The 55,073-nt window shown below is 60.0% G+C and carries 60 protein-coding genes (1 of these 60 running past the window's edge); 26 read left to right on the forward strand and 34 right to left on the reverse strand.

The genetic code is table 11. The annotated features are described in order from the left end of the window. Nucleotides 1-224: 224 nt before the first annotated feature. Together J2T09_RS21105 and J2T09_RS21110 are read left to right on the forward strand one after the other, a co-directional pair. On the forward strand, nt 225-929 hold the full coding sequence (locus tag J2T09_RS21105; protein WP_306838163.1) for a L,D-transpeptidase: 705 nt from the start codon (nt 225-227) through the stop codon (nt 927-929). 110 nt (nt 930-1,039) lie between these two features. Continuing rightward, complete coding sequence (locus J2T09_RS21110) at nt 1,040-1,321, forward strand: hypothetical protein (RefSeq protein WP_306838165.1); 282 nt, start codon at nt 1,040-1,042, stop codon at nt 1,319-1,321. Nucleotides 1,322-1,395: 74 nt separating this feature from the next. On the opposite strand, the gene J2T09_RS21115 is transcribed toward J2T09_RS21110, so the two are convergent. The 5 genes from J2T09_RS21115 to puuD all read right to left on the reverse strand — a co-directional run bounded on the left by J2T09_RS21115 (nt 1,396) and on the right by puuD (nt 5,952). After that, nucleotides 1,396-2,541 (reverse strand): alpha-hydroxy acid oxidase, encoded by a 1,146-nt coding sequence (locus J2T09_RS21115; protein ID WP_306838167.1) that lies wholly within the window; start codon nt 2,539-2,541, stop codon nt 1,396-1,398. Nucleotides 2,542-2,679: 138 nt separating this feature from the next. After that, nucleotides 2,680-3,060, reverse strand: coding sequence for a helix-turn-helix domain-containing protein (locus tag J2T09_RS21120; RefSeq protein ID WP_306838169.1), 381 nt, complete (start codon nt 3,058-3,060; stop codon nt 2,680-2,682). Then, the gene (locus tag J2T09_RS21125) at nt 3,053-3,373 is read right to left on the reverse strand and encodes a type II toxin-antitoxin system HigB family toxin (RefSeq protein WP_306838171.1); all 321 of its coding nucleotides are present in this window, start codon (nt 3,371-3,373) and stop codon (nt 3,053-3,055) included. The genes J2T09_RS21120 and J2T09_RS21125 overlap by 8 nt, the downstream gene beginning before the upstream one ends. A gap of 9 nt (nt 3,374-3,382) precedes the next feature. Next, a complete protein-coding gene (gene guaD, locus J2T09_RS21130; RefSeq protein WP_306838173.1) occupies nt 3,383-4,714 on the reverse strand; it encodes a guanine deaminase in 1,332 nt (443 codons plus the stop codon). A gap of 8 nt (nt 4,715-4,722) precedes the next feature. Further along, nucleotides 4,723-5,952: a urate hydroxylase PuuD gene (puuD, locus tag J2T09_RS21135; protein ID WP_306838175.1), complete on the reverse strand. Its 1,230-nt coding sequence runs from the start codon at nt 5,950-5,952 to the stop codon at nt 4,723-4,725. Nucleotides 5,953-6,235: 283 nt separating this feature from the next. On the opposite strand from puuD, the gene J2T09_RS21140 reads away from it, so the two are divergent. Then, a complete protein-coding gene (locus J2T09_RS21140) occupies nt 6,236-6,568 on the forward strand; it encodes a hypothetical protein (RefSeq protein ID WP_306838177.1) in 333 nt (110 codons plus the stop codon). A gap of 9 nt (nt 6,569-6,577) precedes the next feature. On the opposite strand, the gene J2T09_RS21145 is transcribed toward J2T09_RS21140, so the two are convergent. Beyond that, on the reverse strand, nt 6,578-7,474 hold the full coding sequence (locus J2T09_RS21145; protein WP_306838179.1) for a LysR substrate-binding domain-containing protein: 897 nt from the start codon (nt 7,472-7,474) through the stop codon (nt 6,578-6,580). A 172-nt stretch (nt 7,475-7,646) separates the two neighbouring features. Between J2T09_RS21145 and J2T09_RS21150 the strand changes: the two genes are divergently transcribed. Next, nucleotides 7,647-7,880 (forward strand): hypothetical protein, encoded by a 234-nt coding sequence (locus tag J2T09_RS21150; protein ID WP_306838181.1) that lies wholly within the window; start codon nt 7,647-7,649, stop codon nt 7,878-7,880. Between the two features lie 13 nt (nt 7,881-7,893). Here the strand turns inward: J2T09_RS21150 and xdhC are convergent, their stop codons facing one another. Then, entirely contained in the window at nt 7,894-8,727 is an 834-nt protein-coding gene (xdhC, locus tag J2T09_RS21155) for a xanthine dehydrogenase accessory protein XdhC (RefSeq protein ID WP_306838376.1), read from the reverse strand. Between the two features lie 206 nt (nt 8,728-8,933). Here xdhC and J2T09_RS21160 point away from each other — a divergent pair, with 206 nt between their 5' ends. The 3 genes from J2T09_RS21160 (at nt 8,934) to J2T09_RS21170 (ending at nt 11,224) form a co-directional block, all read left to right on the forward strand. Next, nucleotides 8,934-9,875 carry a sensor domain-containing diguanylate cyclase gene (locus J2T09_RS21160; RefSeq protein ID WP_306838183.1) on the forward strand — a complete coding sequence of 314 codons (942 nt, stop codon included), beginning with the start codon at nt 8,934-8,936 and terminating at the stop codon, nt 9,873-9,875. A 98-nt stretch (nt 9,876-9,973) separates the two neighbouring features. Next, on the forward strand, nt 9,974-10,888 hold the full coding sequence (locus tag J2T09_RS21165; protein ID WP_306838185.1) for a DMT family transporter: 915 nt from the start codon (nt 9,974-9,976) through the stop codon (nt 10,886-10,888). Nucleotides 10,889-11,008: 120 nt separating this feature from the next. Further along, complete coding sequence (locus J2T09_RS21170) at nt 11,009-11,224, forward strand: sunset domain-containing protein (RefSeq protein ID WP_306838378.1); 216 nt, start codon at nt 11,009-11,011, stop codon at nt 11,222-11,224. A gap of 3 nt (nt 11,225-11,227) precedes the next feature. On the opposite strand, the gene xdhB is transcribed toward J2T09_RS21170, so the two are convergent. From xdhB to J2T09_RS21195, 5 genes are all read right to left on the reverse strand, one after another. Then, on the reverse strand, nt 11,228-13,564 hold the full coding sequence (gene xdhB / locus J2T09_RS21175; protein ID WP_306838187.1) for a xanthine dehydrogenase molybdopterin binding subunit: 2,337 nt from the start codon (nt 13,562-13,564) through the stop codon (nt 11,228-11,230). A gap of 2 nt (nt 13,565-13,566) precedes the next feature. Continuing rightward, on the reverse strand, nt 13,567-15,039 hold the full coding sequence (gene xdhA / locus J2T09_RS21180) for a xanthine dehydrogenase small subunit (protein ID WP_306838190.1): 1,473 nt from the start codon (nt 15,037-15,039) through the stop codon (nt 13,567-13,569). Between the two features lie 60 nt (nt 15,040-15,099). Continuing rightward, nucleotides 15,100-15,876: a 3-hydroxybutyrate dehydrogenase gene (locus J2T09_RS21185; RefSeq protein ID WP_306838192.1), complete on the reverse strand. Its 777-nt coding sequence runs from the start codon at nt 15,874-15,876 to the stop codon at nt 15,100-15,102. Nucleotides 15,877-15,950: 74 nt separating this feature from the next. Beyond that, nucleotides 15,951-16,799 (reverse strand): glycosyl transferase, encoded by an 849-nt coding sequence (locus J2T09_RS21190; RefSeq protein ID WP_306838194.1) that lies wholly within the window; start codon nt 16,797-16,799, stop codon nt 15,951-15,953. 216 nt (nt 16,800-17,015) lie between these two features. Beyond that, entirely contained in the window at nt 17,016-18,125 is a 1,110-nt protein-coding gene (locus J2T09_RS21195) for a methyl-accepting chemotaxis protein (RefSeq protein WP_306838196.1), read from the reverse strand. A 301-nt stretch (nt 18,126-18,426) separates the two neighbouring features. Between J2T09_RS21195 and J2T09_RS21200 the strand changes: the two genes are divergently transcribed. After that, nucleotides 18,427-18,654, forward strand: coding sequence for a hypothetical protein (locus J2T09_RS21200; RefSeq protein ID WP_306838198.1), 228 nt, complete (start codon nt 18,427-18,429; stop codon nt 18,652-18,654). 104 nt (nt 18,655-18,758) lie between these two features. Further along, nucleotides 18,759-20,264 carry a glycerol kinase GlpK gene (gene glpK / locus J2T09_RS21205; protein ID WP_306838201.1) on the forward strand — a complete coding sequence of 502 codons (1,506 nt, stop codon included), beginning with the start codon at nt 18,759-18,761 and terminating at the stop codon, nt 20,262-20,264. Between the two features lie 28 nt (nt 20,265-20,292). On the opposite strand, the gene J2T09_RS21210 is transcribed toward glpK, so the two are convergent. After that, on the reverse strand, nt 20,293-20,880 hold the full coding sequence (locus J2T09_RS21210; protein ID WP_306838203.1) for an SH3 domain-containing protein: 588 nt from the start codon (nt 20,878-20,880) through the stop codon (nt 20,293-20,295). A 37-nt stretch (nt 20,881-20,917) separates the two neighbouring features. Then, nucleotides 20,918-21,412 (reverse strand): invasion associated locus B family protein, encoded by a 495-nt coding sequence (locus tag J2T09_RS21215; protein ID WP_306838205.1) that lies wholly within the window; start codon nt 21,410-21,412, stop codon nt 20,918-20,920. A gap of 334 nt (nt 21,413-21,746) precedes the next feature. Here J2T09_RS21215 and J2T09_RS21220 point away from each other — a divergent pair, with 334 nt between their 5' ends. Then, nucleotides 21,747-23,102, forward strand: a complete 1,356-nt coding sequence (locus J2T09_RS21220) for a D-alanyl-D-alanine carboxypeptidase family protein (RefSeq protein ID WP_306838207.1) — start codon at nt 21,747-21,749, stop codon at nt 23,100-23,102. A 43-nt stretch (nt 23,103-23,145) separates the two neighbouring features. Here J2T09_RS21220 and J2T09_RS21225 read toward each other — a convergent pair whose 3' ends face one another. The 6 genes from J2T09_RS21225 to J2T09_RS21250 all read right to left on the reverse strand — a co-directional run bounded on the left by J2T09_RS21225 (nt 23,146) and on the right by J2T09_RS21250 (nt 26,253). Then, the gene (locus tag J2T09_RS21225; protein ID WP_306838209.1) at nt 23,146-23,571 is read right to left on the reverse strand and encodes a VOC family protein; all 426 of its coding nucleotides are present in this window, start codon (nt 23,569-23,571) and stop codon (nt 23,146-23,148) included. A gap of 126 nt (nt 23,572-23,697) precedes the next feature. Then, on the reverse strand, nt 23,698-24,000 hold the full coding sequence (locus J2T09_RS21230; protein ID WP_306838211.1) for a type II toxin-antitoxin system RelE/ParE family toxin: 303 nt from the start codon (nt 23,998-24,000) through the stop codon (nt 23,698-23,700). A gap of 20 nt (nt 24,001-24,020) precedes the next feature. Further along, the gene (locus J2T09_RS21235) at nt 24,021-24,290 is read right to left on the reverse strand and encodes a type II toxin-antitoxin system ParD family antitoxin (protein ID WP_306838212.1); all 270 of its coding nucleotides are present in this window, start codon (nt 24,288-24,290) and stop codon (nt 24,021-24,023) included. 29 nt (nt 24,291-24,319) lie between these two features. Beyond that, the gene (locus tag J2T09_RS21240) at nt 24,320-24,808 is read right to left on the reverse strand and encodes a GFA family protein (RefSeq protein WP_306838214.1); all 489 of its coding nucleotides are present in this window, start codon (nt 24,806-24,808) and stop codon (nt 24,320-24,322) included. 50 nt (nt 24,809-24,858) lie between these two features. Then, nucleotides 24,859-25,566, reverse strand: coding sequence for a glutathione S-transferase N-terminal domain-containing protein (locus J2T09_RS21245; RefSeq protein WP_306838217.1), 708 nt, complete (start codon nt 25,564-25,566; stop codon nt 24,859-24,861). A gap of 240 nt (nt 25,567-25,806) precedes the next feature. Beyond that, on the reverse strand, nt 25,807-26,253 hold the full coding sequence (locus J2T09_RS21250) for a DUF5330 domain-containing protein (RefSeq protein WP_306838219.1): 447 nt from the start codon (nt 26,251-26,253) through the stop codon (nt 25,807-25,809). A gap of 465 nt (nt 26,254-26,718) precedes the next feature. On the opposite strand from J2T09_RS21250, the gene J2T09_RS21255 reads away from it, so the two are divergent. Both J2T09_RS21255 and J2T09_RS21260 read left to right on the forward strand, forming a co-directional pair. Beyond that, complete coding sequence (locus J2T09_RS21255) at nt 26,719-28,308, forward strand: sensor histidine kinase (RefSeq protein WP_306838221.1); 1,590 nt, start codon at nt 26,719-26,721, stop codon at nt 28,306-28,308. Continuing rightward, nucleotides 28,280-29,284: a peptidoglycan-binding domain-containing protein gene (locus J2T09_RS21260; RefSeq protein ID WP_306838222.1), complete on the forward strand. Its 1,005-nt coding sequence runs from the start codon at nt 28,280-28,282 to the stop codon at nt 29,282-29,284. The genes J2T09_RS21255 and J2T09_RS21260 overlap by 29 nt, the downstream gene beginning before the upstream one ends. A 29-nt stretch (nt 29,285-29,313) precedes the next feature. On the opposite strand, the gene J2T09_RS21265 is transcribed toward J2T09_RS21260, so the two are convergent. Further along, entirely contained in the window at nt 29,314-29,544 is a 231-nt protein-coding gene (locus J2T09_RS21265) for a hypothetical protein (RefSeq protein WP_306838224.1), read from the reverse strand. Nucleotides 29,545-29,724: 180 nt separating this feature from the next. On the opposite strand from J2T09_RS21265, the gene J2T09_RS21270 reads away from it, so the two are divergent. Further along, complete coding sequence (locus J2T09_RS21270) at nt 29,725-30,072, forward strand: DUF1491 family protein (RefSeq protein WP_306838227.1); 348 nt, start codon at nt 29,725-29,727, stop codon at nt 30,070-30,072. Between the two features lie 3 nt (nt 30,073-30,075). Here the strand turns inward: J2T09_RS21270 and J2T09_RS21275 are convergent, their stop codons facing one another. Next, a complete protein-coding gene (locus tag J2T09_RS21275; protein ID WP_373458555.1) occupies nt 30,076-31,023 on the reverse strand; it encodes a DUF2336 domain-containing protein in 948 nt (315 codons plus the stop codon). A 690-nt stretch (nt 31,024-31,713) separates the two neighbouring features. Here J2T09_RS21275 and J2T09_RS21280 point away from each other — a divergent pair. Continuing rightward, nucleotides 31,714-31,890 carry a hypothetical protein gene (locus J2T09_RS21280; protein ID WP_306838231.1) on the forward strand — a complete coding sequence of 59 codons (177 nt, stop codon included), beginning with the start codon at nt 31,714-31,716 and terminating at the stop codon, nt 31,888-31,890. A 52-nt stretch (nt 31,891-31,942) separates the two neighbouring features. Here J2T09_RS21280 and J2T09_RS21285 read toward each other — a convergent pair whose 3' ends face one another. The 3 genes from J2T09_RS21285 to J2T09_RS21295 form a co-directional block, all read right to left on the reverse strand. Continuing rightward, a complete protein-coding gene (locus J2T09_RS21285; protein ID WP_306838233.1) occupies nt 31,943-32,485 on the reverse strand; it encodes a DUF1254 domain-containing protein in 543 nt (180 codons plus the stop codon). Then, the gene (locus tag J2T09_RS21290) at nt 32,478-33,065 is read right to left on the reverse strand and encodes a DUF1214 domain-containing protein (protein ID WP_306838235.1); all 588 of its coding nucleotides are present in this window, start codon (nt 33,063-33,065) and stop codon (nt 32,478-32,480) included. The genes J2T09_RS21285 and J2T09_RS21290 overlap by 8 nt, the downstream gene beginning before the upstream one ends. 131 nt (nt 33,066-33,196) lie before the next feature. Continuing rightward, the gene (locus J2T09_RS21295) at nt 33,197-33,904 is read right to left on the reverse strand and encodes an alpha/beta fold hydrolase (RefSeq protein WP_306838237.1); all 708 of its coding nucleotides are present in this window, start codon (nt 33,902-33,904) and stop codon (nt 33,197-33,199) included. A gap of 122 nt (nt 33,905-34,026) precedes the next feature. Between J2T09_RS21295 and J2T09_RS21300 the strand changes: the two genes are divergently transcribed. Further along, a complete protein-coding gene (locus J2T09_RS21300; RefSeq protein WP_306838239.1) occupies nt 34,027-34,464 on the forward strand; it encodes a hypothetical protein in 438 nt (145 codons plus the stop codon). A gap of 62 nt (nt 34,465-34,526) precedes the next feature. On the opposite strand, the gene J2T09_RS21305 is transcribed toward J2T09_RS21300, so the two are convergent. Continuing rightward, nucleotides 34,527-36,827: a transglycosylase domain-containing protein gene (locus J2T09_RS21305; protein WP_306838241.1), complete on the reverse strand. Its 2,301-nt coding sequence runs from the start codon at nt 36,825-36,827 to the stop codon at nt 34,527-34,529. A gap of 165 nt (nt 36,828-36,992) precedes the next feature. On the opposite strand from J2T09_RS21305, the gene J2T09_RS21310 reads away from it, so the two are divergent. Both J2T09_RS21310 and J2T09_RS21315 read left to right on the forward strand, forming a co-directional pair. After that, entirely contained in the window at nt 36,993-37,451 is a 459-nt protein-coding gene (locus J2T09_RS21310) for a YcgN family cysteine cluster protein (RefSeq protein WP_306838243.1), read from the forward strand. 151 nt (nt 37,452-37,602) lie between these two features. Next, nucleotides 37,603-38,691, forward strand: a complete 1,089-nt coding sequence (locus tag J2T09_RS21315; protein WP_306838245.1) for a helix-turn-helix transcriptional regulator — start codon at nt 37,603-37,605, stop codon at nt 38,689-38,691. Nucleotides 38,692-38,694: 3 nt separating this feature from the next. Here the strand turns inward: J2T09_RS21315 and J2T09_RS21320 are convergent, their stop codons facing one another. Continuing rightward, nucleotides 38,695-39,357, reverse strand: a complete 663-nt coding sequence (locus J2T09_RS21320) for a hypothetical protein (RefSeq protein ID WP_306838247.1) — start codon at nt 39,355-39,357, stop codon at nt 38,695-38,697. A gap of 160 nt (nt 39,358-39,517) precedes the next feature. Then, entirely contained in the window at nt 39,518-39,853 is a 336-nt protein-coding gene (locus tag J2T09_RS21325) for a hypothetical protein (RefSeq protein WP_306838249.1), read from the reverse strand. Between the two features lie 142 nt (nt 39,854-39,995). Between J2T09_RS21325 and J2T09_RS21330 the strand changes: the two genes are divergently transcribed. From J2T09_RS21330 to J2T09_RS21350, 5 genes are all read left to right on the forward strand, one after another. Next, nucleotides 39,996-42,410 (forward strand): heavy metal translocating P-type ATPase, encoded by a 2,415-nt coding sequence (locus J2T09_RS21330; protein WP_373458557.1) that lies wholly within the window; start codon nt 39,996-39,998, stop codon nt 42,408-42,410. After that, the gene (gene cueR / locus J2T09_RS21335; protein ID WP_306838251.1) at nt 42,407-42,838 is read left to right on the forward strand and encodes a Cu(I)-responsive transcriptional regulator; all 432 of its coding nucleotides are present in this window, start codon (nt 42,407-42,409) and stop codon (nt 42,836-42,838) included. Before J2T09_RS21330 ends, cueR begins: the two co-directional genes overlap by 4 nt. Nucleotides 42,839-42,849: 11 nt before the next feature. Then, entirely contained in the window at nt 42,850-43,044 is a 195-nt protein-coding gene (locus J2T09_RS21340; protein WP_306838253.1) for a heavy-metal-associated domain-containing protein, read from the forward strand. A gap of 179 nt (nt 43,045-43,223) precedes the next feature. Then, entirely contained in the window at nt 43,224-43,856 is a 633-nt protein-coding gene (locus J2T09_RS21345) for a hypothetical protein (RefSeq protein WP_306838254.1), read from the forward strand. Next, on the forward strand, nt 43,843-44,328 hold the full coding sequence (locus tag J2T09_RS21350; protein ID WP_306838256.1) for a hypothetical protein: 486 nt from the start codon (nt 43,843-43,845) through the stop codon (nt 44,326-44,328). The genes J2T09_RS21345 and J2T09_RS21350 overlap by 14 nt, the downstream gene beginning before the upstream one ends. 14 nt (nt 44,329-44,342) lie before the next feature. On the opposite strand, the gene J2T09_RS21355 is transcribed toward J2T09_RS21350, so the two are convergent. Together J2T09_RS21355 and J2T09_RS21360 are read right to left on the reverse strand one after the other, a co-directional pair. After that, nucleotides 44,343-44,564, reverse strand: coding sequence for a DUF982 domain-containing protein (locus tag J2T09_RS21355; RefSeq protein WP_306838258.1), 222 nt, complete (start codon nt 44,562-44,564; stop codon nt 44,343-44,345). Between the two features lie 169 nt (nt 44,565-44,733). After that, on the reverse strand, nt 44,734-45,831 hold the full coding sequence (locus J2T09_RS21360) for an AbrB family transcriptional regulator (RefSeq protein WP_306838260.1): 1,098 nt from the start codon (nt 45,829-45,831) through the stop codon (nt 44,734-44,736). 317 nt (nt 45,832-46,148) lie between these two features. On the opposite strand from J2T09_RS21360, the gene J2T09_RS21365 reads away from it, so the two are divergent. Next, entirely contained in the window at nt 46,149-46,757 is a 609-nt protein-coding gene (locus J2T09_RS21365) for a DUF2026 family protein (protein ID WP_306838262.1), read from the forward strand. A gap of 39 nt (nt 46,758-46,796) precedes the next feature. On the opposite strand, the gene soxR is transcribed toward J2T09_RS21365, so the two are convergent. Beyond that, entirely contained in the window at nt 46,797-47,294 is a 498-nt protein-coding gene (gene soxR / locus J2T09_RS21370) for a redox-sensitive transcriptional activator SoxR (RefSeq protein WP_306838264.1), read from the reverse strand. 263 nt (nt 47,295-47,557) lie between these two features. Between soxR and J2T09_RS21375 the strand changes: the two genes are divergently transcribed. After that, nucleotides 47,558-49,030, forward strand: a complete 1,473-nt coding sequence (locus J2T09_RS21375) for an MFS transporter (RefSeq protein ID WP_306838266.1) — start codon at nt 47,558-47,560, stop codon at nt 49,028-49,030. Between the two features lie 67 nt (nt 49,031-49,097). On the opposite strand, the gene J2T09_RS21380 is transcribed toward J2T09_RS21375, so the two are convergent. Further along, a complete protein-coding gene (locus J2T09_RS21380) occupies nt 49,098-49,751 on the reverse strand; it encodes an outer membrane protein (protein WP_373458558.1) in 654 nt (217 codons plus the stop codon). A 327-nt stretch (nt 49,752-50,078) separates the two neighbouring features. Here J2T09_RS21380 and J2T09_RS21385 point away from each other — a divergent pair, with 327 nt between their 5' ends. Further along, the gene (locus J2T09_RS21385) at nt 50,079-50,966 is read left to right on the forward strand and encodes a DMT family transporter (RefSeq protein ID WP_306838268.1); all 888 of its coding nucleotides are present in this window, start codon (nt 50,079-50,081) and stop codon (nt 50,964-50,966) included. 269 nt (nt 50,967-51,235) lie between these two features. Here J2T09_RS21385 and J2T09_RS21390 read toward each other — a convergent pair whose 3' ends face one another. Both J2T09_RS21390 and J2T09_RS21395 read right to left on the reverse strand, forming a co-directional pair. Beyond that, entirely contained in the window at nt 51,236-51,826 is a 591-nt protein-coding gene (locus J2T09_RS21390; protein WP_306838270.1) for a sugar O-acetyltransferase, read from the reverse strand. A 160-nt stretch (nt 51,827-51,986) separates the two neighbouring features. Further along, a complete protein-coding gene (locus J2T09_RS21395; protein WP_306838272.1) occupies nt 51,987-53,933 on the reverse strand; it encodes a methyl-accepting chemotaxis protein in 1,947 nt (648 codons plus the stop codon). A gap of 393 nt (nt 53,934-54,326) precedes the next feature. Between J2T09_RS21395 and J2T09_RS21400 the strand changes: the two genes are divergently transcribed. Continuing rightward, nucleotides 54,327-55,073 carry the 5' portion of an SMP-30/gluconolactonase/LRE family protein gene (locus J2T09_RS21400; RefSeq protein ID WP_306838386.1) on the forward strand. It continues 297 nt past the right edge of the window, so the window shows 747 of its 1,044 coding nt (coding positions 1-747); the start codon lies at nt 54,327-54,329; its stop codon lies beyond the right edge, outside the window.

Raw genomic sequence — 55,073 nt, forward strand, 5'->3', positions numbered from 1 at the left:
TCATTGCCTCATTCGAACGCGGCCGGCAAACCCGGTGGTTCGCATAAAACAAAACCCCGCCAAAAAATGACGGGGTTTGTCAGCAGTCTGAGGGCGGCGTTAGTCGCCCTTTTTCGTGCGTATAGTCCCGCCAGCCAGAAGTGATCGGAATTCACGATCTTTTGCGATCTGTTGAAGGTGAGACATGGGTATAGCCAAGCCCTGTTTGCAAAAGAGGATCACCGTTGAACACTATCATCCTAACGAGGCGCGCTCTTGTGCTCGGTGGCGTGAGCGCAGCCACGGCGGCACTGGCGGGCTGCACCACCACGAGTGTCGAACCGGAAACGACTGCCGTTGCTCCAGCCTTCGACAACTCGATCTTTGCCACCATGTATGCGGCCGTGCCGGACGAACAGTTCCCGCTGCCCGCCATTCCCTACAAGCGGATCAACAGGCGTTTCTACCGTCAGATGGTCGCCAATCCGACCGGCGAACGCCCCGGCACGATCGTGGTCGATACCGCCAATTTCTTTCTCTACCTGACCTATGAAAACGGCCAGGCGATGCGTTATGGCGTCGGTCTCGGCCGTCAAGGCTTTGAATGGTCGGGACGCGGAGTCATCCAGTACAAGCGTGCATGGCCGCGCTGGACACCACCGGATGAAATGGTCGCGCGCCAACCCGAGCTCGAGCCCTACAGCATCGCCAATGGCGGCATGGATCCGGGCCTCAACAATCCGTTGGGCGCCCGCGCGCTCTATATTTTCCAGAACGGCGAAGACACGATCTACCGTATCCACGGTTCGCCGGAATGGTGGACCATGGGCAAGGCCGTCTCGTCGGGCTGCGTGCGCATGCTCAATCAGGATATCATCGATCTTTACAATCGCGTGCCACCCAAGGCGCCGTTGGTGGTGACAAGCCTGCCGCGTCCGGTCGACGTGTAAGACGATCACGGGGATGTGCCGACACATCCCCGTTTTCGTATCGGAACGGAACCAAGCGGCCTGTCCTGCGTTTTCAGTCGCTCCCAGCGACAACAGAGAAGGAACGCGTTTTGGCACGAGATCTGAATTCCACCGTCGAAGCCCTGCAGGATCAGCTTTCGCAGCTTCGCTCCGCGATGCAGCAGCAGGCTCGTGAAAAGGCGTCGGAGGCATCCTCCTATTTTTCGCCGCGCGCGCACCGTCTGTCGAAGGAATTGACGCGTGAAGGCTATGGCCTTGCCGAGGCTGCAAAGCGTCACCCGACGGCGGCAACCGGTGCCGTGTTCGGCGCGCTGGCGCTTGGTGCGGTGGTTGGCCTGTTCCTGTCCGGCGCCATCCGCGATCGCGATTGATCACTCCGGCTGGCAAGCTGGCCTGTCGATTTTGAAAGGTGCCCGCCATGATCTCATGGCGGGCAGTTTCCGTTTCAGAACGGGTTGTGAGCGATCACGTTGGAATTGACATCCTTGATATCGCGCTTGCCGCACAGGGCCATGGTGATGTCCATTTCCTTGCGGATGATTTCCAGCGCCGTTGTGACGCCTTCCTTGCCCATAGCGCCAAGACCGTAGAGAAACGGGCGGCCGATATAGGTGCCCTTGGCGCCGAGTGCGACGGCTTTCAGGACATCCTGACCCGAGCGGATGCCGCCATCCAGATGCACTTCCATACGGTCTCCGACGGCCGCCACCATCTTTGGCAGCATGCTGATGGAGGAGGGCGCGCCGTCGAGCTGGCGGCCGCCATGGTTGGAAACGATGATCGCGTCGGCACCGGTATCGGCGGCGGCACGGGCATCTTCCTCGTCCAGAATGCCCTTGATGATCAGCTTGCCGCCCCACAGATCCTTGATCCAGCGGATATCGCTCCATGACAGACGCGGATCGAACTGTTCCGCAGTCCATACAGACAGCGAGGAGAGGTCGGACACATTGGAGGCGTGGCCAACGATATTGCCGAAACCACGACGTTTGGTCTGCAGCATGTCGAGGCACCAGAAGGGTTTCGTCGCCAGTTGCATGGCGCTGTTCAGCGTCCATTTCGGCGGTGCAGACAGGCCGTTGCGCAGGTCCTTATGGCGCTGACCGAGAATTTGCAGATCGGCGGTGACGACGAGCGCCGAGCATTTCGCGACGCGGGCGCGCTCGATCAGCCGCTCGATGAAACCACGATCCTTCATCACATAGAGCTGGAACCAGAAGGGTTTTGTGGTGACCGAGGCAATGTCCTCGATCGAGCATATGCTCATGGTCGACAGCGTGAAGGGCACCCCGGCTTCTTCCGCCGCCTTCGCCGCCAGCATCTCGCCATCGGCGCGCTGCATGCCGGCAAGACCGGTCGGGGCGAGCGCCACGGGCATGGAGACGTCGTGGCCGATCATCTGGCTGGCGAGCGAGCGATTGGTCATGTCGACCAGCACGCGCTGGCGCAGCTTGATCTTCGAAAAATCCTCTTCGTTGGCCCGGTAGGTGCTTTCCGTCCAGGCGCCGCTATCGGCATAATCGAAGAACATCTTTGGCACCCGGCGGCGGGCCATCTTCTTCAGATCGGCGATGGTAAGCGGCTTGGACATGCGAAAAACTCCCTCCCTGACATGCTGTCAGAGAGGTAGCATATGGAGATGGCGAGGGAAGACGGATTCGATGCTATCGAAACATTTTATGATGTTTCGGCGCGTGGTGATTGCGGCGACCAAAATCCAGAAGGATTTTTAGGCCGCATCCTTCGCCTGCCGAATAGGCTGGATGAGTATTTCGGCCGGGATGCCCAGTTCGGCATGAAGCCTGCGGATCATTTCAAGAGAAAGCGGCCGCTTGCGATTGAGGATTTCGGCGACCCTGCCGCGGCTGCCAAGGATCGGTTCCAGATCCTTGCGTGTCAGGTTCTGCTGCTCCATGCGAAACAGGATGGCGTCGATGGGATCGGGAAGATCGATCGGATCGTTGCTGTTCTCGTAATCGTCGATCAGTGCCACGAGCAGATCGAACCTGTCTCTTTCGGGCGTATCGGTCTCCGCACCCCACAAGCTCTTCAGGAGCACCATGGCTTGCTGGTAATCAGCTTCGTTGCGGATGGGTTTGAGGTCAGCCATGTTCCACCGTTGCGGCATCTATGTTGTCGTAATCGCGATGGGTGCCGATCCATTTGATCCAGACCGCTCCACCTCTGAAATCCACCGCGGCAATCAGCCGGTAGTCATTGCCCTTGATGTTGAAGACGACCCGTTCCGAATTGATGATGCTGGCATGCGCATATCTTTTCTTGATATCCGCAGAGGATCGCCACTCGGCCTTCTGCACCTCATGAAACCAGCTATCCAGCGCCGCCTTCAAGGCTGCGCCGCCCTTCTGGCCCTTAGGGCTTTCAGCGAATAGTCTCAGCGTGCGGCGGGAGATTATTCGCATCGGACGATATCACGCTCCCGAATTGGGTGCAATCGATCCCGGCTTCATCGCCTTGCCCGCCACATAGGTCTCCATCACAGCGCGATCGTCACCCATGGTCTGCAGCAGGAACAGTTCTTCGGGCAGCGTGTTCACCGTCTCCATGCGCAGCTTCATCGCCGGCGTCGAGCCGGCATTGAGGACGACGAGATCGGCGACCGAGCCGACATCCAGCGTGCCGATATCGGCGGCCATCGACAGCGCCTCGGCATTGCCTCTCGTCATCAGGTAAAAACTTTCCAGCGGGTTGAGGCGTTCGCCCAGCAACTGCTGGATCTTGTAGGCTTCGTCCATCGTCTTTAGCATGGAATAGCTGGAGCCGCCGCCGATATCGGTGGCGACGGAAACGCGGACCGGTTTTTCACGCCGCATCAGCGCCTTCAGCGGAAAGAGGCCGGAGCCGAGAAAGAGGTTGGAGGTCGGGCAGTGGACGGCGATGCTGCCCGCTTCCGACAGTGCGTCCATTTCGCGTTCGCTCAAGTGGATGGCATGGCCGAGCAGGGTCTTTTGGCCGAGCAGGCCGTAGCGGGCATAGATGTCGGTATAGTCGATCGCCTCGGGATAAAGCTCGCAGGTATATTTGATCTCGTCGTGATTTTCCGACAGATGCGTCTGGATGAACAGGTCCGGATATTCCTGCGCCAGCGCTTGTGCCGCCGTCATCTGTTCCGGTGTCGAGGTAATGGCGAAACGCGGGGTGATGGCGACATGGTTGCGGCCCTTGCCGTGCCACTGTTCGATCACCGCGCGGGTTTCGTCATACCCCGTTTCCGGCGTGTCGAGCAGGCCTTGCGGGGCATTGCGATCCATCATCACCTTGCCGCCGACCATGCACATGTTGCGCTTCAGCGCCTCGGCGAAAAAGGCGTCGGCGGAGGCCTTGTGGACGGAACAGTAGGCGACGGCCGTCGTCGTGCCCTGGCGCAAAAACTCGTCGTAGAAATGCGTGGCGATGCGGGCGGCATGATCGCTTTCGACGAAGCGGCATTCCTCCGGAAACGTGTAGGTGTTCAGCCATTCCAGAAGGTTTGCCGCATAGGACGCGATCACCTGCATTTGCGGGAAATGCACATGCGTGTCGATGAAGCCCGGCAGGATCAGATGTGGACGGTGGTCGATCTCGATCACATCCTCCGCTGCTCCGGCCTTTACCGTTGCATAATCGCCGATCGCGGAAATTCTGCCGTCGTCGCCGACCAGCAGGCCACCGTCATGCTCATAAAAATAGCTTTCGCTGTCGGTGAGCGACTGGGGGGCGCGGTGGAAGGACAGGAGGCGTCCGCGGATGAGGGTGTTTGTCATCTAAAACTCTATTTCGGTGCCACGCTGCTTTCATACCACGCGACGAGCAGCTTGCGTTCCTCAGGCGTGAGGTCGGTCACATTGCCGGGTGGCATGGCGTGGCTTCGTCCCGCCTGGATGTATATCTCGCGGGCATGGGCGGCAACCTCCGCGTCGGTTTCCAGCTTCACCGATTTCGGCGTGAAGGTGATGCCTTCCCAGACGGGTTCGGCGGCATGACACATGGAACAGCGGCTGGTGACGATATCGCGAGCCGCCTCGAAATGGGCGTTGGAGGCGAATTTTTGCTGCATTGATGTCATGCTCGTTTCGGTTTCGCCCGTCAGAATTTTGGGCACGGTCGAAAGCCACATGATGGCGATGAACAGCAGAACCGTCACCAGCCATGTCCATGTCGGTTTGCCCTTGCGGGCATGGGTGGTGTTGAACCAGTGCCGGATCGTCACGCCCATCAGGAAGACCAGCGCGGCGATCACCCAGTTGAACTGCGTTGCGAAGGCCAGCGGATAGTGGTTGGATAGCATGAAGAAGATGACGGGCAGTGTCAGGTAGTTGTTGTGCAGCGAGCGCTGTTTGGCGATGCGGCCGTATTTGGCATCCGGCGTGCGCCCGGCGATCAGGTCGGCGACGACGATCTTCTGGTTCGGGATGATGATGAAAAAGACGTTGGCAGACATGATGGTGGCGGTGAACGCGCCCAGATGCAGGAAGGCGGCGCGGCCGGTAAACACCTGTGTATATCCCCAGGCCATCGCCACCAGCACGATGTAGAGGAGGCACATCAGGCCCCAGGTGTTGTTGCCGAGTGGCGATTTGCAGAGTTGATCATAGATGACCCAGCCGACCCCTAGCGAGGCCAGCGACAGACAGATCGCCTGCCAAGGCTCGAGTTCCAGCATCGTGCGGTCGATCAGGAACAGGTCGGCACCGCCGTAATAAACGACGCAGAGCAGCAGAAAGCCGGACAACCAGGTGAAATAGCTCTCGTATTTGAACCAGGTCAGGTGTTCGGGCATCTGTGCCGGGGCCACCAGATATTTCTGGATGTGATAAAAACCGCCGCCATGAACCTGCCATTCCTCGCCATAGGCGCCGGGCGGCAGATGTGGGCGTTTGACCAGCCCAAGGTCGAGCGCGATGAAATAGAAGGACGAGCCGATCCAGGCGATCGCGGTGATGACATGCAGCCAGCGCACCGCAAGGCTCAGCCATTCCCAGGCTATGGCATATTCATACATTCGGGTTCCCCGATTTGTTCCCCTTTTTCGACAGAGTGCGGAAAAAACGGGGCTGAGGGAAGGGGATAATCGCTGACAGGATGTCGCTCTCCCCAGATCGTACGGCTGTGGAACCGCTTTATATGTTGCGCGTTTTAGCGATTGCGTAAATACAAATTGTGCATCGCAAGATTTGCCAATTAGTCGGCTAATCCGACTCAGCTAATATTTCTCGTGCAAGGCAGCCGGTGAGGTTGAGTATTGCAGTTCACCGGTGGTGCGTTCATCAACGGAGAATGAGCTTATGCGCAGTATTCTGGCGAGTGTGATGATTGCATATGCATCCGGTGCGGCGGCCCACGAGGCGCATACCGGCTGGAAATACGAAAGCTATTGCTGCAACGGTGACAATCATACCGGCGATTGCCAGATGATCCCGACAAAAAACGTCAGGATCGTTAAGGGTGGTTATGAGGTGATCCTCGGCCCCGGCGACCACCGGCTGATCACCCGCAACCACGATTTCAGGCTGCGGCAAAGCGAGGCAAGGCGCTCGAAGGATTCCGAATACCATGTCTGCCTTTATCCCAACGAGGATACGCTGCGCTGTTTTTATGCGCCCGACATGAGTTACTGACGTTTTCGCTCAATCCCTGAAGGTCGGCATCATTTTTCGCATGAACTCGCGAAAAGCGCGGATTTTTAGGGAATTGCGGCGTGCCTCGGGATAAGCGAGCCAATAGTCGCTGCCGTCGGATGCGGTAATATCGAAGGGTTGGATCAGGCGGCCCAAAGCCACGTCGTCCTTATAAAAGTCCGGCCGCAGGATCGCCACGCCCTGGCCGGCAATGGCTGCCGCTGCATGAAAGGCTTGCGCGCCGAACTGGCTGGAGGGCCCGTTCCGGAAATCGGCATCCGGCAGTCCGGCCGCCGCAAACCACACCGGCCACCACACATCGTCGGGATCGATGATGCGCAGTTTCAACAGATCGGCCGGCTCCCTGATGCCGCCGATCGATTGCGCCAGTGCCGGGCTGAGCATGGGCGTAAAATCGCTGGTCATCAGGAAATGCGTCTTCATGCCCGGCCAAGTGCCCTTACCGGAGCGGATCGCTACATCGCCTTCCGTGCGCGAAAAATCGACGACGGTCTGCGATGTCTCCAGCCGCACGGCGATGCCAGGATTTTCCACCTGAAACGTGCCGATATGGTGAGCAAGCCAATGCGAGGCGAAGGTCGCCGTGGTGTGGATGGTCAGTGTGCCTTCAGACTGGTCACGCATGCCGCCGATGGCGTCGCTGATCGCCTGAAACGCCTCCGAGATTTTCGGGGCCAGTTTCTCGCCCGCCTCGGTCAGCGTCACCTGTCTCGGGCGGCGCAGGAACAGAGGCTCACCGAGCGTGTCTTCCAGCAATTTGATCTGGTAGCTGACCGCCGTCTGCGTCATGCCGAGTTCTTCGCCGGCCTTGGTGAAACTCATCAGGCGGGCAGCGGATTCGAACACGCGCAGGGCATTGAGCGGGAATTGTCGCGACAGGTTCATGGATAAGCTCTATTGATCCATGCAGCCGGTAATTCGATTGGATTTCGGCTGCTTTCAGGCGCACCTTATCCTCACAAACATCAAATGCAAGCGGGGTTTCCCGCAGGGCAAGGCGGCCGGAAACCGTGGTTTCCGGAAGGAGAACCTGTGCCCGAAATAGAGGAGAAGCACCATGCTTTCGATATTGCGACAGCCGTTGATCCGGTTCTGGCCGGATGTCGATATTTTGCGTTTTCTGCCGCACCGTGACATGCGTCGGGCCGTTCCGCTTGATCTCGAGGAAATGCCGGAAAACCTGCGGCGTGACATCGGGCTTGACGATGGTCGCGACCGGCGTGGCGAACGGCCTGAGGAGGAGGGCGCGTTTCGGGCGGCGCGGCTGATCTATTCTCAGCGGCCTTTATAATGAGGCCGGCCCATCACGGATGCGACACCGGCCGTTCTGATCTCATTGCCTGTCGTGTCGCGTAAACGGTCAGCAGTTCCGCGGCCACCAGTGCTGCGATCACTTCCGGGCGTTTGTCGCGCACGACATTGCCGCCGATCGGCAGGGTCAGGGAGGAGATCAGGCTGTCATCTTCGCCTTCACGTTTCAGCCAGTGGGCAAAAGTGGCGCGTTTGGTGGCGGAACCGATCATGCCGACATAACCGAGATCGCTTCGGGCAAGGGCGGCGCGGGCGATCAGGAAGTCCAGCGCGTGGTCATGGGTGAGAATGAGCGCAGCGCTGCCGGCCGGCATCCTTTCCACTTCCGCCTCCGGCAGCGCCGTCAGTCTGCTGTCGGTACCGGCTGGAAGCGACCGCAATTCCTCTGCGCGGGTTTCCACCACTATCAGTTTGAAGGGCAGGGGCGAGAGCGCCTGCACAAGCGCGCGGCCGACATGGCCGGCACCGAACATGGTAATGTGCGGCAAGGTTTGGCGTTCCCCTTCGAGCCGATGCCGCAGATTGTCGGCGAGTGCCGGTGTCATGGCCGCGAATGTCAGCCTTGTGCGGCCGCCGCAGCATTGGCCGATTTCCGGGCCGAGCGGGATATCCATCTCGGGCAGGCCGTTGTCGCGAAGCAGGGCGCGGGCGTTGTCGATTGCCATATATTCCAGCTGACCGCCGCCAATCGTGCCCGATACGGCTGTGGGCGAAACCAGCATAAAGGCGCCGGCATCACGTGGCGTCGAGCCTCTTGCCTCCGTCACTTCGACGAGGACAGATCTGGGATGTTCAGCGAGGAAATCGAGAACTGACAGCGGCTGCATGACAGGGACTGTAGCACCACGCATGGCGCTTCGCACCCTCTCGATTTTTGTAGTTTGTGTCATCTTTCGGCGCGTTATACTGGTGCTGTGCACAGAATAACCAGCCGTGCGGGTTAGAAATTTATCAGCATTTTGACAGTAGGTCTTGCGCATCATCAAATACGGCGCCGCGTTACTGCGCGCCGCCAGGATTGCGCTCTCATAACATGGCCAAAAGAGAACCGATTGCTTCGCTGATCCCGGCGTCGCAGGACCTCTATCGCAAGATCGTTTTCGAAATCGCCGATGGCATTATCGGTATTGATAGCCATGGCACGATCCGCCTGTGCAACCCTGCTGCCGAAGCGATGTTTGGCTGGAAGCCGGCTGCGCTTCTGGGCAAGCCGCTTGACGTGCTTTTGCCGGAGCGGCTGCATTCGTTTCATCACAAGCTGGTTTCCGGCTTCGAGCATGGCAATGCCGATGCCCGTTACATGGGCCAGCGAGACGCCAATACGGTGGGGCGCCGCGCCGATGGTTCGGAAATCCATTGCGGCATTACCATCCTGCGCACCTCTGCGGCCGGCGAACCGATGATGATCGCGGTCGTGCGCGATATCAGCGAACATGTGCGCTACCAGAACGATCTGAAACGCCTTGCCGAAACCGACAGCCTGAGCGGCCTTCTCAATCGCCGCGCTTTTCGCGAGCAGGTGGCGCGTCGTCTCTTTTTGGGTACTGACAAAGACGTGTCGGTGACGCTGTTCGATCTCGATGGCTTCAAGAGCGTCAATGACCGCTTTGGCCATGATGCCGGCGATGAGGTGATCGTGCGCTTTTCCGAAGTTCTGCGCAGCACCGTGCGCGCAGAAGACATTGTCGGGCGCTGGGGCGGCGAGGAATTTATTCTTTGTCTGCCCGGACCGGCCGACATGGCGAAAGCGGTGGTGGAGCGCGTTCGTGCGGGCTTTACCGGGATCGACTTTCATTGGGAAGGCCATGAACCGGTGAACCTGACCGTGAGCGCCGGCATTATCACCGTGCCGGCGGCCAGCGCAGGTCTGGACGAGTTGGTAGCCTGTGCCGATAAGGGGCTTTACGAGGCCAAGCGCGGCGGCCGCGACCGGCTGGTTTCTGTCGAGATGGAAGAGGTTGCGCTCGCCTCCTGATTTTTCTGATTATCGAACGGCAGATGTCGTGAATGGCATGGCGAAGCGTGCGGGCATCGGTTATGGCTCATGCCACTTCAACGCGTGATCCTGCATCCATGAAACCCCGCGACCTTGCCATCTATCTTTTTCTCGCCCTTGCCTGGGGCCTGTCCTTCCTTGTCATCGTCAAGGTGGTGGATGCTTTCGGGTTTGTTGCCGCGACGGCGATCCGCTCGTTCATCGCTTGCGGCACGTTGTTCGTGATCGCCAGATTGACCCGTCGCAGACTGGATTTCGGTGATGGCTGGCGACCTTTCCTTGTGGTTGGCGCGACAACGGTAGCGGGTCAGCTTCTCGGTCTTTCCTATGCGACGCCGCTGATCGGCACTGCCATGGCAGCCATTCTGGTTGCTTCCATCCCGCTGTTTTCCATGGTGATCGCCCAGGTCTGGGGTCTGGAGCGCATGAAGGCCAGCGGCGCGCTGGGGCTTGGTCTCGGCACGGCCGGCATCGTGCTGCTCGTCGGTTTCCCGGCCGTGCCGGTGACGAACGAATTCGTGTTTGGCTGCGCGGCGGCTTTGGCTGCGTGCTTCTCCGCCGCTTTCGGCAGCAATTTTGCCAGCCACAGGCTGAAACATACCGGTTCATGGGAAGTCACCATCGGCTCCTTCCTTTTTGGCGGGCTGATTTCGGCGCCTTTCCTGTTCGCCGTGCCGGTGCCGCGCATGCCGGATGCGCTCGATGTGCTGTATCTGCTGATTTCCGCCTGCATCATGAGCGCCACGACCTATGTGCTTTATTTCAAGCTGGTCGCGTCGATCGGCGCGACGAAAGCGATCAGCGTCGAGTTTGCGGTGACGGTCGTGGCGGTGTTTGCCGGTGTGATCGTGCTCGGCGAACCGCTGTCAGCCATACAGATTGTCGGCGCGGCCGTGATCATTCTCGGCTGTGCCATGGTGCTCGGATTGTTCCCATGGCAGCGGACAAAGGTGGCGGCGGTGCCTTTGCCGCATCAGGACGGGGTACCGTGAAAATCTGACTTTTGGTTGCATTTTAAAAGTGCGGTCAATCCAAAATAACCGCTTGCCGTGCATGCTGCATGCATGAGCAATTTTGCACTCGTCACAGTATTGATTTCCGGCACGGTTTTCATGGCCGCTGGCGGCTACACGTTGTTGCCGCGCAAGGCGTTTGATCCGGCCTGCAACATCAAGGGCAATATCTCGATCAATTCCCGAGCCAAAATCTACCATGTTCCCGGTCAGGAAAATTACGAGGATACCAAGATCAGCCCGCAATACGGCGAGCGTTGGTTCTGCTCCGAAGCAGAGGCAAGAGCTGCCGGCTGGCGAAAAGCCGGGCGCTGATTTTCACATCGCCTTCAACCGCTCCACCGCCATCAGCACCCGCTCGGGTGTCGCCGGGGCATCCAGCTTCGGGCAGACCGCATAATCGGCGATACTTGCCACAGCCATCGAGATCGCCTCCAGCACCGAGATCGCCAGCATGAAGGGCGGCTCGCCCACTGCCTTGGAGCGGCCGATGGTGGGCTCGGCATTTTCTGCCCATTCCGCCAGCTTGACGTTGAAAATGCGCGGCCGGTCGGAGGCGAGCGGGATCTTGTAGGTGGAGGGCGCGTGGGTGCGCAGGCGGCCCCTGTCGTCCCACCACAATTCCTCCGTCGTCAGCCAGCCCATGCCCTGCACGAAGGCGCCTTCCACCTGGCCGATGTCGATGGCCGGGTTCAGCGACTTTCCGACGTCATGCAGAATGTCGGTGCGGTCCACCATGTATTCGCCGGTCAGCGTGTCGATCGACACCTCTGAAACGGCGGCGCCATAAGCGAAATAATAGAAGGGATGGCCGCGCCCGGCCGCTCGGTCCCAATGGATCTTGGGCGTCTTGTAAAAGCCGGCGGCGGACAGTTGTACGCGGTCGTAATAGGCGGCGCGCACCAGCGTGTCGAAGGGGACCACTTCCGTGCCGATGCGCACCCGGTTGGGCAGGAATTCGACATCGTCCTTCTCCTCCTTCCATTGACGGCAGGCGAAATCGACAAGTCGGTCTCTGATCTGCCGGGCCGCATCATACGCCGCCATGCCGTTGAGATCGGAACCGGAAGAGGCGGCGGTGGCGGAGGTGTTGGGCACCTTGCCGGTCGTCGTCGCGGTGATTTTTACCCGCTCGATATCCACATTGAAGGCGTCGGCCACCACCTGCGCCACCTTGGTGTAGAGGCCCTGGCCCATTTCGGTGCCGCCATGGTTCAGATGGATCGAGCCATCCTGATAGATGTGCACCAGAGCGCCCGCCTGGTTATAGGCGGTCATGGTGAAGGAGATGCCGAATTTCACCGGCGTCAGCGCGATGCCTTTGCGGATGACCGGGCTTGCCTCGTTGAACTCGACGATGGCCTGACGGCGGGCGCGGTAATCGCTGGATGTTTCGAGTTCCTCGACCAGTCGCAGGATGATGTTGTCCTCGACCTCCTGATGATAAGGTGTGGTGGTGCGCCCCGAGCCCGGCTGGCCGTAAAAATTCAGTTTTCGGATATCCAGCGGGTCTTTTCCCACCGCATAGGCGATTTCCTCGATCATGCGTTCACCGCCGAGCAGGCCCTGCGGGCCGCCGAAACCGCGAAAGGCGGTGTTGGAGGTGGTGTGGGTCATCAGCGGTTTCGAGGTCAGCCGCACATGCGGATAAAAATAGCTGGAATCCGCATGGAAGAGAGCGCGGTCGGTAACGGGACCGGAAAGATCGGCCGACCAGCCGCAGCGTGCCGTATAGGTGGCATCGACCGCATGGATGCGACCGTCTTCATCAAAGGCGACATCGTAATCGACCTTGAAATCGTGGCGTTTACCGGTGACGACCATGTCCTCGTCGCGGTCGGGGCGGAATTTGACGGGTCGTTTCAGCTGTTTGGCGGCCAGCGCTGCGAGGCAGGCAAACAGGTTGCCCTGCGTCTCCTTGCCGCCGAAACCGCCGCCCATGCGCCGTGTCTTCACCTCGACGGCATGATTGGCGATGCCGAGCACATGCGCCACCATATGCTGGACTTCGCTCGGATGCTGCGTTGAGGACCAGACCAGCACATCCTCATCCTCGCCGGGCATGGCAAAGGCGATCTGGCTTTCGAGATAAAAGTGCTCCTGACCGCCGATCTGCATCGAACCCTGCACGCGCAGCGGCGGTTTTTCGATTTCGGTCTCCGGATCGCCGCGCAGCAAAGTCATCGGCTGGGTCACCAGCTTGCCACCGTTTTCCAGCGCGCCCTCGATGTCCGACCAATGGGGCAGGTCGCGATAGTCGATTTTTGCCAGTTTTGCTGCCCGGCGTGCCTGATCGCGGGTCTCGGCAATGACAGCGAAGATCGGCTGGCCATGGAAACGGACTTCGCCTACGGCCAGAAGGGGTTCGTCATGCTGGCCGGTGGAGGCGATGTCGTTGAAGCCGGGCACATCGTCTGCCGTCAGCACGGCGATGACCCCGGGGGCGTTTTTGACCGCTTCCAGATCGACGGAAACGAGTTCCGCATGGGCACGGTCGGAAAGACCGAGCGCGCCATGCAGCGTGCCGGCCGGTTCGGCAATATCGTCGATATATTCGGCGGTTCCGGTGACATGTTTATGTGCTGAATCATGCTTCAACGCGGTGTGCATCGGGCCGTTGATGGTGGTTTTGGGGGAGGTGACGGGTTTGTCCATGTTCACACCTCCTCCATCTCGAAGCGTTGCAAATGTACCGGTGCGCCGGCCGTTTCCAGAAAGAACCGTGTCAGCAGATTTTTGGCCGTCAGGCTGCGGTATTCGGCGCTTGCCCGCCAGTCGGTCAGCGGCTGGTAATCCTCGTCGAAGGCAAGGCTCGCTTGCGACACCGTTCCCCAACGCCATGGCTGGCCGAGCAGCATGGCTTCCACCGCGCGGGCGCGTTTCGGTGTTGCCGCCATGCCGCCAAAGGCGATGCGGATTTCCGCGACATGTCCGGCACTGTCGAGCATCAGATAAAACGCACCGCAGAGCGCGGAAATGTCTTCGTCGCGGCGTTTGGAGATCTTGTGGACGGAGAAAAACGCGTCTTCGTGCGGTTTTGGCACAAGGATTTTTTCGAGAAATTCGCCCGGAAGCCGGTCCTGCTTGCCATAGGCGATGAAAAAATCTTCCAGAGGCAGCGTGCGCGTGCCGTCGAGCGACCGCAGCGTGACGCTGGCGCCGAGTGCGATCAGCGGCGGCGGCGTGTCGCCGATCGGTGAGCCATTGGCAATATTGCCGCCGATCGTACCGGCATTGCGCACCTGCGCACCGCCGATACGGTCGATCAGATCGCTCAGCGCTGGGATTTCCATCAACAGTATCTCGAAGGCCTGCGCGTAAGTCACGCCGGCGCCGAAGGTGATGCCGTCCTCGTCAACCTCGGTCTGCTGCAATTCCACCAGGTGGTTGATAAAAATGACCGGATCGAGCCTGCGCATCTGTTTTGTCACCCACAGGCCGACATCGGTGGCGCCGGCAACGATGGTGGCCTGCGGTGTTTGCGCAAGCGCACCGGCCAGTGCCTCGACGCTGCCGGGGATGATGGAGCGGGCGCCATCCTTTTCGATGACGATCGTTTCGCTCGAGGATTTCAGTGCCCAGAGTTTTGCCATGATCTCGGCGCGGTCGCGTTCCAGCGGATCGAACAGCGCGCTCGGGCGTGTTTGGGACACCAGTTCGGCCGCCTTCACGATCGGTTCGTAACCGGTGCATCGACAGAGATTGCCTTGTAGCGCGAGTTCGATCTCGGAGCGATCCGGCTCCGCGTTCGATAGCCAAAGACCATAGAGCGACATCACGAAACCGGGCGTGCAGAAGCCGCATTGCGAGCCATGACAGTCGACCATGGCCTGCTGCACGGGATGCAGCGTGCCGTCTTTGGCGGCCAGATGTTCGACCGTCACCACATGGGTGGCGTGTAACGATCCGACAAAGCGGATGCAGGCATTGATGGTTTCATAGATCAGCCGGCCTTCGACCAGCCGTCCGACCAGAACGGTGCAGGCGCCGCAATCGCCTTCGGCGCAACCTTCTTTGGTGCCGGTCAGCCGACGGCGCAGACGCAGGTAATCGAGCAGGGTTTCGGTCGGCGAGAAATCGCTTAAGACAACCTCTTCCGCATTGAGAATGAAGCGTATCGCAGAATTCATGTCGTTCCCCGTGAGCTTTGCACCGTTTTCGGTGTCTGTTTGAGCTCCTGAGTCTTGATCCTATTGCGCCGTCCAGCCGCCGTCGATGGAAATATGCGTGCCGGTGATGTTGCGGGCGGCATCGCCGGCCAGATAGAGCGCGGCTGATGCGACGTCGTCGATGCCGACGAATTCCTTGGTGGCCTGCAGGCGCAACAGAACCTCGTCCTTCACCTGCGCTTCGCTGATGCCTTTTTCGCGCGCCTGATCGGGGATCTGTTTTTCCACCAGCGGCGTCAGCACGAAGCCGGGGCAGATGGCGTTGACGGTGATGTTTTCCCGGGCCAGTTCCAGAGCCGCCGTCTTGGTCAGGCCCATGATGCCGTGTTTCGCCGCCACATAGGCCGATTTAAACGGCGATGCGACGAGGCCGTGGGCGGAGGCGATGTTGATGATGCGACCTTTGCCCGCCGACTTCATCAGCGGGATGGTGTGGCGCATGGTGTGGAAGGCGGAGGAGAGCAGGATGGCGATCAGCTGATCCCATTTTTCCGGCGGAAATTCCTCGATTTTTGCCACATGCTGGATGCCGGCATTGTTGACCAGAACATCGATCGTCCCGAATTTCTGCGCGGCGGTCGAAATCATGTCTTCGATTTCATCCGGTCGGGTCATGTCGGCAGGGTGGTGGATGACCTTGCCTGTCGTCAGCGCGGAGAGTTCCGCAATTACGGCTTCGATGGCCGCGGGTTCACCAAAGCCGTTCACGACCACATTGGCGCCATCCGTGGCAAAGGCGCGTGCGATGCCAAGGCCTATGCCGGATGTGGAGCCGGTAATCACCGCTGTTCTTGGCATGTGCTTTCCTCCCGGGCCGCCATGATGCTGCCCGGTAGGCTACGCGTATTTGGGGTTGGCATGCAACGCCGGCATCAGCCTTCGTGCCAGTGATCGCGAATCCAGGGCGTGGGAAGGATGTAGTGGCGCAAGTAGCGGAACAGGCGCTCCCCGTTGCGCAGCTTGCTGTCTAGGCTACTGGCCATGTGGCTGAGTGGTGATCGAGCCTTCTTCTCACAGCCATACCGGCCTTCAGCGGCATGTTGCGGATGCAGGCCACGGGGAAACAGAACGATCCTTGCCGTGGAGGGCAGGGTCGGGGTCAGCATGTAATTGAGCGGAAATGGCCAGCGGCAATCCTGCCGGAAATGCAGAACCGATTTGCGCGGGAAAAATTTGACGCCGCCGGGGGCGTTGCGGGTCACGAAACGCTGCTCGTAGCGGTAAGTGTCGGCGGTCCCCTGAGGGTCGGCGTTGAACTTGTGAAACAGCGGTTCGAGCTTGCCGACGGAGAAACGCAGAACGGAGGATTGGCCGAGACGTTCGAAGGGTGTCGTCTGGTTGCGGGCCATGAAGACGTCGTCCGCGTCACCCACCTCGAAAAAGGGGTCGAGCGAGCCGACGATGACGAGGTCGAGATCGAGAAACAGCACCGTTCCCTGAAGGCTGCCGAGCTGCTTGTTCCACAGCCGGGATTTGCCCCAGATGCCGGGTGTCTGTTCCGGCAGTTTGTCGATACCGAGTGGCGGCAAGTCCTCGCAGAGGATGTCCGCGTTGATATCGGCCCTGTTGTCCGTGAAGCAGGTGAAGGTGAATGGCGGCGTAATATTCCGTTTCACCATAGCGTAGAGACGGTTGATAAATGGGGCACCATATTTGGTGCCCCAGTTGATGCAAATGACCTGTTTTATATCGGATTTTGCGGCAAAAACGCTGTCAGTCATTTCAAAAAGTCTTTCATCGACAATGCTTACGCCCTGACATGCGTTTGCATTGCCACGGGCATCAATAAAGCGGCCCGTTTACGTTTCTTGTTGTCGCCGGACTGCCGCCTTGTTGTAAAAGCGAAAATGTGGCGTAATGTTGTCGGTTAATGCTTGGTAAAAATACGGTGTTTTGCTTGTCTCATTTCGAGGCAGTCCGTATATTTACAATATTATTCAAGTTAATCTGATATCGAGTGCTTCGCGAATTGCCTCGTCGCTTTCGGTTTGCTGCACGACGACGCCGTGCCAGCCAAGGCCGTCATAATCTTCGTAACCCAATGTTTTTGCATAGGCGACGATGGAGCCGTTATTGTCGTAATAGCTGCCGGATGCCTGGCCGTGCTGGCTGGCCAGCATGAAATGTGAGAACATCAGGGCCGGATCGGTGCTGGCGATAACCCGGCTGTCGCCGTCGAGCAGCATCACCGTTGTGCGTTCAGCCGTTTGTGGCGGCAGGTTGGCTTCCTTTTCCACAATCGCCTGGCCCTGGTTTTTCCAGTCGAAATAAACGCCCAGTGTTCCGATCAATTCGCCGTCCGCCTTGCCGCCTTTGCGAATGCCTGTGGCGTAGACGAGCGCGTGATGGCCGTCATGCATCACCGATGGCTTGACGGTGTCGACGATATAATCGTCGCCGGATTTTGTACGCCGGGCGGCTTCGAACCACGGGTCGCCGGATAGCGGCCTGTTGATCAGCTTGCGGTGGAAGCGAGGATTGGCGGAGGCCACCACCGTTCCGTTCAGATCGGTGACGACCAGATCGAGATAGACGGTGTAAAAGCGGTTGATGACGCCAAGGCGCTCGCTCGCAAAGGCAAGGCTTTCCGGCGTCGGTTGCGCCAGTGCCTGCCACAGCGCAGTGTCGGTTGCCCACCAGCGCACATCGGCGGTGCGCTCAAACAGGTTGCGGACGATCAGTTGCACCAGCGTCTGGGCAAGGTCGGTCAGGCGCACGCCTTCCATCTCGTTTACCAGTGCATCGGCCATGTGCCGATTGAGGCCGATGCGGCTGACGACATTGCTTTCGAATTTTGCGGCAATGTCGGATGCCACCTGCGCCAACCGCTGCACCTCGTTGGCAACGACGGCAAAACCCTTGCCCATGTCGCCGGCGCGGGCAGCTTCGATCAGGGCGTTTATGGCCAAAAGCCGTATCTGCCGCACCACATGCGTATTGTCGGCGCTGAACCGCTGCAGATCATTGCCGATCGCCTCCGTGACGAGGCGGACCGAACGAGGTGTCGCGGCTTGCTTGTCATGCATATGCGCTTCGAGAGGGATCATGGCCAATATCCAGAAGTGGTTCAAAATGAAACGTGACAGATTGGCACATTTAGACATTGCAAGATTGTCGAAGTCTTAACGATGAGAGCGACTATTCAGTATTCGTGCGTGCCAATTCTTTGAGCAGATTGATGAATTTAGTTTCAGATGCAGTTTGTTCTAAATTATGATGATCTGTCGTGATTGAGTGAAGTCTAGAAATATTAAGCGCAAGAGTTGAGGTCGTTAAACTTCGACCGATCATTTTCAGCGGCCATCAAGGTCAGTGTCCTATGGGTGTTTTCCATCGGAGGAGGCGCCCATGAAAGAGGCTGAGGATATGAACCAGGCAGCAACGGCGGACGGTTTTACACGCGATACCGCCTACAACAACAAGATGTCGATCTTCTCGCTGATCGTCACGGTCCTGTTCGTGATGTTTCCGCGATTGCCGATGCGCTGGCTGCCGCCGGTGCCGCAATCGGCACCGGACATGCCGCCGAGTCAGAATGCCGGGCGTGACGAGCCGCCGCGCATCGCGGCGGAATAAGTCGCCGTATCCTGATGGGATAAGCCTGTCGGCCGAAGGTTGACAGGCATCATTTGCTTCTGCTCAAACCAAGTCCGGTCATTTCGGGCTTGAGGAGGAGCGATATGGCGGCTGCCAAGGGTTATGTTCTGGCGATCGACCAGGGCACGACATCGACAAGGGCGATCGTGTTCGACAAGGACATGAAGATCGCCGGTTTTGCCCAGGAAGAATTTCCGCAGATCTTTCCCAAGTCCGGCTGGGTCGAGCACGATCCGGAAGACATTTGGTCGAGCGTTCTTTCCACCATTCGCAAGGCGATCAAGGCGGCGAAAATCGCGGCCGGGGAAATTGCCGCCATTGGCATTACCAACCAGCGTGAAACCGTGGTCGTCTGGGATCGGGAAACCGGCAAGCCCATTCACAATGCCATCGTCTGGCAGGATCGCCGCAGCGCCAATGATTGCGAAAAGCTGAAGGCCAGGGGGCTGGAGAAGAAGTTCGTCAGCCGCACGGGCCTGATCCTCGATCCCTATTTTTCAGGCACCAAACTCTCCTGGCTGCTGTCGAACGTCAAGGGCGCGCGGGCGAGGGCGGAAAAGGGTGAACTCTGCTTCGGCACGATCGATACGTTTCTAATCTGGCGACTGACCGGGGCCAAAAGTTTTGTCACCGATGCCACAAATGCCTCCCGGACGCTGATCTACAACATCGGTGAAAATCGCTGGGACAAGACGCTTCTCGACATCCTGAAAATCCCGGCCGTGATGCTGCCGGAGGTGAAGGATTGCGCCGCTGATTTCGGCGTGACCGAAGAAGGGCTTTTTGGCGCGGAAATCCCTATCCTTGGTGTTGCCGGTGATCAGCAGGCGGCGGTGATCGGTCAGGCGTGTTTCGAACCGGGCATGGTGAAATCCACCTACGGCACCGGATGCTTTGCCGTGCTCAATACCGGTGCCAAGATGGTGCGGTCGAAAAACCGTTTGCTGACGACGATCGCCTATCGCCTCGATGGTGAGACGATCTATGCGCTGGAGGGTTCGATCTTCATCGCCGGTGCCGCCGTGCAATGGCTGCGCGATGGTCTGGGGGTGGTGGAAAAGGCATCGCAGACCGGTGAACTGGCGGCAAAAGCGGATCCGCAGCAAGAGGTCTATCTCGTGCCGGCCTTTACCGGGCTGGGCGCGCCGCATTGGGATGCGGAGTCGCGTGGCGCCATGTACGGGCTGACCCGCAATACCGGACCGGCGGAATTGGCGGCCGCTGCACTTGAAGCCGTCTGCTTCCAGACGCGTGACCTGCTCGACGCCATGCATAAGGATTGGCGTTCGGCATCCGGTGAGGACACCGTTTTGCGTGTCGACGGCGGCATGGTGGCTTCCGACTGGACGATGCAGCGGCTGGCCGACCTGATCGACGCACCCGTCGACCGCCCGACCATTCTGGAAACCACGGCACTCGGTGCGGCCTGGCTTGCCGCCAGCCGCGCAGGTCTGTGGCCGGACCGAAAGACCTTTGCCAAGACCTGGGCGCGCGAGCGGCGGTTTGAACCGGAAATGAGTGCGAAAACCCGCAAGGCAAGGCTGAAGGGCTGGAAGGATGCAGTCAGGCGGACATTGAGCGACAGCTGACATGTGCGCAAGGCAGCTCGCGCCGCTGCTACTTGATCGTTTCGCCTGGATAGACGCCCCATAACGAGGCCTGTTCGACATAACCCGAAAGGTTGTGGCCGATAAGGGATACGCGGCAGAAATGGCCGTCGCAATCGTCCAGCCGCATCAGCACGCGTGCCTCAAGGTCGGCGATAACGGAGGCGCGCGTGGATGCCGACCGATAAAGCGGCACGGATGTATCGACCCATGGCCCGATCACGGCAGTTCGGCGGCCGGATAGAAGTGGCGCATACATCCAGCCGGTAATGCCGTCGTAATCGCGCACCTGTCGCCAGTTGCCGAATTCCTCGGTGATCTCCATCGGCAGGCCCTGTACCTTGTAGACCCAGCGGCTGCCGTTGTCGGTCGAGGGGCCAACGCGCATGCGGGAATTGCCGAATTTCAGCGAGACGTAACGGGGAACCGGAAAGCCGGTCTCGCGACCCTTTTTCCAGCCGGCATTAAAGGCCGGTGCGGCCTCCACGGGATCGCTGACGCCGGCAGGCGCAATGAGGGCGGCTGCCAGCGCAATGCCGACGAGTACGGCCGAAAAGGCCACGGCGATCCTGCCGTGGCGCTTGTTCTTTTTCTTCATGGCCTGTTGTCGCGGCCGCATCGGCGCGTTCGTCACATCAGTTGCAGCGGTTCGCTTCGTTGAGCGCCGCCGTGACGCCGGAGAGCGAGTAGGAATACTGCGTATTGGTGCCGCGAGCCGAGGTGGCGCTGAGGCTCATGCTGGCGCCGCCGCGCATGGCTGTCACCATGGCCGGCTCACGGTCCTTGTTGCGTACCCAGGCGGCATTGTCCTTGGGCTGCATGTCAAAGCGGTTGCCGTCAATGCTGACGGTCACGTCTGAGGTCGAACGCAGGTCGTAACCCATGATCGCCTGCGGCATGACGGCGCCGCTGCCCTGCGGTGCGACGATGAAGAAATTGTCGCCGTGATTGACGGAGGCGGGCTGCGACGAGGTCGGGACGCTGAGCGCATAACAATGTTTGCGGCCGCCGCTTTCATAGGAATAGACGCCCCAGGCATCGAACTGTTTTACGCGTGCGGGCTGGGCCTGCGCGGCAGCGACGGAGAGAAGGGTGATGGAAACTGCAGCGGAAATGGACTTGACGAGCATCGGATGTCCCTGACGATTTGGTGTTGGCATAAAGGTCTGGACAGACCGGCCGGCGAAGCCCGATCAAAAGCGGGCCGGGTTACTCATTAGTTAAAATCTTAGCTTTCCGCTGTTCAAGGAGCCTCACGAAGCCGTGAAGCCGCCGTAATGCTGCCGTCTGTTGGCCATAGAGCCATGCGCAATAGGTGGCTCATTAAGTATGCCATGCTAAGGCGGGGACAAGCGGCAAAGGTGATTGCATCGACCATTGCCGAAGGGATAATGTCTCCCGCCATGGGCTGGGTCTGGCAGGCCGCGTATCTTGCGCGCGGTCCAAACGCGTGATGGGACTATAATGCGCATGATTTCCGTGGCCCGCAGCCGCCTTCTTTATATTGTTGCCGGCCTCATTTTTGCTGCTCTCAGCCTGTCCGCAAATGCTGCCCGCGCGGGTTACGCGCATTTTATCGTCGATGCGAATTCGGGTGAAGTTTTTGCCGCCGAAAATGCCGATGTTCTCAATCACCCGGCATCGCTGACCAAGATGATGACGCTCTACATCGCTTTCGAGGCGATCAGGCAGGGGCGTCTTTCCTGGGATCAGCAGATCATCATGACCCCGAATGCGGCGGAAAAGATCCCTTACAAACTGGGGATCGGTGCAGGCAAGCCACTCACGTTCCGCGAAGCAGCCTATGCGACAGCGATCCGTTCGGCCAACGATGCCGCGCAGGCGATCGGCGACCATATCGGTGGAAATGAAGAGAATTTTGCGCAGATCATGACCGCGAAGGCGCGGGCGCTCGGCATGCGCAGCACGGTGTTTCGCAATGCGTCCGGTCTTCCTGATGATGCGCAGGTGACGACGGCGCGCGACATGGCCGTTCTTGCCGCCGCGCTGATCCGCGACTATCCGCAGGAATACCGCATCTTCTCCGAACGCTCGTTCAATTTCCGCGGCCGCACCATCCGTGGGCATAACAACCTGATGTATCGTTATGCCGGCATGGACGGTGTGAAGACCGGTTATGTCAACGCGTCCGGTTTCAATCTCGTCAGCGCCGTCAACGCCAACGGCCGCCGCATCATCGGAGTCGTTCTCGGTGGCAAGACCGCCCGCAGCCGCGATGCCCAGATGGAAGCGCTGCTGGACCGGGCGCTTGGCCGGGAAGCACTGGTCGCCGAAGCGGACAGCAAGCGCCCGGCCGCCGGTGTGGCAGCCAGTGTCGCCACAGAACCGGCAAACGTGCCTTTGCCATTCCGCAATCCGTCCAGCAACGAGGTTACGGCGCAGACGAAACTGGCCGGCCGGCAATCCTCTGATCTGCCGGGCGTTAGCCGTTCCGCGCCTGTGCAGGCTCTCGCATTGGGAGCATCGTCGCGTTCAACTGCACAGGCGGGTATCGCGGCGATTGCTCCATCTGCGCCGGGTGGGGCTGTCGTCTCGGCCGATCCGAATGGCTGGCGGGTGCAGATTGCCGCGGCCGGCAGCCGCAGCACGGCCTCGCGGCTTCTGACGCGTGCGCAGGCCATTCTTGCTGATCATTTCGGTTCTGTGGCGCCGCTTATCAACGAGGCGACCAGCGGTTCCGGTGCTGCGATGTTCCGGGCGCAGCTGGTCGGTTTCGGTGATCGCAAGGGCGCGATGGAAGCCTGCAGCGCTCTGCAGCAATATGCGGTCGAATGTTTCGTGCTCAAGGGATCCGGCTGAGGGCAAGGGCGGGACCAACGGCCTCGCCCCCATGGTCATCATGTCACTTTGCGACCGGTTCGTTCATTGCCCAAAGCACGCCGAAGGGATCACGCAACTGGCCATAACGGTCACCCCAGAACATCACCTGTAATTCGGTGACGACAGTAAAGCCGGCATCGACGGCGCGTTTCCACCAGGCATCGATATCCTTGACGGGCAGCATGACGGTGAAGGCCTGCGGCTTTTCCAGCGGGTAGCCGTAGTCGGGATAAGGGTCGCTCAGCATCAGCGATGAACCGTTGATGTAGAGATGCACATGCATGGTGCGGCCTTGCTCATCCGGCGGATGCGCACCGGCAAGCTCGGCACCCAACGCCTTACCATACACTTCGGCCGCCTTCATGGCGCCATCCACCTGCAGATAGGCCACAATGCCGCCCTTGACCGGTGCCGGCTGCTGTTCTGACTGTTCGACTGTGGCTTCCATGTCTTCCTCCTGTGATCGTGCCCGCAAAGACGGGATATCTTTAGGACGTAGGGCAGGGCGTGATGCCGACATAACGTTGCGAAAAAATGGTGAGGTGATTGTTTTTCGCTTTCTCGGTGACGCCGATTACTCCTCCCAGGAAATCCGTCGCGTATCGACGGCGCTATCAACAATGCGGACAATCCGGATTTCGTGATCGTCAATCGCGTAAAGTGCAAGCCATCTTTGAATAACGAGAACGCGGGCCCTCGGCGCAATGCCGGGTCTTGCCGGTCCCATTTCCGGGAAGGCAGCTAGACGATGAAGACGCTCTTCCATGCGATCAAGAATGCGGTCAGCCGATTGAGCGCCGCTCGATTCGGCGATCCATAACCATATGTCCAGCAGGTCCTGTCGGGCGCGGCTGGAATAAACGACCCCTTTGCGCATCGATGACACTCGCGATTTGCTCAGGCGCCCTCGCTAAACCGCTTACGGGCCGCAGCTTTGATTTCGCCGAGGTTTAAGGAGCGATAATCGCCGCTGGCTTCGCCTTCTCTCCAGGCCCGGCGTAATCGCTCCGTATCCAACGCCTGCCGGTCCTGTTCCTGCAGCAAACTCAATGCATCCCGAACCATATCCGTCGCGGATTGATAACGACCGGAGTCCACATGCGATTGAACGAACTCCGCGAGATCGTCGGTCAGCGAAATGATGATGTCTGTATCGTCACGCTCCATGTCGGAACATCCTTGAGATCAGGAATTGATCAGTTTGGGTTTTGGATCGATTTTACACCTGTTGTACCCCATTCCGCAAATTCCTTCGTCAGCCCTTCATAGGCCTCCATCGGCGGAAACTCCTCGAAGCTTTTCACCGCGCCGGTTTCGGCCCATGGGAATTTCGCCGAGGTATAGGTCTCGATGAAAGGCGCAAACCATGAGGCGTCGTCCAGCATGGTCGGGCGGATGTTGACGAACCAGTCCATGCCCACCGGTTTGGTGAACAGCCAGCTTTTGCAGCGTGGGCAATGATAATGATGGGTGTCGTCGCCATGGGCGCCGCCGATCACCGGTTCGCCCGCCGTCACCTCGAAACCTTGCGAGGGAATGGCCGCGGAACAGGAAAAGGCGCTGGCGCTCATCTTCTGGCAGCCGCGGCAATGGCAGGCCATGGTGATCATCGGTGGTGCGCTGATCTTCAGGCGCACCTCGCCGCAACGGCAGGACCCTTCGATCGGCAAATTCGGCATCGGCATGGCTATCTCCCTGTTTTATCCTCAGGGAGATAGCGCGGTTTCGGCAGAAATCAGGCAGGGCGTTTGGGAATATCCAGCCCGCGCTGAACGGCCGGGCGGGCAAGGCCGCGCTCCAGCCATTTTGGCACGTTCTTCAGCTCGTCATATTGCACGAGTTCACCGGCGCCATAAAAGCCGATCAGGTTGCGCACCCAGCCGAGCATGGAAATATCGGCGATCGTGTATTCGTCGCCTAAGATCCAGTCGCGGCCTTCAAGCCGGGTTTCCAGCACGCGGATCAGGCGGGCGCTTTCCTTGGCGTAACGGTCACGCGGGCGTTTGTCTTCAAAATCCTTGCCGGCGAATTTGTGGAAGAAACCGAGCTGGCCGAACATCGGCCCAAGCCCGCCCATCTGGAACATCACCCACTGGATGACCTCATAACGCCGTGCCGGATCGACGGGCAGGAGCTTGCCGGTCTTTTCTGCGAGATAGATCAGGATCGCGCCGCTCTCGAACAGGGCGAGCGGCTCGCCGTTCGGACCATCGGGATCGAGGATTGCCGGGATCTTTCCGTTGGGGTTGAGCGACAGATATTCCGGCCCCCAGGTCTCGTCGGCACCGATATTGATGAAATGCGGCTCGTAAGGCAGGCCGGTTTCTTCCAGCATGATTGAGATTTTGACGCCGTTGGGTGTCGGCGTGGAATAGAGTTGCAGGATGTTTGGATCCTGCGCGGGCCATTTACGGGTGATCGGAAAGGCGGAGAGATCGGCCATGGGGTTTCCTCGGGCGCTGTTGGCATCGCTTGTGACGGAACTCATGTCGGGTTCTGTCGCGTGATATTCAACAGATCATCCGCAAGGCGGGCTGGCAAATGCCTTCATGGAAAATCAGCACGAAAAAAAGCCGCAAGACAGGGATCTTGCGGCGTCAGCAGGGGCTGCAGTTGGTGCCGGTGCGGGTAAGGCGGTCCGCGCCGGATCTCGGGGCCGCGCAAAGCTGCGCGGTAAAATTCTTCAAAGCTGGGGGCGCTTCATTGGCACCGGAATGTTGATGACCGTGCCGGTGAAAACCTGGTCGGCCGGCTGCGCGTTGGTCGCGGCGGCAATCTTCTGTGGCATCGGCTGCTGCGACGGATCGGAAATGATGGCTTCGACGGTCTTTGCCTCAACAGCCTTGGCCTCGTCTTCCGCAAGGCTCTTGTCGAGCAGTTCATAAGCCACGCGGGCGCCTTCCTTGGCGCGGTAGCCCAGTGCGGTGACAGTTTCGGCACCTTTCACGCAGACATCCGGCTTTTCGACGCAGAGCGAAGACACATAGTCATAAGCGCCGGTGGCGGCGGCAATGGCGTTTGCCATCTCGAACGGTTTCGGGCCGTTTGCTTCGTCGCTATGGGCGCTGAAATAGGACAGGGCCACGAGGCCTAAACCGAAATAAACGCTACCCTTGATCAAAAACCACATTGTCTTATCCGTTTCGCCCTGTTGTCGGCTGCCGGTTCTTGCCCGGTTCTGACACACAGCTTATGCGCCATCCCCGAATGCCGGCTTATGTCAGAGCCGCGAATTTTCGCAAAATTTGTATCGAATTTTATCTATTCAAATGCCTGTGCGTATTCGACACACATTCGATGCTTGTTTGCCTCAAATTTTAGCGGTCCCTGTTAAGCATATTTATGGCGGTGAAGCCTGAAGTCACGGGTATCCACAGGCAAAAGACTTGCCCAAATCGTTAACGTCGAGCGGAAAATGCAGGCAAATCCGTCGCTTACGCCCCGTTAACCATACCGGAAAAAGTACCCTGAAAAAGCGTCGGAAAGTCATGTTTGGGCCTCGCCGGATGGCTGAATGCGGCCATTTTTATCCTTTCCTTAAGCCGCCGACGCCTATTGTCGGCTCCATGAAAACCGTGAATTTTTGGGTCCGGGCGTGCGTGTATTGAGTAACATCGGCTTGAGGGTGGTCGCGACTGTCGACCATACCGCGGTTCGCTGGCTACAGCACCTCGGCGAGGGCGATTGCGCCCGTGCCGGCGAGGTCGTCGCTTTGCGATGCCTTGCGTTTGCAGCCCTGCCTTCCTTTATCGTCGTGCCGCTTCTCCTCGTCGCGGTCATGGCGCCGTCGCTGGCGCTGCCGCTTGGCGTGGCCATCGTATTCTCCTTCTTCCTGGCGCTGGCAACGGCCGTGATCGCGCTGCCGCGTTCGCGTGGTGAGCGTATTGCCGCGCCGATGACGGACATGGATCAGGTCATGTTCGATGCCTGCCCGGGTCTCGTGCTTTACGCCGACGCATCCGGCCGCATCCAGCGTGCCGGCGGACGCGAGCGCAACCGCATGCCTTCGATGCTGATCGAGCCGGTCGGCCTGATGCTTGCCGATATCGTTCATGTTTCCGATCGTATCGCGGTTGGTCAGGCTTTTGACGCGCTGCGCCTAGGTTCGGAGAGCGCGCAGGTTGATGCGCGCGTCGCCCGCCCGGTCGACCCGGAAACCGGTCGCCAGTTCATGGCCTCGCGCCTGGACATGACGGCGGTGCGCAACGAGTTCGGCGATCTCGCTGCCGTCTTCGTGCAGCTGCGTGACGTTTCGGAAGAAATGAAACTGCGTGAGGAAATCCGCCTCGGTGCCGAAGAGGTGCGTTCCGCCCATGAAGCGAAGTCGCGTTTCCTTGCTGCCGTCAGCCACGAGCTGCGCACGCCGCTCAACGCCATTCTCGGTTTTTCCGACGTGCTCGCCGGCGAATATTTCGGCAAGCTCGCTAACGATCGCCAGCGCGAATATGTCGGCCTGATCCGCCAGTCGGGCGCGCATCTCCTGTCGGTGGTCAACACCATGCTCGACATGAGTAAGATCGAGGCCGGCCGTTACGAGCTGATGACCGAGCCCTTCATGATCGCCGATGCCGTCGAGGCCTGCCGCGCCATGCTCGATCTGCAGGCGCGCGAAAAGGGCGTGACGCTGACGACCCGTATCCAGCGCGGTCTGGGCGAGGTGACGGCCGATCGCCGTGCGCTGCAGCAGGTGCTGATCAACCTTGTCGGCAACGCCATCAAGTTTACCGATGCCCATGGCGTCGTGTCGGTTGATGCGGCTCTTTCCGGCGGGGATCTGGTGCTGACGGTCTCTGACACGGGTATCGGCATTGCTGCCGACAAGTTGAACCAGATCGGTCAGCCTTTCGTGCAGGTTCAGGAGCATTACACCCGCGCTCATGAAGGCACGGGGCTTGGCCTGTCGCTGGTCAAAGGTCTGGTGGCGCTGCATGGCGGCACGTTCGCGATGGCCAGCCACCCGGGCGTTGGCACGGTGGTGACGATCGTTCTGCCGGCCGATGGTTCGGGTGTTCTTGGCGCCAGCGAGGCTGCAGAGATCGCCTTCGAATTTCCTCCACGCCTGACTTCGGCTGTGGAAAACCAGCGTCTCCTTGCTCATGACAAGATCGGACGGCTAGAAACCGACGAGACAGACATTCAGGCACAGGACTTTGCGGATGAACGCGCAGAAGCGAAAATCGCCTGATCGCAAGAAGGGCACGGCCAGGGCTAAGAACAGCCAGCCGGCCCTCTTCATTCAGGCCATCTATGCGGTGGGCAGCTTTGCCGCGCGTTATCCACGCGTGATTGGTGGCGGCGCCTGCTTTGCCATCATCTTCGGTTTCGTTTCGGCCAATGCGCTCTGGTACCAGCCGGGCGGCCATCCATCGCCCTTCCTGCGCACCCGCGATATCGAGGATCCGAATGGCATTCCGGGCTATCGCATGGCACGTCCGCAGCCGCCGGCAGATGTCACGACGTTTCGCATCGAGCGCGCCGATGACAGCAGGCTGGTGACGGCAACGCCTGCAGCCCCTCAGCCGGCCGTTCAGCCGAGCCAGCTCGTCGCCGATATTCAGCGCGAACTGACAAGGCGTGGCCTCTATGACGGCGCCCATGACGGCGTCATTGGTACCCGCACGGAAGCGGCCATCCTGTTTTTCGAACAGACAGCCGGCCTGCCGCAAAGCGGTGCGCCGACAGAAACTCTTCTGGCAGCGTTGAGAGCCGAACCGCAGACAGCGGCGCCTCAGGTCGCCGCCGTTCCACCGGCAGCGGCGCAGCCTGCCAGCAGTCCTGTGCCAAAACCGCGCCCGACGGAAAATCTGAAAGGCGAGGATCCCGTTGCAGCGGCGATCCGCGCGGCCGAGAGCGGTTCGGCAAAGCCGATCGCAACGCCCGTGAAGGCGACACCGGCATCCGTTCGTCCGGAACCGGCGGCACTCCGCACGGCCGACAATCGCACCTCGACGACGGGGAGTGGCCTGCCGTCACCGGACATGGTGCAGCAAATCCAGCGCGGCCTTGCCAATATCGCCTATACGGATGTGTCGGTGGATGGGGTTGCGGGATCGCAGACCAAGGCGGCGATCCGCCATTTCGAGCGCCACTACCGCCTGCCGGAAACCGGCGAGCCGAACGAACTGGTGCTGAAGAAGCTGAAATCGATCGGCGCGCTGTAAGGCGCGCCTTTCGTGATGTCGCGGATCGATCAGGGGCGCTGCTGCGCAAACACGATCATCTGCCAGACGACCGGGCCGAGCAGTTCATGACGGTGATGGTTGGCGGGCAGGGCGCCGCCCTTGCCGACAGCGGTTTCGTCACCACAGGTCTTGCAGCGGTAGATGCCGCCATTGGCCACGACCTGGCCGGGCTGCCAGTCGCGATCGAAAGCCGGGACATTGGCTTCGCGCAGAAAATTCGAATATTTGAACTGTGCCATTGCAGATCCGCTTGCCGGTTTTTCGGACATTTCGATGTCGTCGCAACCTTGCTGAAGGACAGCGACGAGCGGACTATGCGGGCGCCAAATTGATAATTGGTGAAATGGGTTGGCTCGGACCAATTTTGCGTGGTCGCGCAACGGGTTCCGATCCCAGCGCTTATACGATACATGTCGCCCATGCGCATTCGTTCCGACATTTTTGTGTCCGCCCTGATCCGTCGTGCTTTTTCCGCAGGCGGTTTTGCTGCCATTGTGCAGAAAGGTGCCGAGGAGGCGGGTGCCATCTTCATCCGGCAGCGGTTTCGCGATGGGCTGGAAAGCGTCTACGGCCCGGCGCCGCAGACTTTTGCGCGTGACGATGATGGGATGCGGCGCTTCGAGACGAGGCTTGCCCAGGCAGAGGCGTCGGCCGTCGATGCCGTCATTGCGCGCGAGGCGCGGTTCGATTCGGATCTCTGGGTGGTCGAGCTGGAGCTGGACGAGATCGGCGACCTATTTGAGGTCGTCAAAACCGCCGAAAACTGAGAATCAACGACGGTTGGTGCCGGTGCGCAATTCTGCCGGTTCGGCTTGCGTCGGCTCCGCATTGGCAGACCTGCGATCCTCGTAGGTATAGCGGTCGGCGCGGCCCCAAGCTTCCACCCGGCGTCCGCATTCGTCGGTATCGAGGGCATCCCAAAGACGTTCGGACTGCGGCACGCCGCCTTCCAGTTCGTCGAGATGGTGGTAGAGCCGCTCGAGGATCAGCAGCGACTCATTGCGCGGCATGCCGATGCCCTTCAGCGTGGTGGCCAGTTGATGGCCGGAAATGTCGAGCATGATGCGTTCGGCAAGCCAGCGGCTGGCGGAAAGCGTATCGGCAAGGGCCGTGGCAAAAAGATCGGTTTCGCGGTTGCGGGCAAAACGCACCAGCAGTGCTTCCTGCATGGGCGTCACGGTGCGCAGACCCAGCCGATCGCTTTCAGGGCGCACCACATGGGCGGCCATGGCGCGCAGGCGCTCGCGAAGAGCCTCGTCGCGGGTCGGGTGCACGGTTTCATCCAGCAGCGGTGGCTGTTGTTTGGCGGCCTTTGGCTTCTCTGCCGCCATCTGGCTGGCTTCCGGCGCATGGCGCAGGCCGACAAGTGCGTCAATCACCATCGGCGACAGGTTTTCCCGGCGCACGACGGCGCGGGCATGTGCTGCCCCTTGCGTGCGGGCAATGGTGATCAGCGTCTGGTCGTCCAGGCATTTCGATGCGGCAATGAACGGTGCTGCAATGGTGATCGGCTGGCTGGCGATAAAGAAAGCGACAGCGGAAGGAATGTTTGGGCATTGCGACAGCGCGGCCACGGCCTGTCGGCGCGCCTCTTCGCTGGAGGCTGCATAAAGCGGCTGAAACAATTCGGCAAACTGGCGCAGTTCCGACCTGGAGGGACGTTCGAGCGCCTCGAAGCTCGTGACGGTGGCCATAAGAACCACATCCTTCCTGCGCATGGCCTGCGGCCTTTCAAGTTCCCGAAACCGGTCCACGGATAATTCCAACAACGCAATACTTTGACACCGAAACCACCCGGCAGAACACACCGTGGCGGGGGACAGGTTTCAGACAGTATTTGCGATTTCGGCATGCCGCCGGTCCGCAAACTCTGTCTCACCATGAGGCAGGAGCATAGGCAGATCAGGGTTAACGAGCGGTGAAGGCTGGCCGGTTTCGGGACGCGAACCTGCCATTGCCGACTGTTGAGACGGGGCTGTTTTCTTGTCCGTGATTTTTTGTATGGAGACGTCGAACCGAAATCCGGCTCATGCGTTTTCATGGGAGCTTTGCGAGAGCGCAAGCCTGGCACAACTTTTAATAAGGATAAAGTCGCTTATTAGCATTAGCGAATTGTTAAGTGTCCTGACTGAGACTGGCATGCATGCCCCGGAATATAAGGGTTGTTGGCGATTTTATCGCGGGCACCCCAAGGTTGCGGAGGCTTCCTGAAACGGAAAGTCGATAATGTCGGCAACCTCCGGTTTCAGGTCAGGATGGAATGTCGCTAAGTCCCGCTCACGAAGAGCAGGACATGCTGACGAGAAAGGCGCAAATGACCCCGGAAACGGGATGCGCCGGCCCCTGAAAAGGGCAGGGTGAAATCGGTCCGTCCTTCATCCGTCTCGAAACCCCTATGGAGACGTGCAATGGCAAAGATCATTGTTATGGAAAAATGGCGTGAACAACATCCCGGTCGCGTTCCGGTGCGCAGCGCGCATTCGGTGACGGGAAAGGTCCTGATCTATACGGGCGTACGGTACGAACGGCGGGAAGCCACGGATCACCGCTCGATGGATCTGGTTCCGGTTCGCGCCGAAAACTGAGACTGCATACCAACGCCGGCGGTGCCCGGGATCGGGCGTATTGTGCCGGGCGTTATTCGGCCGGCTGGCAGCCGGCGGAAGACAGGAAAGCTGCGGCGAGAGGCCGATAGCTTGGTTGCGGCGCCATGGCGCGCAACACCGCGTATCCTTGCGTCTGGGCGGATTCGATGAGAATGGACTGGTTGAGCCCCTCGGGCATCGCCTTGCGCAGCGCCGTCGCCTGCAGCGGGGTGGCGATGATCACGTCCAGCTTGCCGCCGGAAGACGTGCGGTCATTGATGGAAAACGTCTCGTTGGATGCTGGATCATAAACCGCCAGCGACCAGAAAGGCACGCCTGAACCTGCCGTCAGCTGAACCGGGCGCTCTTCCGTGTCGAAGGAGCAGACGGCCGTCTCCAGAAACGGATCTTCCTGCGCAAGGCCGGCAGCGTCGGGTTTCTGGTCGAGAATGTGGAAGGTAAAGGCCTCACCTTCGGAGAGCACGCGGCTATAGGCATCGCGATCGCTGAATGTCGGCAGCGACAACACGATGACAAGATGCAGCAGGGCTGCGCCGACAATGCCGACGGCAATCGCAAGAAGAAGCTTAAGCATTGCCGCACCCGATCTTTTCCACCTTTGGCATCGACAGGTCGATCAGACCGGAACTGCCGGCGGTCGGCGTATCGAACAGGGTCAGTACCAGCCGGAAGGGTTGCGCGGGGGCAACCGCCAGCCAGTTGTTCGGCTGGGCGGATGCGGAAATCGTCACGACAAAACCACCATCGGCACTGCGCAGCACTGTGCGAGAATTGAGGGCTGCGGGTAATTCCGCATTTTCCGCGGGCGGGCGACCATTGGCGTCATTGGTGAACAGCGACCAGAGCCGCGCGGGCGGCGTGTGGCCGGAAAGGCGATAGCTGCAATTGCCATCCAGCCGTGCACCGCTGTCATCGACTGCGGCGGTAAAGGTCAGGCCCTCGGCCGTGCCGTAAAGCAGCTTGCCTGCATTGGCGCGGTGCGATTTCGCATAAGGATCGGCATTTCTGGTCTGTGCCTGCGGAAACGCTTCCCAGGCGCCGAGCTTGATCGCCCCGAAGCCGATCGTGGCCTCGAGCGCCACCAGCGTGGACCAGATGCCGCCGCCAAAGGCGATGGCAAGCGAAATGGCAATGAGAAGGGGAACACGCAGCACGTTCTATTCTGGACCTCGCAAACGGTGGCCGAGGCTTAGCATTGATTCTGTTTGGAAGAAACCGGGGAGGGAGGTGATCCTCATCAGGATGAGGGCTTGCCGGAAAAATGCCAGTGCGACGTCATCCCGGGTTAAGTCGTGATCGGTCCATTCTGTCGGCGCGCCAGCCACCCACTCATCACCTCCGCCAGTTTTTCCGGCGCTTCCATCGGCACCATGTGGCCGGTCTTCTCGATCACGGCAAATGCCGAGCCGGCAATGCCCTCGTGCAGTTCCAGCGCTTCCTCGCGTGATCGCAACCGGTCCTCGTCGCCGGCGATCACCAGCGTCGGGCAGGTGATCGTGCCGAGTTCACCGCGCTCGTCGCGGCGGTCGAGCAGCGATTGCCGACGGAACACGGTGCCGCCGAAGCGTTGGCCCATCTCCTGAATGCGCATGATCAGATCTGTTCTCCCGGCATTGTCCGGATGCAGCGAGGAGGCAACGGCCACGGAACTGAGGCCTTTGAAGGTTATGCCGTCCGGTTGGCCGGCCAGCGCCTGTTTGCGTTTGACTTGGATCTCGCTGTCGCCGCGCGCTGAGGTGGCGATCAGGATCAGAGCCTCCACCCGGTCCGGTGCCTGTCGCAAGATTTCACGGGCGACATAACCGCCCATGGAAAAGCCGACCAGCGTGAATGTCGGCGGCGCATTTTTCAGGATGCTCTGTGCCATCTCGGCAAGCGTGTCGCCCTCGGTGGCGACGGCGTGGGTGACTGGCCCCCATGGCGCCAGTGCCGGTTCCACGTCGCGCCAGAGATCGGCATCGAGCATGAAACCGGGAATCATCAGAAGTGTCATGGCATTTCCCTGCATCGTCTGGAGCAGTATGGGACGTATTTCCCAATTGTATAGATTTTTAAGTCTCGGCTTATGAACGTGTTATGGGTCCTCTGATACCTCACGTGCCGAAGGGGTATGGTATGAAAATCAGAGTATTTGTAATATTCGGGGCGACCTATTCGCTGTTGCTTGGCGCGCTGGCGGGCGTCGATAATCTTATCTTCGGGCTTCTCGATTGGGATGCGACTGCAGACGGTATCGACAATCTTCTGGGCCTGCTTTTCTTTGTTGTCGCCATTTTGTTGTCGATGACCAGACAGGTGCATGCAATGCTCGGGGGAGCAGTGGATTCCTGTGGTTTTCGGGGCGCCTTGTCGGAGAACCGCTGGAGCCTGATGATCGGTATCGTGCTCATCACGACCGTCATCAACCTTGCCGTGACGCTGCTTTCCTCCGCTTATCTGGCCGAAGAGATGGTGTGGCCGTTGCCACTGCGCACCGCGGTCCTGTCGGTGGTTTACGGCATTCTGGCGCGTGTGATCATCGTCGAGAGCGTGGAACGGATGCGGTATGCGTGATCGACCTGGCCGCTGCGGGACAATCCTGCGGCGGCCATGGTATTCATCTGATGAAACGTGCTCTACGGTTTCACATCCAGACTGATCGGCGTCACTTTTGCCGTTTGCGGCCGGGCAGGGGTGGTGTCGGATACCGTGCCGGGTGCCGTGCCTGCAACGACAGGTCCGGCCCCCTTCAGGCTTTCCGAAATACCCCGCAGCACACGTGCTGTTTCGGCAGACAGCGTACGCGGGCGCATCAAGGTCGGTGCGATCGGTTCGCCGCCCTTGTGTCCCGCCTCGGCCACGGCCGGGCCGGTGGCGTGATTGCCGTGCGGCAGCGGGTTTTCGATGCCGGGGATGGGGCGAAGCTCGATGCCCTGATGCGCGTAATCCATCAGCTTCTTGAACGTCATGGCCGGCAGCGCGCCGCCTGTCATGTTGTTCATCGAGGTGAAGTCGTCGTTTCCGAACCAGACGGCGCCGGTGTAATTGCCGGTATAACCGATGAACCAGGCATCACGGTAGCTTTGTGACGTGCCGGTCTTGCCAGCGGTGACGACGCCGCCATCGAGTGCTGCGCGGCGCGCCGTGCCGATGACCGGGATCTGCGTGAGAATGCGGTTCATCGAAGACATGGCCTGTTCCGAGACTACGCGCTGGGGGGCCGGTTCGTCGCGATTGAAATCGTAGAGAACCTCGCCTTCGTAATTGATCACCTGCTCGATGCCGTGGCGGTGTGCCTGCAAACCGCCGGCCGGCATGACGGCATAGGCCGTCGCCTGGTCCATCACGGTCACTTCGGACGTGCCGAGCGGGATGGTCTTGTCGCGGCGCAGCGGCGTTTCCACGCCCATCTTGATGGCGGTGTCGGCGATCACGTCGGTGCCGAGCTCGTCCTTGGCGAGGCGAACCGGCACGGTGTTGAGCGACTGCGCCATTGCCGTCAGCATGCTCACCCTGCCTTTGTAGGAGCGCGCATAGTTTTGAGGCGACCAGCCACGCCAGGTGATCGGCGCATCGGAAATCATGGTTTCCGGTGTGAAGCCGCGCTCCATGGCCGCGGTATAGGTGAACAGCTTGAATGAAGAACCCGGCTGGCGCAGTGCCTTGGTGGCGCGGTTGAACTGGCTTTCGCCATAATCGCGGCCGCCGACCATGGCGCGCACGGCGCCGCCGTTTTCGATCATCACGAGCGCGCCCTGCTTGACGCGGTAACTTTCGCCGAATTCGCGCAGACCGGATTCGACCGCTGCTTCGGCTGCCTGTTGCAGGCCGGTATCGATCGTGGTGCGCACGACCACGGACCGTTGGCGAATCTTTCCAGCCGCCGCCAGCCGCTGTACTTCGTCGAATGCCCAGTCGAGGAAATAGTCGGGAGCAGTGACTTCCGCACGGTCGATTGCCGTCGCCGGGTTGCGGCGGGCGGCCACGACCTGGCCTTCACTCATCATGCCGCTCTGCACGAGATTGGTCAGCACGTCTGCGGCACGTGCACGCGCTGCCGGCAGGTTCACATGCGGGGCATATTTTGCCGGTGCCTTGAACAGGCCTGCCAGCATGGCGCTTTCGGCCAGGTTCACTTCGGTTATGTTCTTGCCGAAATAGAATTGCGATGCCGCCGCCGCGCCGAATGCGCCGCCGCCCATATAGGCGCGGTCGAGATAAAAGGACAGGATTTCCTTTTTCGACAGGTTCACTTCCAACCAGACCGATAGGAAGGCTTCCTTTATCTTGCGTTCGATCGAACGCTCGTTGGTGAGGAAAAGGTTTTTCGCCAGCTGCTGGGTCAGCGTCGAGCCGCCCTGAACGACACCGCCCGCCTTGGCGTTTTCCGAGAGCGCGCGGCCAAGCCCGATGAAATCGATGCCGTAATGCTCGAAGAAGCGGCGGTCTTCCGTCGCCAGAACCGCCTTGATCAGATGGTCCGGCAGCTCGTCTATCGGCACGGAGTCTTCATGAATGATGCCGCGATGGCCGACCACGTTGCCGTAACGATCAAGGAAGGTCACGGCGAAATCGCCGCGATTGCGCCAGTCTTCCTTGGTTTCCTCGAAAGCGGGCAGGGCAAGCGTCAGAAGCACGACTGAACCGGCAGTGCCTAATGTCATCGCTTCGCCGGCAAATTCGAAACCGAGGCGTTTCCAGCCGCGCACGCGAAAACGGCGGAAGAAGATGGTGATCTCTTCCCAGGTCTCGGCCAGCTTGAAACCGAGATTCCAGACAGTCGAATCGATCCAGCTATCCAGCTTCAGGAAAAAATGGCGCTTGCGGCGCGGACGTGCCTTGTCGGATCCGCTGCCTCCAGGTCCGTTCTCCGGCACTGTCTTCCGGCTCTCTTCGGAGCCATTGTCGTCTCGCACGCCGGTGCTCCCACGTCTCATTTTATTGCCAAGCCTTGACGCTTCCTTCGAGAAGGATCAAAAGCTCCCAGCATCTCCCTTAGGAAGCATTAGCTTATAAAAGGTTGACCGGCGAGATAAGACGCGCCGCCGGTCTCGTTTTCGGGATGATTATTTGCGATCCGCGTTGCGAAAATAAAACAAGTCATGGTCGAACAATTCTGGAAGACGAAACAGCTGGAAGAGCTGTCCCCTGTCGAATGGGAAAGCCTGTGCGATGGCTGTGGGCTCTGTTGTCTCAACAAGCTGGAGGACTGGGATACGGGTGCCGTGGCCTTCACCTCCGTTGCCTGTCGTCTGCTGGACGGTTCGACCTGTCGATGCTCGGATTATCCGAACCGTCAGGCGACCGTGCCGGACTGTATCCAGCTGACGCCGCAGGAAGTGCGCGAGATTTCCTGGCTGCCGCCGACCTGTGGTTACCGGCTCGTGCGCGACGGCGAGGATCTGAAATGGTGGCATCCGCTCATTTCGGGCGATCCTGAAACGGTGCATGCCGCCGGCATTTCGGCCAAGGATCGCACCGTCAGCGAGAAGGATGTCGATGTCGATGATTTCGAGGACTATCTCGTGGACTGGCCGTTGCATGTGGGTGAAAAAGCCTGAAAAATGGCTTTTGCCGGTTAACCCCGTTTGAACATACGGATGTCTACGCCATTCTGCTGATGTACTGATTGCTCATGGAGCGTTACAAGCGGCAGGCTCGAATGGGGACGGGCTGCGCGTCGTGGGTCTGGAAATGAACGCTGAAAGCAAATTGGCGGACCGTCTATACGAGGCGGCGATGATCCCGGAACTCTGGGGCGATGCCTGTACCGCGCTTGCGGATGCGGTCGGCTCCTCGACGGCATCGATATTTACTGTCGATACGCTCGGAAAACACCGGTTCGTCACGACGCCCAATATTGCCGATGCGTTTGCCGGTTTTATCGAAAGCGAACACCGTTTCAACAATCTGCGCCCGATCCGGGCGATGGAGCGTTACCCATTTTCCTTCGCGCGCACCACGGATCTGCTGTCGGCCGAAGAATATGCCGCCGACGCCATCAACCGTGATTTCATCCACCCTCACGGGATGGAATGGGAAGCCGGTTACGCTTTTCAGGAGCCGACCGGCCATATCGTCGTCATTTCTCTGATGCGCGCCTTCGGACTGGATCATTTTTCGCAGGAACAGTTGCAGCATCTCAACCTGCTGAAGCCGGACATTTCGCGCGCTGCCTATATGGCCTCGCGGCTTGCCTTCAAGGAAGCGCGCTCGATGACCGAGACGTTGTCCATGCTTGGCCTTCCGGCAGTGGTGATCGGCGATGCCGGTCAGGCGCTGGCCATGAACCCGGAGCTGGAGGCGCTATCACCACGGATCCGCACCGCCGCCGGAAACCGGCTTGTGCTGGAGAATGCCGGTGCGCGCGTGCTGCTGGACGAGGCAATCGCACGCTACCGGGCACAGGCTGCACCCACGGTGCAATCCGTGCCGATGCTGGGTGATGATGGCGCGCCGGCGCTGATCCTGCATCTTCTGCCGATCCGTCGCGCCGCGCGCGATATCTTTTCGCGTGCCATGGCCGTGCTGGCGGTTACCGAAGTGGGGCAGGTCGGCCCGCCGGATATGCGCGTGCTCTGCGGCCTGTTCGATCTCACGCCCGCCGAAGCCCGCGTTGCGCGCGGCATCGCCATGGCGCAGACGCCGGAAATGGTGGCGGCCTCGCTCGGCGTTTCGGTGGAGACAGCCCGCTCGCACCTTAAGCGGATCATGCACAAGACCGGCACGACGCGGCAGGCCGAACTGGTGCTGCTGCTTTCGGGGCTGAATGCGCCGGGCAGCGGGGCAGGCGGGTTTTGAGGCCTATTCGCCTCTTGGCTTCAGCCAAGGGGAGGCTTCGTTGGCAAATGCCGGCATGACATCGGGCTGAGTTGAAGCCCGCCGGATTTCATGCCCTGGCCCTTCTGATCCATCGATTTCAACCGGTCTGCCATCGGCATTGACAGCCAATAAGCCGACGAGATCGGCGGGCGCGAAGCGGATATAGATTTCGGCGCGCCTGAGTGATTGTTCGAGATTTTCTCGAATGGATGCTGGATTATACTCTTTTGGCAGGCCCCTGACCGATTGATAATCCTCGGAGGCAATCGAAAGGCCCTTGTGACGAATCTCGTCGATGATCCTCACCGGCGAGAAATGCGGCGGCTTGCCCGATGCCGCCATGATGATCGGGCCGAGTGGACAAAAATTCTCTTCGATCTGGATCAGGTCGACATAATCTCGTGCCTTCCGACGAGTGGAAGCGGCGAGCACCTTGTTGACCGCGAGATCAGCCTGATGGAGGCGAATGCCCCATTGCGGATCGTTCACCAGCGGCATGAACCGCTGCCGTGCTTCGCTCATCCACTGGATGAGGGTCGCTTCGCCATCCTTTCCGACGGACGCTTCAACACATCCATAGATGAACACGTCGATCGCGACTTCGAAGCCGTGTCGTTTCAGTTCCTCTATGTCGCGGGTGGCCACGGATCCGATCTCCTCGTCGGTATCCTGAAAGATATCGATGTCGTCGGATTGTCGCGACCAATCGCGATTGAGAACCACGCCGCCCGCCAGATAGCTGGAGGCCGAGCGATTGCGCGCAAGGATCGCCATGATGGCCTTTTGGAGCGAGGTTGGCGCCATGTCAGCTTTCCGCTTCAGCAAGCAAGCGCCGCCCGATTGCAAACGCTCGAGCATCTCCGCGTTCCATCAACGCGTTGGCGATCACCCGCGATCGGGCGTCTAGGTCGGGCAGTCGATCCAGATCGATATTGTCGAGGATGCGCAGGCGATAAAGTCTCAGCGCCTGTTCCACCAAATCTTGCAGGCGTTGCTTTTTTTGCCGGTGCGCGTCGCGCAGGGCGGCGGCATTGTTGAGAATGTCCTGCCGCTTGTCCGAAGGGACGAGCACTTCCACGCGGACGAGGTCCGCTGCGCCTCCGCTTTCACGATACCGCCTGATCCTGTCTTGAATTGCCATGGGCCGCTCCTTGACGATGAGCTTATCCGTATCCGGGATACGCTACAAGATCAGACTGTTCGGGCAAAATGCCGTTGGTCTGCTCTTGACCTTCCCATGGTGGGAAGCCTTACATGGAGTCGCGAAAGGATCACGCTTCGCTATGAATACACCTATCGAACCGATCACCCGACCTGTTACGCCTCTTGAACCGCTGACCATTCCCGTGGAGGGCATGACCTGTGCTTCCTGCGTTAGGCGCGTCGAAACAGGCGCCGCGAGGGTTGCGGGCGTGCACAAGAGCACTGTCAATTTCGCAACGAAAAAACTGACCGTCGAGACCGATGACACCTTCGCGCCCGAGGCGCTGGAAAAGGCGATCCACAAGCTGGGTTATGAAATCCCGGCGGGTGCCATGCAGGCGGCATTGCGGGAGGTCGGGCGCGATGGATCCGATATTGCCGTTGAGCGTGACGAGCATGATGCAGCGTCAGCCCATGACGGGCATGGTCATCACCACGGGAAAACCGCCGCCAGCGCGGCGGCTTCGTCAATCGACCACGCCCACATGCATGCCGGCGAAGAAGCCGTGCTGAAGCGTGATCTCATCATCGCTTTCGTGCTGACGCTGCCGTTGTTCGTGCTGGAAATGACCGGTCATGCCTATGAGCCTTTTCATCACTGGCTGATGGAGGTGATCGATACCCAAAATCTCTATTACGTCTATTTTTCCCTGGCGACGGCGGTGATCTTCTGGCCGGGCCTGCGTTTCCTGCGTCTTGGCCTTCCGGCGCTTTTCCGTGGACACCCGGAAATGAATTCGCTGGTCGCCGTCGGTGTGCTGGCCGCCTATGGTTATTCGTTGGTGACGACCTTTGCGCCGGACCTGCTGCCCTATGATGCGCAGCACGTCTATTACGAGGCGGCGACCGTGATCGTCACGCTCATCCTGTTCGGGCGCCTGCTGGAGGCGCGCGCGACAGGGCGCACCGGCGAGGCGATCCGGAAACTGGCCGGGCTGCAGGCCAAGACCGCGCGGGTGGACCGTGATGGACGGGTGATCGATATCACGACCGCCGATGTTATTGTCGGTGATACGATCCTTATCCGCCCGGGCGAGCGTATTCCCGTCGATGGCATCGTCATCGATGGCCAGTCGAATGTCGACGAATCGATGATATCGGGTGAGCCGCTGCCAGTGGAAAAAACTGCAGGTGCCGTGGTCACAGGCGGCACGGTGAACCGCACCGGTTGCTTCCGGTTCCGTGCCGAAAAGGTCGGGCGCGATACGGTTCTTGCCGGCATCATCCGGCTGGTGGAGCAGGCGCAGGGCGCGAAACTGCCGATCCAGGCGCTGGTCGACCGTGTCACCGCATGGTTCGTGCCGGCCGTGATGGTGCTTGCCGCAGTCACCTTTGTCGTGTGGTTCCTGATCGGGCCGGAACCGGCGCTTACGCATGCGCTGATCAGCGCCGTCGCCGTGCTGATCATTGCCTGCCCCTGCGCCATGGGACTGGCCGTGCCGGTGTCGATTGTCGTTGGTGGTGGCCGTGCGGCCGAATTCGGCGTGCTGTTCCGCAAGGGGGAAGCGTTGCAGACATTGTCCGGCATCGATCTCGTCGTGGTCGACAAGACCGGAACCGTCACCAAGGGGCGGCCGGAACTGACCGACCTGATCGTCGCAGGCGGCTTTGCCGAAGACGATGTTCTGGCAGCGGTCGCGTCGGTCGAAAACCGTTCGGAGCACCCGATTGCCGAGGCCATCGTCAAGGCGGCCGAGGCGCGGGGGCTTGTCGTTGCGGAAGCCGAGACATTCGAATCCGTGACCGGTTACGGTATTTCCGCCAATGTGAATGGCCGCACCGTTGCTGTCGGGGCGGATCGTTTCATGGAAAAACTCAGGCTATCGGTGGATGCTTTTGCAGACGCCGCGGAGCGCCTCGGCAACGAAGGCAAGACGCCGCTTTATGCCGCGATCGACGGCAGGCTTGCCGCCATCATCGCTGTTGCCGATCCGCTGAAACCGTCGAGCGCGGCGGCGATCAGGGCATTGCAGGCGCAAGGCATCGAGGTCGCCATGGTGACCGGCGATAATTTTCGCACCGCGCAGGCGATCGCTGCTCATGTCGGGATCCGCAAGGTGGTGGCCGAAGTCTTGCCGGAGGGCAAAGTGGCGGCGATCCATGATCTGCGGGGCAATGGCCGAAAACTCGCCTTTGTCGGCGACGGCATCAATGATGCACCGGCACTGGCGCAGGCCGATATCGGTATTGCCATCGGCACCGGCACGGATGTGGCGATCGAAAGCGCCGACGTGGTTCTGGTGGGCGGCGAATTGACGGGTGTGGTGTCCGCCATCGCCATCAGCCGCGCCACGATGAAGAACATCCGCCAGAACCTGTTCTGGGCGTTCGGTTACAACGTGGCGCTGATTCCGCTGGCAGCAGGCCTGTTCTATCCGGCTTTGGGCCTGACCCTTTCACCGATGATCGGGGCGGCTGCCATGGCACTGTCCAGCACGTTTGTGCTTGCCAATGCGCTGAGACTGAAGAGCGTGACGATTGGAGATGCGACATGAATATCGGACAGGCCGCCGAGGCTTCCGGCGTTTCGGCAAAAATGATCCGTTATTACGAGGAGATCGGCCTGATCGCGCCGCCGGCCCGAACCGGCAACAATTACCGGGTCTATGGCGGCGATCAGGTGCATGTGCTGCGTTTCATCAAGCGTGCCCGCTCGCTCGGGTTTTCACTCGAGGAAACCGAGGTGCTTCTCAAACTCTGGCAGGACAAGAGCCGCAGCAGTGCCGCCGTCAAGGATATTGCCACGACGCATATCAATGACCTCGAGCGCCGTATCGCCGAAATGCAGGGTATGGTGAAGACCCTGAAGAACCTTGCCCATTGCTGTGGCGGTGATCACCGCCCCGATTGCCCGATCCTCGATGATCTGGCGGGCGATACTGCGGCATCGGGCAACCACGACACTCATGACCATCACGCATAAGGATTTTTGACATGACAGCCATTTTCACCGTTTCCGACATGACCTGCGGCCATTGCGAAAAGACCGTGCGTGGCGCGCTTGCCGAGGTGCTGCCGAATGCGGCCGTCACGATCGATCTGGCCGCCCACAAGGTGACGGTGGATGGTGACGCCGCCACGGCCAAAGAGGCGATCCGAGAGGCGGGATATTCGCCGGAACGGGCGTGAACCCGGTCGATATAAGTGCTTCTGAAACGCATTGCGTCACGGCGAGATCGCTGCAGTTAGGGTAAAAGCCCGATGGATAAATGATATCCGCCTTCTATATCTGCGAACGTCGCTGACCTTCTCGTTGGCGTTTTGTGGAAGGGGCATACCTTTGGATCGGCGATCAACGGAGCTAGGCCATGGATGATTACGACATGGTCCTGCTCACCGAGGTGGAGCAGCAAGCCGAAGCCGAGGTCATCATCTCCATGCTCGATGCCTACGGCATCCATGCGGCCAGAAGTGGCCAACTGACGCGGCGTGGCTGGTATGCCATTCAGGTCAATGAAGAGGATCTGCGCAGCGCCCGGGCACTGCTCGCACGGGCCGAGGAGCCGGATGAGGTTTCCACCGGGAACGAGCCGCCGTCGTTTTCCAGCCTGACGATGCGCACCGGTGCGGCTGCGATCATCGCCGTCCTCGTCATCATGCTGGCAACCACCTATGCCGGTTCGTTCGCATCCGGAGAGATCGGGATGAGCCGCTATGGCCTGCTTCATACGTCTCTTCTGATGTGTGCCGGGGCGATCATCGGTTCCGCATTCGCGCGCATGCTCTGCGACCGCTATATCGGCATCTATTCCCGCAAGGCCGTCATGGTCGCGCTGGTTGCCTATTATGCGGCAGGACCGATCTGGTTGCTGTTCCGTTATGCCGGCGGCGATCCGGAGGCGACCCTGCTTCAGGTGGCGCCGGGGCTCTGCATCGTCATCGCAAGTCTGGTGTTCTGGCCGGCAGGCAGTGTTAAAGAGCGAATAAATGTTTCCAGTTGAAGTTTTTTCAGGTTCGAAGCCTGCCACGAGCCATCGGTTTTTTGTGAACGTTCTTGCGCTTCTTACCTTGTCCTATAGCCATGTAGCGGCAGCAAATGACGTGCCGTTGCAGTGCCCGCCGGATGTCTTCAGTGCCGAGTACGACAGTTACATCAAGCTGATGGGCGAGCGTGTCGGCTATAAACTGGAGCCGAGCATCTACGGTACGGAAGAGATGATGATGAGGCTCGTGAAGGAGTTCGAAGAGTCGTCCCCGCCTCCCGCAGGCTCGAATATCATGGAAATCTATTTCACGGACCTGAAGGGTTCCGGTCTGCTGGGCGCGCGTTGTATTGGAGATTGCAGCCAGGAGGACTATACCGCGCTGGCAGGCCGTTGCGCCATGGAAATGGGCAGCACTTGTCTTGACTTTGCAGTCGTTATCGATGGCAAAGCGCAGTGTCTGATGATCCCCAGGCCGAAATTGCAGTGATCACGCCGGATGCTTTACATCCGCAACATCGCGTGATCCGTATAGGCCACCACGAACACCGCTCGCGCCAGCGCTCTGTCGATCTCGCGGTTCATGCAGCGCTCGCAGGCGTCGATCGCCAGTTCGTAATTGCCGGTCGCTCCCCGTGTCGAACAATCGCGCAGGTAACGAAGCGCATCGTGTGGGCCGAAGATCGGTTGTTCCGTGCCGTCGCCACCCAGTACGTAGACCGGCATGCTCCATCTCATCTCGAAATCTACTCTGACAACAGCGTCCATAGCCAAAGCCTCCCGGCGCCATGCGCTCGCAAATCAGGTCCGCACCCACAAAATACCATGGGTTGATTCCGCTGTCTTCTTAAATTCGATTTATCTAATAAATCGTCTAATGAGAGTATATATCATATTATTCGTGTATTCGTGAACCACGCGAAAGCAGTCGTGCGGTGGCAGGTCCGGTGATGACCACGAAGATGAAGCGCGTTACTTGCATGGCCATCACGAAAGGCACATCGACATTGGTGGATGCGGCGATGATGGCAACACTGTCGGCGCCGCCGGGGCTGGTTGCAAGATAGGCCGAGAGCGGGTCTATGCCGGCGAAATGCACGAGCCCGGCGGCAAAACAGCCGCAGATGGCAATCAGTGCAAAGACCGAAAGAAGGACGCGGGGCAGGGCGCGTGCGGCGTGCGCCACGACATCGCGGGTAAAACGCATGCCGATGCCCCAGCCGATGACTGCGAAGCTGATGGCCAGAACCCAGGGCGGCAGAACGATGGGCATGATACCGGAAAACTTCATCGCCATGCCCAGCGCGAGCGGCAGAAGAAGCGGACCACCCGGCAGTTTCAGCCGCATGCCGAGCCATGATGCGGCAAGTGCTGCGACAATGGTGATCGCAAAAGCCAGCCAGTCGATTGACGGGAACCAAATGGTGGCCTGCTCCTCGACGATGGTCACGCCCATGAACCGGGCGACGATGGTGGCGGCCAGCACGACACAGACGACCCGGACATATTGCATGAAGGCGACGAGGCGCATGTCCGCGCCATAACCGGCCGACATCAGCGTCATGGCGGCGGCGGCACCGGGGGAGGAGCCCCAGATGGCCGTGGTGCCGGGAAAGAGTTTTGCCCGCGACATCAGCCAGCCGAGAAAGGCGGCGGCAAGGACGGTGGAGAACACGCCGACGATAAAGATCGGCCAGTCGGATTTGAGTTCGCTGAACAGCGAGGGTGGCATGTTGCTGGCAATCATCATGCCGACGATGCCTTGTGCCGCGGTAAAGCCCTGATTGCCGATACGCACGCCGCCGCCCATGGTCGCCATCAGAACGGCCGTTGCCATCGGCCCCAACAGCAGGGCTGCGGGCAGGTGCACCAGTTCAGCCAGGAAAACGATGACGGAGGAGATCAGAAGCAGGGCGGTCCAGCGCAGCGGTACGGGCCACGTCGCGGGTCGCTTTGCTTCGAAGGTGCGGCCTCTCGGATGTTTCTCGGTCAAGGCATGCTCCGTGGACGCAGCGGACAATATCCGGCACCGGAGGCAAACCGGCGGTTATGCAGGAAACCGGACGCATGCCCGATGCCGCCGTCGTAACCATGTTCCCGGACAGCGCGCAAGCTGCGCGGGCGTGAAATCGATGCCATGTCATGCATCGAGGAAGTTACTGATGCTGCAGTGCCGCATGATTGGTCGTCAGGGTTGTATCGGGTGAGTGCGTCGTCGATTCGCGTGCGGCATCGCCGCTGGTGACGTTTACATCCCGGCCTCTCTCGCATAGTCAGCGCGCACGAAACAAAATTTGCGGATGAAAGCCCATGTTGATCAAGCAGAGCGACTACCACCGGATTTACAGGGTGATCCACAGCCTGCTCTCCGCCAACAATGCCGATCCGGCGACGGCGGCGATGTATTTCTCCACCTTCGGCGCCTTCATTCTGGAGCATCACTTCAAGATCAAGGCGAAGCCGAAGGGCGGGTTGGCGGCCTATAATCTCGGCGGCACGCTGATGTTGTTCGCGGATCATCGCGAGGATGGTTACGTGACCGGTGCCGGCGAAAATTTTCATTGCTGGGTTGAGGCGGATGGCTGGGCGATCGACTTCATGGCACCTGCCTTTGCGCAGACCGCGCCTGAACTGGCCGTACCGCCAAAAATGTTTCAGCGTCCGCTGTCCGCCATGGCCTCCGGCGTCAACGATCTGAAACAGTCCGGCGACTTTTTCTATCAGGTGGAAGCGGACGCCATGTCCCGTCGTTTTGCCGATTGGCACAAACATGGCGGGATCGGCGATCTCGCATCTGTAGCGGCTGGCTGGTTCCGCAAATCGCCACGGCAGATGCCGGGATCGCTTGTCATCGGCAATAACGATGGTGAGACGAAGACGGTTACGCTGTCCGGCAACATGCTTGTCGGCAGCTGGTGACACTCAACGACGGCCTCATCGTTTCGCGTGTGGTAAGGTCTAGGCTTCGTCGTCTTTTGCCGCCGCATCCAGCAGTACCGGTCCATGGCCGCCGGCGGCCAGACGGTCGTCGGGGTTTCTGAGCGGACAGTGCTTGAGTGACAGGCAACCGCAACCGATGCAGCCGGTCAACTCGTCGCGCAGTTTCGTCAGGCGTTCGATGCGGGCATCGAGTTCGGCCTTCCAGCCGGTCGACAGGCGTTCCCAGTCATGGGCATTCGGTGTGCGCCCCTGTGGCAGCGTGGCGAGCGCACCGGCAATTTCCTTCAGCGGTACACCGGCTTTCTGCGCTACCCGTATCACGGCCACCCGCCGCAGCACGTCGCGGTCGTAACGTCGATGGTTGGCGCCGTTGCGCCAGCTGCGGATCAGGCCTTCCTGCTCGTAGAAATGCAGGGCCGAGATGGCCACACCGGAGCGTTCGGCGACAAAACCGACGCTGACGCCATCGCTTGCGCGTCGTGCCGACGAAGGCGTGTCGCTGCCGTTTGTGGACATGCCGGCCCGTGACGCTGGTGGTTTTGGTTTCGTCATTTTGTCCCTTGACCTCAAGTAATCTTGAGATCGTACAGCATGACTTTCGGGAATGGCAGCGCTTTCTGCTTTGCGTTCCCCAACTGGACGGCAGGGCCTCAACTGGAAGGCAGGACATGGATACGATAGAGGAAAGTCTGCGGCAGCGGATTTCACAACGCGGCGAAAAATTCACAGAAGCATGTGAGGAAATCGCCTTGATGGAGCGGGGAGGCAGCGGAGCAGCCATGGCGGACGAAAAGGAGGCCGTCGTCGCGCGGATCGAACAGGCCGCCCGACCGCGTTCGTTCGAGGCGCCGAAAATGGCCGTTGATGCGGAAGACAGCTGGTCTGCACTCTTGTCAGGCCGTAATGCCATCATGCTGGCACTGGTCTCGGCCGGTATCGGCCTGCATGCGTTCAATTCCTTTGCGATTGTCGCGGCCATGCCATTGGCGGCGGCCGAACTCGGCGGTACCGCGTTTTTCAGCTGGGCATACAGCCTCTATTTCATCGGTTCGATTGCCGGCGGCACCGGGGCCGCTGCCTTTCGTGATCGTGTCGGGCCGGCGGCGGCGCTGCTGGTGTCCTGCCTTCTGTTTGCACTTGGCGGTCTGGCCGCGCTGGTCGCACCGAATTTCGGCTTCATTCTTGGCGGACGACTGTTGCAGGGCGTCGCCGACGGGCTGATCGTGGCGATTGCCTATAGTCTGATACCAGGCAATTTTCGGTCCGGTCTGATATCAAAAGTGTTTGCGGCCGAGGCCATGGTCTGGGCGGTCGCCTCGCTTCTGGGGCCGCTTGCGGGCGGCTGGCTGGCGGAAGCGTTTTCATGGCGCATCTCCTTTCTCGCCGTCGTGCCGTTCCTGCTTCTGCTTGTGATCCTCACGCCCATGGCAAATCCGGCGGCCTCGACTGCCGCGCGGGCAGCGGCCGCTCCCTTTGCGATCGGCATGTTGATCGCCGGTGCTTTGGTCCTGTCGCTGTCATCTGTCGCGTCGTCCGGGCTCGGACAGGCGATCGCGGTGGTTGTCGGCATTGCGCTGTTCATCTTCGCCATGGTTTTCGATGGCCGTCTCGGACCCAAACTTCTGCCGACGGGCGCTTTTGGCGCGCGTTCCGTTTTCGGCTGCGGGCTCTGGGTTCTGCTGCTGATGTCGCTCAGCCATTCGGTGGGGGCGGTTTATCTGGCGCTGGCGATCTCGGAAATCTGGGCCTATCGGCCGACGATCGTCGGGGGGATCGTGCTGCTGATGGCGTTGACCTGGAGCATCGTTGCCGTTTTCGCCAGCCGTCATCCTTCGCCGGATCGGCAGGATTTCCGCACACGCCTGGGGCCGTTGTTCCAGCTGGCGGGGTTCGTCTGCATCGCCATCGGCCTGATCTCTCAGCAGATCGCACTCGTGGTGATCAGCCAGATCATGATCGGTACCGGTTTCGGTCTGGCATGGGCCAATGTCAATCGGGCGGCTCTGGCGGGTGCATCCGAGGAGGACCGGGACCGTGCCGGCGCATTGTTGCCGACGGTTTCGACTGCCGGTTATGCGATTGGCGCGGGCCTTGCCGGTCTGGTGGCAACCGCAACGGGGCTGGTGGCCAATCTTCAGGGCAGCTCGCCGGATATGGCGCTCGCCGTGTCCTACATCTGGCTATACGGGCTCGCGGCGGTGGGTGCCGTTGCCGCCTTCATGTTTTCGGTCGGTGTCAGGTTGCCACGCTGACGGCACCAAAAAAGGGCAGCGGAACGAATTCCGCTGCCCTTCGCAATTTCCGGCGGTCGATCGGCGATCAGAACTTTACGCCGACGCCGACATTGATGACGTGCTGGTCGAAATTGACGTTAGCAGGACCAAAATTGCCGCTGCCGTAGTCATTGTAGCGGTACTCCGCACGACCGAAGACATTGTCGGTGAAGGCATAGTCGACACCGGCGCCAATGGTCCAGCCATGCAGCGTGTCCTCTTCATCGACGGTACCGCCAGCCTTGACGTTGGTCGCAGTCCAACCACCGGCGATATAGGGCAGGGCGCGATCCATTGCGTAACCGAGACGAGCACGGGCGGAGCCGGAGAACCCGCTCTTCGCGTCGATGCCGGCACCGATATCTTCTTCGTTCCAGTCATAATTTACATCGCCTTCAAGACCGGCGACGAAACCGTTCGACATCTGCCAGTTATAACCAACGAAGCCGCCAAAACGACCGCCATCGAAGTTTTCAGACAGGCCATCGACATCGCCGTTGCCCCAGCCGTAACCGCCGTGCAGACCGACATAGGGGCCGCTCCAGGTGAAGGCGGGTGCCGTTGCCTCGATCGCAACCGGGGCTTCCGGGATCTGCTCCACGGCGTCAGCCGCGCGCGCAGCAGAGGTTGCGGTCATGGCGATCGCGGCCGCAAAAATGGAAGCCAGAGCGGTGCCGGCTGCGGGGGAGAATTTCTTCATGGACTTTTCCTCTCGGGTATCGTGACAGGCAGATGCCTTGCTATTCGAACACTCCAGCCGCGGCTCCCAAGCCAAGTCGCGACGGACCATCACGGTGCGCTAACAACGTAGGGGGCCATTTGGTTCCATGCCATCCTGATCGCGCGTGTGTGATCAGACGTGCAAAAAGCGGCATTTTTGAGCGAAACGGTGAAAAAGCGGTCAAGCGTACTCTTCCGGCAACCTGCAAACTGGCGCACTCTCAGCAATAGGTATAGGAGCCGATAAGCAAATCGCGCGATGCTCTCGCCCCGTTGCGAATATCTCCAGCCATGAATAGCAGACCCGATGAACAGCAAGACACTGGGCTATCTTTACGTCCTTATCGCCATCACCATTTTTGCCGGACAGGACGCGTTCTCGAAGCTTCTCGGCGACAAATACCCGCCGATCATGGTGACGATGATCCGGTTCTGGGCCTTTGCCGTGTTCGTGGTGTTGCTGGCCGCGACTTCTCCGGGTGGCTTGCGCAAAGCGATCGCCACCAAGCGGCCGGTGCTGCAGGTCGTTCGCGGCATGCTTCTGGTCAGTGAAGTGGTGGTTGTCGTCATCTCGTTCACGATTGCCGGTCTCGCCATGACCCAATCGATCTTTCAGGCGACGCCTTTGATGATCACGCTTCTTTCCGTGCCGCTACTGGGTGAAACGGTGGGCTGGCGTCGTGGCGTGGCGCTTGCCGTCGGTCTCATCGGCGTGCTGATCATCCTCAACCCGACCAATGTGCATTTCGACATCCGCCTGCTGCTGCCCTTGGGTGCCGGCTTCATGTTCGCGCTTTACAGCATCGCCACCCGCGCGGTCAGCAGTACGGACAGTGCGGTCACGAGCGTGTTTTATGCCGGCGTGGCGGGTGCCGCACTCGCCACCCTGATCGGCCCGTTCTACTGGACGCCGATTGCCATGGAAGACTGGCCGGCCATGGCGGCGCTCTGCATCTGCGGCGCCACCAGCCATTATTTCATGATCAAGGCCTATAGCCTGCTGAGCGCCGTCGAGGTGCAGCCGCTGACCTATCTGCAGTTGGTCATGGGGGTCGCCGTCGCGGTGGCGTTCTTTGGCGAGACGGTCTCGATCAACATGGCGATCGGCGCCGTCATCGTGGTCGGTGCTGGTCTTTTCACCGTCTGGCGTGAGCATCGCCTCGGCATTCGCAAGGACAAGGCGGAAAAGATCTAGAGCACGTCGCAGCCAATCTGCGCCATTCTGCCGGAGCAGGTTTTCGTCATGGCAGAGGCGATTGGCGAAGGGCATACCTTCAGGTACGTTCGAGCCGATCGCCTCTGATCCTGGCGGAAAGATGCCCGGCCCCTTCGGGGTTGGCTGATACGGGCCGCCTATTCGCTCGGCCGGCTTGGCCGTATGCTTTGGCTACGACGCGCGCCGGCCGAACGAATATCCGACTCCGTCTAAGCCAACAGAATGGCGCAGATTGGCTGCGACGTGCTCTAGGGCCGAAATCCCGTCCGGTCCGCCTCGGTAATCTCGCGAATGATCCGGCAGGGCACACCGGCGGCAATCACCCCGGCCGGCACGTCCTTCGTGACGACGCTGCCGGAGCCGATGATGGCCCCGTCTCCGATCGTCACGCCCTGATTGATGTGCACACCGGCGCCGATCCAGACCCGGTTGCCGATTTTGACCGGTTTTGCGTAACAGCCGCCCGCGGCGCGCTCTCCCGCATCGATGGCGTGGTTGGACGTGTAGATGCCGACCCTTGGCCCAAAGAGAACGTCGTCGCCGATCTCGATACCGCCGCCATCCAGCATCACGCAGTCGAAATTGGCGTAGAAATTGTTGCCGATGGTGATCTGCTTGCCGAACTCGCAACGGAATGTCGGTTCAAAATGCACGCGCTCGCCGACGCTACCCAACAGATCTCGCAGAATGCGCTCACGCTCGGATGGCGTCTTTCCAAAGGTTGCATTGTAGCGGTTGCTCAGGAGAACGGCATCCTCGCGCGCCTTCAGGAGTTCCGGCGTCAGGTCGTTGTACATGATGCCGGAACGAATGATGTCGAACTGTTCGTCGAGTGTCATGGGCACGGTCTCCTGTTCTGATCGGGATCCTGCCTAAAGTCGGCGGATGAATGTGTGGTGAACACTTGATCGACATGGGACAAACGAAAACGGCCGCAGACGTTCGCCTGCGGCCGTTTTGTTCGTTACACACCGGCGGCAGCACCGCCGGCAAGCTGTCTTAGAATTCCTGCCAGTCGTTGGCCTGGTTATCGACAGCGAGAGCGGCATTGCCGGAAAACGCGGTCGCGACCTTGCTGGCCAGCTTGCGGGCAGGGGAGGCAACCGGGCGTGCCGAGTGCTGTGCTGCCGGGCGGGTCACTGCTGCAACCTGCTGCATGCGGGCATGCGACAGCTTGAACTGGGCGAGCAGGGCGTTCAGCGCGGCGGCATCGCGGGCAAGGCCGTGGCTTGCAGCGGTCTGTTCTTCCACCATGGCGGCGTTCTTCTGGGTATCCTGATCCATCGCGTTGACCGCGGTGTTGATCTGCTGGAGACCGGAAGACTGTTCTTGTGCCGATTCAACGATGGCGTTGACGTTGCGGTTGATCTCCTGGACCTCGGTCACGATCGTCTGCAATGCCTTGCCGGTTTCGCCGACGAGGTGAACACCGTTCTGGACCTGCTGGTTCGAGGCGGTGATCAGCGTCTTGATTTCCTTGGCGGCGTTTGCGGAGCGCTGGGCCAGTTCGCGGACTTCCTGGGCGACGACGGCAAAACCCTTGCCGGCTTCACCAGCGCGCGCCGCTTCGACGCCTGCGTTCAGGGCAAGCAGGTTGGTCTGGAAGGCGATGTCGTCGATGACGCCGATGATGTTGCCGATCTCGCCTGAAGACTTCTCGATCTGCTCCATCGCCTTGACGGCGTTCTGGACCACTTCACCGGACTTTTCTGCGCCCTGACGGGTGCGGGCAACCAGCGAGCCGGCTTCCTGAGCGCGACGGGCGGCGTCCTTCACCGTGGTGGTGATTTCTTCCAGTGCAGCTGCGGTCTCTTCGATCGAGGCTGCCTGCTGTTCGGTGCGCTTGGCCAGATCGTCTGCGGCCGACTTGATCTCGCCGGAGCCGGCTTCGATGCTGCGGGCGTTGGCGGCGACGTCTTCAAGGGCTGCCTGAAGCTTCGAAGCAGAGGCGTTGAAGTCGTTGCGGACGCCGTCGAGAGACGCAGCGAACGAACGGTCGATGCGGTGCGAAACGTTACCGTCTGCGAGGTTGGAGAGCGCTTCGGCAAGGCTGTCGACAGCGAACTTGACGTCGGCGGCTTCGCGGGCCTTTGCGGCTTCGCGGTCGATGCGTTCCTGTTCCGACAGGCTGCGATTGTCTTCGGCTTCCTGCTCCAGACGCTGACGCTCCAGCGCGTTGTCGCGGAAGATGGCGACGGCTTCAGCCATCTGGCCGATTTCGTCCTTGCGGTCGAGACCGTCGATCTCTTCGCGGGTTTCGCCTGATGCCAGCGACGCCATGCGTTCACGCAGGCGCGCCATCGGCGCGGTGATGCCCTTCTGGGCAATCGTCAGCGCCAGCACGATGGCAATGGCGATGCCGACCAGCATGCCGATGATGGCGAACTGGATGGTCGAGGACACTTCGGCCGAAAGGGCGTCACCGCCATTCTTGATCAGGTCGGCCATGGCGCCGTTGCTGGCACCGAATTTGGGCGACAGTTCAACGATGGCCTTGTCGAGGTCTGCCGAGAGCGTCGTCACCTTGGCGGTGTCACCTGCGGCATGTGCCTTCAGGAGGTCGTCGCCGATTGCCTTCAGCTTGTCGGCGCCGGCGAGCAGTTCGTCGGTTGCAGCCTGGCGGCTGGGAACGAGGCCGGGCACTTGGGCCAGTCGACCACGGGCACCGGTGATTTCCTTGCCGAAACGCTCGGCAAAATCCTTGAAGGCCGGGGACTGCGGGTCCTGTGCCAGCGCGCGGCTGAGCCAGGTCGTTGCCGTCCACATGCCGGCTGCACCGCGCGGAACGAAGGTCGCTGCCGTGCTCTCGTTCTGCAGGAAATGCGAATAGGACTGGTTGGCGGCACTAAAACGCTGGGTAACGAAAAGAAGGCCGGCGAGCGAGATGACGCCGAGGATGGCGATTGCCATCAGAAATTTTGTCTTGATCTTCAAATTCTTGAGCATCGGATAGCCTCAGAAGCACGCTGAAGGAACGCAAGAGCAGCGGCGGAAAAGGGAATGCAGGAATCGTCTTGATTTTAAGACGGCGCGCATCATGCGCGCCCCCGGCGACCGGACCGATCGCAATGTCCTGACGCGGAAAATAGGTGTATTGTCATAAGAAAATCTTACACTTGCTGCGGTGCATCACAATTCTGGACGAATTGCCGCGGCGTGCCACTTTTTCGCCTGATTTTCATAACCGCGTAACCATCTGCGCAGTAGGCAATCCTTTGTTTGTTGCAGTGCACAAGGTTTCGCCGGTACATCCTGCACCGGGTCATGTTCAGGCCTCCCTCAGCGCTGGGGCAAATTGATATGAAATCAAAAAAATCCGTTTTCGAAGGGCCTTTTAACGTGGATCTTACCCGCCGTAACATCATGTCGCTGGGCGTTGCCGCCGCGGCAACCGCCGTCACCACCAAGATTGCCTCTGCACAGGCCATCGGCTTCACCCCGAGCCCGATCTATCCCGATCCGGCCATTCAGGTTCTTGATCCGAGCTTTGCAAAGTACCGCATCGCCAGCTCTTCGCTGGAGCAGGTTGCCACCGGCGCCCGTTGGCTGGAAGGCCCGGTCTATTTCGGCGACGGCAAATATCTGCTGGTCAGCGATATCCCGAACAACCGCGTCATGAAATATGACGAAACCAACGAGACCTGGAGCGTTTTCGACGCCAACTCGAACTACGCGAACGGCCATTGCCGTGACCGCCAGGGTCGCCTGATCTCCTGCGAGCATCTGACACGCCGCGTTACCCGCACGGAATATGACGGTTCGATCACCGTTCTCGCCGACAACTACAAGGGCAAGAAGCTGAACTCGCCGAACGATGTGGTCTGCAAGTCCGACGGCTCGATCTGGTTCACGGACCCGCCGTTCGGTATTGGCGGTGCGTGGGAAGGCGAAAAGGCGGAAGCCGAGCTGCCGCATTCGGTCTATCGCATCTCGCCGGATGGCAAGTTGAACCTCGTCACCGATGAGCTGAAGGGTCCGAACGGACTGGCTTTCTCCGAAGACGAAAAGAAGCTTTACATCGTCGAAGGTCGTGCCCAGCCTTACCGCATCGTCTGGTCCTATGACGTCGGCAAGGACGGCTTCACG

This window comes from Neorhizobium huautlense, assembly GCF_030811685.1.
Classification (GTDB): domain Bacteria; phylum Pseudomonadota; class Alphaproteobacteria; order Rhizobiales; family Rhizobiaceae; genus Neorhizobium; species Neorhizobium huautlense_A.

Bases quoted from the DNA above. Each gene is read 5' to 3' on its own strand.
- J2T09_RS21250 (WP_306838219.1), bottom strand. From the start codon at position 26,253: ATGTGGTTTTTGATCAAGGGTAGCGTTTATTTCGGTTTAGGCCTCGTG.
- J2T09_RS21395 (WP_306838272.1), bottom strand. From the start codon at position 53,933: ATGCTCAAGAATTTGAAGATCAAGACAAAATTTCTGATGGCAATCGCC.
- J2T09_RS21220 (WP_306838207.1), top strand. From the start codon at position 21,747: ATGCGCATGATTTCCGTGGCCCGCAGCCGCCTTCTTTATATTGTTGCC.
- xdhA (WP_306838190.1), bottom strand. From the start codon at position 15,039: ATGAATTCTGCGATACGCTTCATTCTCAATGCGGAAGAGGTTGTCTTA.
- J2T09_RS21230 (WP_306838211.1), bottom strand. From the start codon at position 24,000: ATGCGCAAAGGGGTCGTTTATTCCAGCCGCGCCCGACAGGACCTGCTG.
- J2T09_RS21300 (WP_306838239.1), top strand. From the start codon at position 34,027: ATGAAAATCAGAGTATTTGTAATATTCGGGGCGACCTATTCGCTGTTG.
- J2T09_RS21345 (WP_306838254.1), top strand. From the start codon at position 43,224: ATGGATGATTACGACATGGTCCTGCTCACCGAGGTGGAGCAGCAAGCC.
- J2T09_RS21165 (WP_306838185.1), top strand. From the start codon at position 9,974: ATGAAACCCCGCGACCTTGCCATCTATCTTTTTCTCGCCCTTGCCTGG.
- J2T09_RS21310 (WP_306838243.1), top strand. From the start codon at position 36,993: ATGGTCGAACAATTCTGGAAGACGAAACAGCTGGAAGAGCTGTCCCCT.
- J2T09_RS21280 (WP_306838231.1), top strand. From the start codon at position 31,714: ATGGCAAAGATCATTGTTATGGAAAAATGGCGTGAACAACATCCCGGT.
- J2T09_RS21365 (WP_306838262.1), top strand. From the start codon at position 46,149: ATGTTGATCAAGCAGAGCGACTACCACCGGATTTACAGGGTGATCCAC.
- J2T09_RS21215 (WP_306838205.1), bottom strand. From the start codon at position 21,412: ATGCTCGTCAAGTCCATTTCCGCTGCAGTTTCCATCACCCTTCTCTCC.
- J2T09_RS21225 (WP_306838209.1), bottom strand. From the start codon at position 23,571: ATGGAAGCCACAGTCGAACAGTCAGAACAGCAGCCGGCACCGGTCAAG.
- soxR (WP_306838264.1), bottom strand. From the start codon at position 47,294: ATGTCCACAAACGGCAGCGACACGCCTTCGTCGGCACGACGCGCAAGC.
- J2T09_RS21325 (WP_306838249.1), bottom strand. From the start codon at position 39,853: ATGGCAATTCAAGACAGGATCAGGCGGTATCGTGAAAGCGGAGGCGCA.
- J2T09_RS21245 (WP_306838217.1), bottom strand. From the start codon at position 25,566: ATGGCCGATCTCTCCGCCTTTCCGATCACCCGTAAATGGCCCGCGCAG.
- J2T09_RS21390 (WP_306838270.1), bottom strand. From the start codon at position 51,826: ATGACACTCGACGAACAGTTCGACATCATTCGTTCCGGCATCATGTAC.
- J2T09_RS21275 (WP_373458555.1), bottom strand. From the start codon at position 31,023: ATGCGCAGGAAGGATGTGGTTCTTATGGCCACCGTCACGAGCTTCGAG.
- J2T09_RS21355 (WP_306838258.1), bottom strand. From the start codon at position 44,564: ATGCCGGTCTACGTACTGGGTGGCGACGGCACGGAACAACCGATCTTC.
- J2T09_RS21380 (WP_373458558.1), bottom strand. From the start codon at position 49,751: ATGAAGAAATTCTCCCCCGCAGCCGGCACCGCTCTGGCTTCCATTTTT.
- J2T09_RS21305 (WP_306838241.1), bottom strand. From the start codon at position 36,827: ATGAGACGTGGGAGCACCGGCGTGCGAGACGACAATGGCTCCGAAGAG.
- xdhC (WP_306838376.1), bottom strand. From the start codon at position 8,727: ATGCAGCCGCTGTCAGTTCTCGATTTCCTCGCTGAACATCCCAGATCT.
- guaD (WP_306838173.1), bottom strand. From the start codon at position 4,714: ATGACAAACACCCTCATCCGCGGACGCCTCCTGTCCTTCCACCGCGCC.
- glpK (WP_306838201.1), top strand. From the start codon at position 18,759: ATGGCGGCTGCCAAGGGTTATGTTCTGGCGATCGACCAGGGCACGACA.
- J2T09_RS21190 (WP_306838194.1), bottom strand. From the start codon at position 16,799: ATGACTGACAGCGTTTTTGCCGCAAAATCCGATATAAAACAGGTCATT.
- J2T09_RS21200 (WP_306838198.1), top strand. From the start codon at position 18,427: ATGAAAGAGGCTGAGGATATGAACCAGGCAGCAACGGCGGACGGTTTT.
- J2T09_RS21125 (WP_306838171.1), bottom strand. From the start codon at position 3,373: ATGCGAATAATCTCCCGCCGCACGCTGAGACTATTCGCTGAAAGCCCT.
- J2T09_RS21265 (WP_306838224.1), bottom strand. From the start codon at position 29,544: ATGGCACAGTTCAAATATTCGAATTTTCTGCGCGAAGCCAATGTCCCG.
- J2T09_RS21270 (WP_306838227.1), top strand. From the start codon at position 29,725: ATGCGCATTCGTTCCGACATTTTTGTGTCCGCCCTGATCCGTCGTGCT.
- xdhB (WP_306838187.1), bottom strand. From the start codon at position 13,564: ATGGACAAACCCGTCACCTCCCCCAAAACCACCATCAACGGCCCGATG.
- J2T09_RS21150 (WP_306838181.1), top strand. From the start codon at position 7,647: ATGCTTTCGATATTGCGACAGCCGTTGATCCGGTTCTGGCCGGATGTC.
- J2T09_RS21140 (WP_306838177.1), top strand. From the start codon at position 6,236: ATGCGCAGTATTCTGGCGAGTGTGATGATTGCATATGCATCCGGTGCG.
- J2T09_RS21115 (WP_306838167.1), bottom strand. From the start codon at position 2,541: ATGTCCAAGCCGCTTACCATCGCCGATCTGAAGAAGATGGCCCGCCGC.
- J2T09_RS21185 (WP_306838192.1), bottom strand. From the start codon at position 15,876: ATGCCAAGAACAGCGGTGATTACCGGCTCCACATCCGGCATAGGCCTT.
- J2T09_RS21160 (WP_306838183.1), top strand. From the start codon at position 8,934: ATGGCCAAAAGAGAACCGATTGCTTCGCTGATCCCGGCGTCGCAGGAC.
- J2T09_RS21210 (WP_306838203.1), bottom strand. From the start codon at position 20,880: ATGAAGAAAAAGAACAAGCGCCACGGCAGGATCGCCGTGGCCTTTTCG.
- J2T09_RS21240 (WP_306838214.1), bottom strand. From the start codon at position 24,808: ATGCCGATGCCGAATTTGCCGATCGAAGGGTCCTGCCGTTGCGGCGAG.
- J2T09_RS21170 (WP_306838378.1), top strand. From the start codon at position 11,009: ATGGCCGCTGGCGGCTACACGTTGTTGCCGCGCAAGGCGTTTGATCCG.
- J2T09_RS21350 (WP_306838256.1), top strand. From the start codon at position 43,843: ATGTTTCCAGTTGAAGTTTTTTCAGGTTCGAAGCCTGCCACGAGCCAT.
- J2T09_RS21340 (WP_306838253.1), top strand. From the start codon at position 42,850: ATGACAGCCATTTTCACCGTTTCCGACATGACCTGCGGCCATTGCGAA.
- J2T09_RS21195 (WP_306838196.1), bottom strand. From the start codon at position 18,125: ATGATCCCTCTCGAAGCGCATATGCATGACAAGCAAGCCGCGACACCT.
- J2T09_RS21260 (WP_306838222.1), top strand. From the start codon at position 28,280: ATGAACGCGCAGAAGCGAAAATCGCCTGATCGCAAGAAGGGCACGGCC.
- J2T09_RS21385 (WP_306838268.1), top strand. From the start codon at position 50,079: ATGAACAGCAAGACACTGGGCTATCTTTACGTCCTTATCGCCATCACC.
- J2T09_RS21285 (WP_306838233.1), bottom strand. From the start codon at position 32,485: ATGCTTAAGCTTCTTCTTGCGATTGCCGTCGGCATTGTCGGCGCAGCC.
- J2T09_RS21120 (WP_306838169.1), bottom strand. From the start codon at position 3,060: ATGGCTGACCTCAAACCCATCCGCAACGAAGCTGATTACCAGCAAGCC.
- puuD (WP_306838175.1), bottom strand. From the start codon at position 5,952: ATGTATGAATATGCCATAGCCTGGGAATGGCTGAGCCTTGCGGTGCGC.
- J2T09_RS21375 (WP_306838266.1), top strand. From the start codon at position 47,558: ATGGCGGACGAAAAGGAGGCCGTCGTCGCGCGGATCGAACAGGCCGCC.
- J2T09_RS21235 (WP_306838212.1), bottom strand. From the start codon at position 24,290: ATGGAGCGTGACGATACAGACATCATCATTTCGCTGACCGACGATCTC.
- J2T09_RS21145 (WP_306838179.1), bottom strand. From the start codon at position 7,474: ATGAACCTGTCGCGACAATTCCCGCTCAATGCCCTGCGCGTGTTCGAA.
- J2T09_RS21330 (WP_373458557.1), top strand. From the start codon at position 39,996: ATGAATACACCTATCGAACCGATCACCCGACCTGTTACGCCTCTTGAA.
- cueR (WP_306838251.1), top strand. From the start codon at position 42,407: ATGAATATCGGACAGGCCGCCGAGGCTTCCGGCGTTTCGGCAAAAATG.
- J2T09_RS21295 (WP_306838237.1), bottom strand. From the start codon at position 33,904: ATGACACTTCTGATGATTCCCGGTTTCATGCTCGATGCCGATCTCTGG.